The 55,846-nt window shown below is 47.6% G+C and carries 64 protein-coding genes and 1 pseudogene (2 of these 65 running past the window's edge); 29 read left to right on the forward strand and 36 right to left on the reverse strand.

Annotation, left to right across the window (positions count from 1 at the left end; translation table 11 throughout):
- From gpmI to QGP82_RS24120, 3 genes are all read right to left on the reverse strand, one after another.
- A protein-coding gene (gene gpmI, locus QGP82_RS24110) for a 2,3-bisphosphoglycerate-independent phosphoglycerate mutase (protein WP_499061283.1) crosses the window boundary here: on the reverse strand, positions 1-956 show its 5' portion. It extends 643 nt beyond the left edge of the window; 956 of the gene's 1,599 nt are visible here — the first part of the coding sequence; the start codon lies at positions 954-956; its stop codon lies off the left edge, out of view.
- Positions 957-1,533: 577 nt separating this feature from the next.
- A complete protein-coding gene (locus tag QGP82_RS24115; protein ID WP_499061284.1) occupies positions 1,534-3,255 on the reverse strand; it encodes an ABC-F family ATP-binding cassette domain-containing protein in 1,722 nt (573 codons plus the stop codon).
- A 130-nt stretch (positions 3,256-3,385) separates the two neighbouring features.
- Positions 3,386-4,111, reverse strand: coding sequence for a DUF928 domain-containing protein (locus QGP82_RS24120; RefSeq protein WP_499061285.1), 726 nt, complete (start codon positions 4,109-4,111; stop codon positions 3,386-3,388).
- 96 nt (positions 4,112-4,207) lie between these two features.
- On the opposite strand from QGP82_RS24120, the gene QGP82_RS24125 reads away from it, so the two are divergent.
- Positions 4,208-4,822, forward strand: coding sequence for a hypothetical protein (locus tag QGP82_RS24125; RefSeq protein ID WP_499061286.1), 615 nt, complete (start codon positions 4,208-4,210; stop codon positions 4,820-4,822).
- Positions 4,823-4,838: 16 nt separating this feature from the next.
- Here QGP82_RS24125 and QGP82_RS24130 read toward each other — a convergent pair whose 3' ends face one another.
- Positions 4,839-5,387, reverse strand: coding sequence for a hypothetical protein (locus QGP82_RS24130; RefSeq protein WP_250564855.1), 549 nt, complete (start codon positions 5,385-5,387; stop codon positions 4,839-4,841).
- 213 nt (positions 5,388-5,600) lie between these two features.
- Here QGP82_RS24130 and QGP82_RS24135 point away from each other — a divergent pair, with 213 nt between their 5' ends.
- A complete protein-coding gene (locus QGP82_RS24135; RefSeq protein ID WP_348918747.1) occupies positions 5,601-6,911 on the forward strand; it encodes an AAA family ATPase in 1,311 nt (436 codons plus the stop codon).
- 95 nt (positions 6,912-7,006) lie between these two features.
- On the opposite strand, the gene aroQ is transcribed toward QGP82_RS24135, so the two are convergent.
- The 3 genes from aroQ to QGP82_RS24150 form a co-directional block, all read right to left on the reverse strand.
- Positions 7,007-7,450, reverse strand: a complete 444-nt coding sequence (aroQ, locus tag QGP82_RS24140; protein WP_163661997.1) for a type II 3-dehydroquinate dehydratase — start codon at positions 7,448-7,450, stop codon at positions 7,007-7,009.
- 109 nt (positions 7,451-7,559) lie between these two features.
- Positions 7,560-7,715, reverse strand: a complete 156-nt coding sequence (locus tag QGP82_RS24145; RefSeq protein ID WP_156828345.1) for a hypothetical protein — start codon at positions 7,713-7,715, stop codon at positions 7,560-7,562.
- Positions 7,716-7,865: 150 nt separating this feature from the next.
- Positions 7,866-9,134, reverse strand: coding sequence for a competence/damage-inducible protein A (locus tag QGP82_RS24150; protein ID WP_163671564.1), 1,269 nt, complete (start codon positions 9,132-9,134; stop codon positions 7,866-7,868).
- 130 nt (positions 9,135-9,264) lie between these two features.
- Here QGP82_RS24150 and QGP82_RS24155 point away from each other — a divergent pair, with 130 nt between their 5' ends.
- Positions 9,265-10,815, forward strand: coding sequence for an ArnT family glycosyltransferase (locus QGP82_RS24155; protein WP_499061287.1), 1,551 nt, complete (start codon positions 9,265-9,267; stop codon positions 10,813-10,815).
- A 90-nt stretch (positions 10,816-10,905) separates the two neighbouring features.
- On the opposite strand, the gene QGP82_RS24160 is transcribed toward QGP82_RS24155, so the two are convergent.
- Positions 10,906-11,967 carry a glycosyltransferase family 4 protein gene (locus tag QGP82_RS24160; RefSeq protein WP_163661996.1) on the reverse strand — a complete coding sequence of 354 codons (1,062 nt, stop codon included), beginning with the start codon at positions 11,965-11,967 and terminating at the stop codon, positions 10,906-10,908.
- Between the two features lie 288 nt (positions 11,968-12,255).
- Positions 12,256-13,536, reverse strand: a complete 1,281-nt coding sequence (glyA, locus tag QGP82_RS24165; RefSeq protein ID WP_163661995.1) for a serine hydroxymethyltransferase — start codon at positions 13,534-13,536, stop codon at positions 12,256-12,258.
- Between the two features lie 385 nt (positions 13,537-13,921).
- Here glyA and crtB point away from each other — a divergent pair, with 385 nt between their 5' ends.
- On the forward strand, positions 13,922-14,851 hold the full coding sequence (crtB, locus tag QGP82_RS24170; protein WP_163661989.1) for a 15-cis-phytoene synthase CrtB: 930 nt from the start codon (positions 13,922-13,924) through the stop codon (positions 14,849-14,851).
- A gap of 102 nt (positions 14,852-14,953) precedes the next feature.
- Here the strand turns inward: crtB and QGP82_RS24175 are convergent, their stop codons facing one another.
- The 17 genes from QGP82_RS24175 to ndhN form a co-directional block, all read right to left on the reverse strand.
- Positions 14,954-15,394, reverse strand: a complete 441-nt coding sequence (locus tag QGP82_RS24175) for an RNA recognition motif domain-containing protein (RefSeq protein WP_163661986.1) — start codon at positions 15,392-15,394, stop codon at positions 14,954-14,956.
- A gap of 709 nt (positions 15,395-16,103) precedes the next feature.
- Entirely contained in the window at positions 16,104-18,647 is a 2,544-nt protein-coding gene (locus QGP82_RS24180) for a M48 family metalloprotease (RefSeq protein ID WP_499061288.1), read from the reverse strand.
- 57 nt (positions 18,648-18,704) lie between these two features.
- Complete coding sequence (locus QGP82_RS24185; protein ID WP_499061289.1) at positions 18,705-19,982, reverse strand: metallophosphoesterase family protein; 1,278 nt, start codon at positions 19,980-19,982, stop codon at positions 18,705-18,707.
- Between the two features lie 109 nt (positions 19,983-20,091).
- Complete coding sequence (gene prfA, locus QGP82_RS24190) at positions 20,092-21,195, reverse strand: peptide chain release factor 1 (RefSeq protein ID WP_163661980.1); 1,104 nt, start codon at positions 21,193-21,195, stop codon at positions 20,092-20,094.
- Between the two features lie 106 nt (positions 21,196-21,301).
- A complete protein-coding gene (gene rpmE / locus QGP82_RS24195) occupies positions 21,302-21,544 on the reverse strand; it encodes a 50S ribosomal protein L31 (RefSeq protein WP_006515928.1) in 243 nt (80 codons plus the stop codon).
- A gap of 49 nt (positions 21,545-21,593) precedes the next feature.
- Positions 21,594-22,004, reverse strand: coding sequence for a 30S ribosomal protein S9 (rpsI, locus tag QGP82_RS24200; RefSeq protein WP_006515927.1), 411 nt, complete (start codon positions 22,002-22,004; stop codon positions 21,594-21,596).
- Between the two features lie 48 nt (positions 22,005-22,052).
- On the reverse strand, positions 22,053-22,484 hold the full coding sequence (gene rplM / locus QGP82_RS24205) for a 50S ribosomal protein L13 (protein WP_163661979.1): 432 nt from the start codon (positions 22,482-22,484) through the stop codon (positions 22,053-22,055).
- A gap of 89 nt (positions 22,485-22,573) precedes the next feature.
- Positions 22,574-23,452: a tRNA pseudouridine(38-40) synthase TruA gene (gene truA, locus QGP82_RS24210; protein WP_499061290.1), complete on the reverse strand. Its 879-nt coding sequence runs from the start codon at positions 23,450-23,452 to the stop codon at positions 22,574-22,576.
- 9 nt (positions 23,453-23,461) lie between these two features.
- Complete coding sequence (gene rplQ, locus QGP82_RS24215) at positions 23,462-23,812, reverse strand: 50S ribosomal protein L17 (protein ID WP_006515924.1); 351 nt, start codon at positions 23,810-23,812, stop codon at positions 23,462-23,464.
- Between the two features lie 94 nt (positions 23,813-23,906).
- Positions 23,907-24,854: a DNA-directed RNA polymerase subunit alpha gene (locus QGP82_RS24220; protein WP_006515923.1), complete on the reverse strand. Its 948-nt coding sequence runs from the start codon at positions 24,852-24,854 to the stop codon at positions 23,907-23,909.
- 66 nt (positions 24,855-24,920) lie between these two features.
- A complete protein-coding gene (gene rpsK, locus QGP82_RS24225; protein ID WP_163661973.1) occupies positions 24,921-25,313 on the reverse strand; it encodes a 30S ribosomal protein S11 in 393 nt (130 codons plus the stop codon).
- 169 nt (positions 25,314-25,482) lie between these two features.
- The gene (rpsM, locus tag QGP82_RS24230) at positions 25,483-25,863 is read right to left on the reverse strand and encodes a 30S ribosomal protein S13 (RefSeq protein WP_163661971.1); all 381 of its coding nucleotides are present in this window, start codon (positions 25,861-25,863) and stop codon (positions 25,483-25,485) included.
- Between the two features lie 106 nt (positions 25,864-25,969).
- Complete coding sequence (gene rpmJ, locus QGP82_RS24235; protein WP_006515920.1) at positions 25,970-26,083, reverse strand: 50S ribosomal protein L36; 114 nt, start codon at positions 26,081-26,083, stop codon at positions 25,970-25,972.
- 216 nt (positions 26,084-26,299) lie between these two features.
- A complete protein-coding gene (gene psb27 / locus QGP82_RS24240; RefSeq protein ID WP_163661969.1) occupies positions 26,300-26,710 on the reverse strand; it encodes a photosystem II protein Psb27 in 411 nt (136 codons plus the stop codon).
- Positions 26,711-26,837: 127 nt separating this feature from the next.
- Positions 26,838-28,622 (reverse strand): R3H domain-containing nucleic acid-binding protein, encoded by a 1,785-nt coding sequence (locus tag QGP82_RS24245; RefSeq protein ID WP_499061292.1) that lies wholly within the window; start codon positions 28,620-28,622, stop codon positions 26,838-26,840.
- A gap of 99 nt (positions 28,623-28,721) precedes the next feature.
- A complete protein-coding gene (ldpA, locus tag QGP82_RS24250) occupies positions 28,722-29,867 on the reverse strand; it encodes a circadian clock protein LdpA (RefSeq protein WP_499061293.1) in 1,146 nt (381 codons plus the stop codon).
- 90 nt (positions 29,868-29,957) lie between these two features.
- Positions 29,958-30,431: an NAD(P)H-quinone oxidoreductase subunit N gene (gene ndhN, locus QGP82_RS24255; RefSeq protein WP_163661966.1), complete on the reverse strand. Its 474-nt coding sequence runs from the start codon at positions 30,429-30,431 to the stop codon at positions 29,958-29,960.
- Positions 30,432-30,899: 468 nt separating this feature from the next.
- Between ndhN and rplC the strand changes: the two genes are divergently transcribed.
- The 21 genes from rplC (at position 30,900) to infA (ending at position 42,052) form a co-directional block, all read left to right on the forward strand.
- A complete protein-coding gene (gene rplC, locus QGP82_RS24260; protein WP_163661964.1) occupies positions 30,900-31,538 on the forward strand; it encodes a 50S ribosomal protein L3 in 639 nt (212 codons plus the stop codon).
- A gap of 18 nt (positions 31,539-31,556) precedes the next feature.
- Positions 31,557-32,189 carry a 50S ribosomal protein L4 gene (gene rplD, locus QGP82_RS24265; RefSeq protein WP_163661962.1) on the forward strand — a complete coding sequence of 211 codons (633 nt, stop codon included), beginning with the start codon at positions 31,557-31,559 and terminating at the stop codon, positions 32,187-32,189.
- The gene (locus QGP82_RS24270) at positions 32,182-32,487 is read left to right on the forward strand and encodes a 50S ribosomal protein L23 (protein WP_163661960.1); all 306 of its coding nucleotides are present in this window, start codon (positions 32,182-32,184) and stop codon (positions 32,485-32,487) included. The genes rplD and QGP82_RS24270 overlap by 8 nt, the downstream gene beginning before the upstream one ends.
- Before the next feature lie 41 nt (positions 32,488-32,528).
- Positions 32,529-33,392, forward strand: a complete 864-nt coding sequence (gene rplB / locus QGP82_RS24275; protein WP_163661958.1) for a 50S ribosomal protein L2 — start codon at positions 32,529-32,531, stop codon at positions 33,390-33,392.
- A 78-nt stretch (positions 33,393-33,470) separates the two neighbouring features.
- Complete coding sequence (gene rpsS, locus QGP82_RS24280; RefSeq protein ID WP_163661956.1) at positions 33,471-33,749, forward strand: 30S ribosomal protein S19; 279 nt, start codon at positions 33,471-33,473, stop codon at positions 33,747-33,749.
- Between the two features lie 11 nt (positions 33,750-33,760).
- Positions 33,761-34,123 (forward strand): 50S ribosomal protein L22, encoded by a 363-nt coding sequence (gene rplV, locus QGP82_RS24285; RefSeq protein WP_006515910.1) that lies wholly within the window; start codon positions 33,761-33,763, stop codon positions 34,121-34,123.
- Positions 34,124-34,167: 44 nt separating this feature from the next.
- Positions 34,168-34,899, forward strand: a complete 732-nt coding sequence (gene rpsC, locus QGP82_RS24290) for a 30S ribosomal protein S3 (protein WP_006515909.1) — start codon at positions 34,168-34,170, stop codon at positions 34,897-34,899.
- 36 nt (positions 34,900-34,935) lie between these two features.
- The gene (gene rplP, locus QGP82_RS24295) at positions 34,936-35,355 is read left to right on the forward strand and encodes a 50S ribosomal protein L16 (protein WP_006515908.1); all 420 of its coding nucleotides are present in this window, start codon (positions 34,936-34,938) and stop codon (positions 35,353-35,355) included.
- Between the two features lie 3 nt (positions 35,356-35,358).
- On the forward strand, positions 35,359-35,607 hold the full coding sequence (gene rpmC, locus QGP82_RS24300) for a 50S ribosomal protein L29 (RefSeq protein WP_163661954.1): 249 nt from the start codon (positions 35,359-35,361) through the stop codon (positions 35,605-35,607).
- Positions 35,608-35,621: 14 nt separating this feature from the next.
- Positions 35,622-35,873, forward strand: coding sequence for a 30S ribosomal protein S17 (gene rpsQ / locus QGP82_RS24305; protein ID WP_163661952.1), 252 nt, complete (start codon positions 35,622-35,624; stop codon positions 35,871-35,873).
- Between the two features lie 12 nt (positions 35,874-35,885).
- Positions 35,886-36,251: a 50S ribosomal protein L14 gene (gene rplN, locus QGP82_RS24310; RefSeq protein ID WP_006515905.1), complete on the forward strand. Its 366-nt coding sequence runs from the start codon at positions 35,886-35,888 to the stop codon at positions 36,249-36,251.
- 29 nt (positions 36,252-36,280) lie between these two features.
- Entirely contained in the window at positions 36,281-36,592 is a 312-nt protein-coding gene (gene rplX, locus QGP82_RS24315) for a 50S ribosomal protein L24 (RefSeq protein ID WP_163671561.1), read from the forward strand.
- Positions 36,593-36,636: 44 nt separating this feature from the next.
- The gene (gene rplE, locus QGP82_RS24320) at positions 36,637-37,182 is read left to right on the forward strand and encodes a 50S ribosomal protein L5 (RefSeq protein WP_163661950.1); all 546 of its coding nucleotides are present in this window, start codon (positions 36,637-36,639) and stop codon (positions 37,180-37,182) included.
- Positions 37,183-37,202: 20 nt separating this feature from the next.
- Positions 37,203-37,604, forward strand: a complete 402-nt coding sequence (rpsH, locus tag QGP82_RS24325; RefSeq protein WP_163661948.1) for a 30S ribosomal protein S8 — start codon at positions 37,203-37,205, stop codon at positions 37,602-37,604.
- A gap of 67 nt (positions 37,605-37,671) precedes the next feature.
- The gene (gene rplF, locus QGP82_RS24330; RefSeq protein ID WP_163661946.1) at positions 37,672-38,208 is read left to right on the forward strand and encodes a 50S ribosomal protein L6; all 537 of its coding nucleotides are present in this window, start codon (positions 37,672-37,674) and stop codon (positions 38,206-38,208) included.
- Between the two features lie 7 nt (positions 38,209-38,215).
- Entirely contained in the window at positions 38,216-38,572 is a 357-nt protein-coding gene (rplR, locus tag QGP82_RS24335) for a 50S ribosomal protein L18 (protein ID WP_006515900.1), read from the forward strand.
- Between the two features lie 21 nt (positions 38,573-38,593).
- Positions 38,594-39,118, forward strand: a complete 525-nt coding sequence (rpsE, locus tag QGP82_RS24340) for a 30S ribosomal protein S5 (protein WP_163661944.1) — start codon at positions 38,594-38,596, stop codon at positions 39,116-39,118.
- A 36-nt stretch (positions 39,119-39,154) separates the two neighbouring features.
- Positions 39,155-39,601 (forward strand): 50S ribosomal protein L15, encoded by a 447-nt coding sequence (rplO, locus tag QGP82_RS24345; protein WP_163661942.1) that lies wholly within the window; start codon positions 39,155-39,157, stop codon positions 39,599-39,601.
- A gap of 98 nt (positions 39,602-39,699) precedes the next feature.
- Positions 39,700-41,022, forward strand: coding sequence for a preprotein translocase subunit SecY (gene secY, locus QGP82_RS24350; protein ID WP_163661940.1), 1,323 nt, complete (start codon positions 39,700-39,702; stop codon positions 41,020-41,022).
- Positions 41,022-41,576 carry an adenylate kinase gene (locus QGP82_RS24355; RefSeq protein WP_163661938.1) on the forward strand — a complete coding sequence of 185 codons (555 nt, stop codon included), beginning with the start codon at positions 41,022-41,024 and terminating at the stop codon, positions 41,574-41,576. Before secY ends, QGP82_RS24355 begins: the two co-directional genes overlap by 1 nt.
- Positions 41,577-41,827: 251 nt before the next feature.
- A complete protein-coding gene (infA, locus tag QGP82_RS24360) occupies positions 41,828-42,052 on the forward strand; it encodes a translation initiation factor IF-1 (RefSeq protein ID WP_006276978.1) in 225 nt (74 codons plus the stop codon).
- A gap of 56 nt (positions 42,053-42,108) precedes the next feature.
- On the opposite strand, the gene QGP82_RS24365 is transcribed toward infA, so the two are convergent.
- Together QGP82_RS24365 and chrA are read right to left on the reverse strand one after the other, a co-directional pair.
- Complete coding sequence (locus QGP82_RS24365) at positions 42,109-43,170, reverse strand: N-acetyltransferase DgcN family protein (RefSeq protein WP_163661936.1); 1,062 nt, start codon at positions 43,168-43,170, stop codon at positions 42,109-42,111.
- 128 nt (positions 43,171-43,298) lie between these two features.
- Positions 43,299-44,471 (reverse strand): chromate efflux transporter, encoded by a 1,173-nt coding sequence (gene chrA / locus QGP82_RS24370; protein WP_163661934.1) that lies wholly within the window; start codon positions 44,469-44,471, stop codon positions 43,299-43,301.
- 97 nt (positions 44,472-44,568) lie between these two features.
- Here chrA and QGP82_RS24375 point away from each other — a divergent pair, with 97 nt between their 5' ends.
- Positions 44,569-45,528, forward strand: coding sequence for a LysR substrate-binding domain-containing protein (locus QGP82_RS24375; protein WP_163661932.1), 960 nt, complete (start codon positions 44,569-44,571; stop codon positions 45,526-45,528).
- Between the two features lie 189 nt (positions 45,529-45,717).
- On the opposite strand, the gene hemJ is transcribed toward QGP82_RS24375, so the two are convergent.
- Positions 45,718-46,308 carry a protoporphyrinogen oxidase HemJ gene (hemJ, locus tag QGP82_RS24380; protein WP_163661931.1) on the reverse strand — a complete coding sequence of 197 codons (591 nt, stop codon included), beginning with the start codon at positions 46,306-46,308 and terminating at the stop codon, positions 45,718-45,720.
- 194 nt (positions 46,309-46,502) lie between these two features.
- Between hemJ and menB the strand changes: the two genes are divergently transcribed.
- The gene (gene menB, locus QGP82_RS24385) at positions 46,503-47,336 is read left to right on the forward strand and encodes a 1,4-dihydroxy-2-naphthoyl-CoA synthase (RefSeq protein ID WP_163661929.1); all 834 of its coding nucleotides are present in this window, start codon (positions 46,503-46,505) and stop codon (positions 47,334-47,336) included.
- Positions 47,337-47,395: 59 nt separating this feature from the next.
- On the opposite strand, the gene QGP82_RS24390 is transcribed toward menB, so the two are convergent.
- Both QGP82_RS24390 and QGP82_RS24395 read right to left on the reverse strand, forming a co-directional pair.
- Complete coding sequence (locus tag QGP82_RS24390; protein WP_499061294.1) at positions 47,396-48,076, reverse strand: hypothetical protein; 681 nt, start codon at positions 48,074-48,076, stop codon at positions 47,396-47,398.
- 108 nt (positions 48,077-48,184) lie between these two features.
- Positions 48,185-48,658 (reverse strand): hypothetical protein, encoded by a 474-nt coding sequence (locus QGP82_RS24395; RefSeq protein WP_163665170.1) that lies wholly within the window; start codon positions 48,656-48,658, stop codon positions 48,185-48,187.
- Between the two features lie 121 nt (positions 48,659-48,779).
- On the opposite strand from QGP82_RS24395, the gene QGP82_RS24400 reads away from it, so the two are divergent.
- Both QGP82_RS24400 and QGP82_RS24405 read left to right on the forward strand, forming a co-directional pair.
- The gene (locus QGP82_RS24400) at positions 48,780-49,562 is read left to right on the forward strand and encodes an aminoglycoside phosphotransferase family protein (protein ID WP_499061295.1); all 783 of its coding nucleotides are present in this window, start codon (positions 48,780-48,782) and stop codon (positions 49,560-49,562) included.
- Positions 49,563-49,683: 121 nt separating this feature from the next.
- Positions 49,684-50,244 carry a DUF6891 domain-containing protein gene (locus QGP82_RS24405; protein WP_163661925.1) on the forward strand — a complete coding sequence of 187 codons (561 nt, stop codon included), beginning with the start codon at positions 49,684-49,686 and terminating at the stop codon, positions 50,242-50,244.
- 36 nt (positions 50,245-50,280) lie between these two features.
- Here QGP82_RS24405 and QGP82_RS24410 read toward each other — a convergent pair.
- From QGP82_RS24410 to QGP82_RS24430, 5 genes and pseudogenes are all read right to left on the reverse strand, one after another.
- Positions 50,281-50,585, reverse strand: a pseudogene (locus QGP82_RS24410) (Uma2 family endonuclease); the annotation flags it as partial.
- 85 nt (positions 50,586-50,670) lie between these two features.
- Positions 50,671-52,032: a cytochrome c biogenesis protein gene (locus QGP82_RS24415; protein ID WP_499061296.1), complete on the reverse strand. Its 1,362-nt coding sequence runs from the start codon at positions 52,030-52,032 to the stop codon at positions 50,671-50,673.
- Positions 52,033-52,074: 42 nt separating this feature from the next.
- Positions 52,075-52,815: a cytochrome c biogenesis protein CcdA gene (locus QGP82_RS24420; protein ID WP_163661920.1), complete on the reverse strand. Its 741-nt coding sequence runs from the start codon at positions 52,813-52,815 to the stop codon at positions 52,075-52,077.
- Between the two features lie 84 nt (positions 52,816-52,899).
- Complete coding sequence (locus tag QGP82_RS24425) at positions 52,900-54,261, reverse strand: FtsW/RodA/SpoVE family cell cycle protein (RefSeq protein ID WP_499061297.1); 1,362 nt, start codon at positions 54,259-54,261, stop codon at positions 52,900-52,902.
- A gap of 150 nt (positions 54,262-54,411) precedes the next feature.
- On the reverse strand, positions 54,412-55,846 hold the 3' portion of the coding sequence (locus QGP82_RS24430; RefSeq protein ID WP_163661917.1) for an NAD(P)H-quinone oxidoreductase subunit 4. It continues 152 nt past the right edge of the window; the window shows 1,435 of its 1,587 coding nt (coding positions 153-1,587); its start codon lies beyond the right edge, outside the window; it ends in the stop codon at positions 54,412-54,414.

The raw sequence follows: 55,846 nt of genomic DNA on the forward strand, positions 1-55,846 counted from the left end.
TGGTTAGCAACCACTTCCCCCAGAATATTGCTCAGGTTTTGAGGCTCAAAAGCAATCTGCACAGGTAATGACCCATCATACTGAGTCATGGTGACAAAGTTGAGCGGGGCAATTAGCTGTCTTTCAAACCCTTCAAACTTAGGAGCGACAAACGCTTGAGTTAGCTGACGTGCCCGATCTGGACGGAAGTTAAAGAACACAACACCATCATTGGCTGCCAAAGTCCCAGATGATAAACGGACTGGTTCGATAAACTCATCAGTGATGCCTTCAGTGTAAGAAGCCTGGATTGCTTCTAGGGCTGTAAGTCCATTGCCAGCGCCTGAACTTGTCATCACTCTGTATACCTTTTCCACACGATCCCACCGATGGTCGCGATCCATCGCGTAATACCGTCCGCTTAAGGTAACAATCCGACCGATCCCGCTCTGTTCCAGATGGTCTTGCAATTTGCCAATAGCGTATTGCCCTGCAGTAGGCTGGGTATCGCGACCATCGGTAATTGCATGAATGCAGATCTCTTGGATATCTTGTGCCTTTGCCATATCCACTAGGCCTAGCAAGTGGTCCAGGTGTGAATGTACACCTCCCTCCGAACAAAGACCGATTAAATGAAGCTTGCCGCCGTTATAACGGACTTTTTGGCATACATCCAGAAGAGCCTGATTTTCTTGAATTGAGCCATCGTCGACGGCATCAGAAATGCGCACAAGCTCCTGAGGCACAATGCGACCTGCACCGATGTTTAAATGCCCCACTTCAGAGTTGCCCATTTGGCCATCAGGTAACCCCACCTGTTTACCTGATGTTTGAATTAAGGTATGTGGATAGGCGGTCCAAAGACTATCGATAACAGGGGTCCTTGCATTGCGAATTGCATTGCCATTGTCCTCATCGCGATGTCCCCATCCATCCAGGATGACGAGAACCATTGGAGAAACAGACTCCTGCGCCATACTTACAATTCCTTCTTCTGACTGTGAACGACTGTGCCTTTTGCCTAGCGAGATCATATCACTCGCCCTTTCTCAAATATTAAGGTTTTCTTAACATTTCTTTCTCGTACAAAAGTATAACTTGTTAGGCGGCTAGCAAAAACCTACTGTCAGTGCAAGACCTAACTGCTCTGGCGTATATTCTGAGACTGCTTAACTACATTTTGGTATCAACAGCTTCTTAATATTTTAGCTATTGATCAGAGTATTATCGCTTGCTAAAAATTATCCAGAATATAGAGCATCTAGCTATATTTTTTTCTCTGTTTACCCCCAGTTTGTCAATGAGTTGAATTACTCATTGGAATAACCACGTTGTCAATAGATTTTTCTATTTGAACAGCTTTACTCTGTGTTTTCTTAGCACCCCAAAATTAATGCTATTGAAAATAACTGTGGGCAAGGATGCCTATATACTTCCAAGTCTATGGTGTGCTCTTGAGTAACTGTCAGAACTATATAAAAGTTTTGGGAGCATGACAGAAGTACATCTGAAACCTTATATTAATGTCCGTAAGGAAGGATGCAGTGTCAATGGTTATCCCTTTTTCTTGGCAGCGGCCTTGGCCTTTTGCTTATCCTTTTGTTTCTGCCGTTTAGCGGCTGCTTTAGCTGATCTTTCGGCTTCTATTTTTTCTAATCTAGCCCGTTCCTTCTCCTGGGCTATTTTCTCAAGATAGTAGCTATAGTCACCGCGATACAGCCGTAATTCACCTTCTCGGATTTCTACAATCTTATTGGCTACCTGGGAAATGAAAAAGCGGTCGTGGGAAACGATGAGAACAGTTCCCTCATATTCTTTTAACGCCGACTCTAGCATTTCTTTAGCTGGGATATCCAGGTGGTTCGTGGGCTCATCCAAAACTAAAAGGTTAGCTGGGGCAAGTAGCATTTTGGCCAAGGCTAAACGAGCTTTCTCACCACCACTGAGAGCGGTTACAGGTTTGTTTACCATGTCGCCGCTAAATAGAAAGCGACCTAGGAGGGTGCGTACTTCTTCATTTTTCCAGGTGGGCACCTCATCATGAATAGTGGCCATGACCGTTTTATTAAGGTCCAAGGCCTCTGCCTGATTTTGCTCAAAGTAACTAGGAATGACATTGTGCTCCCCTAGGGTGGCATCGCCTTCTACAGGCTTTTCTAGACCCATGATTAGGCGCAGAAGCGTCGATTTGCCAGCGCCATTGGGGCCCACAAAAGCGATGCGATCGCCCCGCTCAATCAGCAACTCTGCCCCTAAAAATAAAATGTTATCACCGTAAGTATGGGTGAGGTCGCTGATTTGAACGACTTCACGACCGCTACGAGGGGCGGGGGGAAACTTAAATTGCAAAGTTCTAACGTCGGAAATGGGAGCTTCGATCAGCTCTATTTTTTCCAACTGTTTCTCACGACTCTTGGCCTGGGTGCTGCGAGTCGCACTGGCACGGAAGCGATCGACAAAGGTTTGCTGTTTAGCAATTTCTTTTTGCTGACGATCATAGGTGGCCTGTTGAGCAAGCTTACTTTCCGCTTTTTGAGCCAGATAAGCGCTGTAATTACCCAAATAGGTAGTGGAGACGCCTCGCTCAGTTTCTACAATCTGAGTACAGAGGCGGTCGAGGAATTCACGATCATGGGAAATGATCACCATCGGTGTCGTTAAGCCTTTGAGATAGCCCTCAAGCCATTCGATGGTTTCTAGATCCAGATGGTTAGTAGGTTCGTCCAGCAGTAATAAATCTGGAGCTTTGAGCATCACCTTGCCCAGACCCATGCGCATTTGCCAACCGCCACTGAAGGAGCTAACTAGTCGCTCTCCATCATCATTTTGAAATCCCATTTCGGGCAGAATCTTCTCAATTTTGGATTCCAAACCGTAGCCGTCAAGAGCTTCAAACTTCCGTTGTTCGCGGTCTAGGGCCTTAATCAACTTTTCTAGTGCATCTGGGTCGGCACTTTCCATATGTATAGGAATTTCTGCCAGCTTTTGTTGAACTGTGTTGGCTTCTTCAAAGACTGTCCAAAATTCTTCACGTACGGTGCGGCGGGGATCAACTTCAAATTCTTGATTGAGATAGCCGATGTGTAGTTCATTGGGGCGAATGACATTGCCGCTGGTGGGTTCAACTTCCCCCATGATGATTTTAAGCTGAGTGGATTTGCCAGCCCCGTTAACCCCCACTAGACCAATGCGATTACCTGGTTTGACCTCCCAGGTAACGTCTCGCAATACTTCTCCGGTAGGATAAACCTTTGTAATGTTTTCGAGACGCAGCATAGGTTAATGAGTGAGATTACCAACGTTGAACGCGTTTATAAACTTTAACAAAAATCAACGTACAGTTTGTTTACTGTAGGTTAAAGCCTTGGTTTAATTTGGCGATCAACAGTAGCTAAAACATTGCTAATTAGGGTAGGAGAGGGGCATCCGCAATATTCTCTAGCCCGATAGATTCTAGTAGGATTTGCCAGCTGGCAATGGCCTGACGGTCGTTGGGTTGCTCCTGTAGATGGTCCGTTAGAGCACGGGTGGTATCAAACCACAGGCTGTTTTCAGCTGCGATCGCAGCTCGACTAATTCCGTCACTATTTGCGAGGGCTGCCGCCAAAGTAGGATCAGGCTCCAATCGTTCTACAAACCCCTCCGCCATCATCACGGCAATTGTCTCATCGGAGCAGTAAATCTCTACGCTCCAGTAATAATAATTCTCTGCTTTGAGGGGGGCCAGACCGATATTACGAGGAAGCTCTAGAGTGGCAATGCCTGCTGTGGGGGCGGGGACAAAAGCCGTCTGGTAAATCGGCTGAAAGATGCCCTCTTCTTCACTAACAACTTCGTAGAGGTTAAATTCGACATGGCTAGCGTTGTTGCTAGGCATATACCACTGGAATGCTGGATAATTATCTGTGGTGTAGCCCAGATCATCGTCTGGAAAGATGGATGTCAGCTGAGGGGCTTGTGGATCACTAATGCAGCTAGCACCAGCGGGGGAACGGGTGCCTCCTGAAACGCGTACATTGGGAATACCACGAGGTTTGGGGATATAGCCAGGAAATACTTCGGCACTCGTGGCCATTACAGATAGCCCCAACGTCACTGGAGCTAATGCTGAGACAAGGCTAAGAATTTTCATGGAAACCTGAGATGCTTGATACTAGACTGAGGTGTTCAGGCGACTAGAGTTTTGAGGGCTATTGTTCAAAGATATAGACGTCATCGCTAAACACTTATGGACTTTGATACTAAGCAGACTGTAAGACAATTTGTATTGGGCATAGGCGCTTTAGGGATCGTCCTAGCCCCTGGCTCAACCGAGGTTGCCGCTGAGACGTTGGCTAATCACCAAGAGGTTGAGTTTGCTGCCGGTAATGCCGTTAACGTTAAGCAGGAACCGTTGGCCCCCAGTGAGTTTGCTCGTTATGAATCTGCTAAGTTCAGTGTGGATTACCCCAGGGAATGGCAAATAGCCTCCCAAGAAGATAATGGTGTGGCAATTGTCAGTATTGCCGATGGCGTCAATATGCCTATTCGCACCGATATTGTAATGCTCCGGGAAGATCCGCAGACTGCTGTGCCCCAAAAACTAGATCAAATCGTGGCTGACGCAGTAGCTGTGCAGCGCTACTCCCTGGTTGCTATCGATGGACAGTCGGGGTTTCGGATTTGGTACGAGCCAGAAGCTGGGCAACAAGCACTAATCACATTTGTGGGTTATGGTAACGAGCAAACAGTTGTCCTCTCCAGTCAGTATTCCCAGGTTGAGGATGCTGAAGTCCTGGTTACTCAAATTCATGATTCATTTGTGAATCATTCAATTGCCCGCGCGGCTAAGCCTGAGCAGTGATATAAACATCGTGGGCCTAGTGTCGTCGGGTGTAGTAAGAAACTTCTAAGTCAGCACACCAGCCAGCATTCGTGTTTTCGTATAGAAATACGGCATCTACACGGAAATAGCGGCCATCGTGAAAGATGCAGTCACCCACACGGGGAATGATGGGATACACCGCAAACCATAAATAGTCGCGGCTGGGCATATTGGTATTGGTGGGCATTGGGATTTTGGCCAATACCTGAACTTTGTAGCCATTCCCTGTGTAGCTTGCAGAAGGTGTTGGTGTAGAAGGCGGGCTAGTGTTTTTTTTGGCAGGGCTAGATCGAGTTTTTGTCGTTTTTGCTGTGGCCTTCGGTTTAGATAACGATTTTGATACTTTTTTTGCTGTTGGTTTAGCTGAGTTTTGAGGTGGGGCAACGGCTGGCGACTTGCTGAGTTTCTCTGGCGTAGCGAGGGAAAGATCCGTTGGCGATTTGTGTTGAGACTGGGGAGATACGTCAGGATCAGCGGGTGGTTTTTTTCTGCCCTTTTGCATAAAGGGATTGCCGATAAAGGGATTACCTTGCGAATCACCCATAGCTACTCCTGGACTTTGTTGTGGATAACCTAGCATAGGTTGTCGAATTCCATCGAGAAACCCAAGTTTTCCCATCGGTTATGGAAAAGCGGTGCAAAATATAGTCCAAGGGCAAAATCAGTCTTTTTAGGCATTCACATACGCTTCAGCATGCTTTATTCATCAGGTTCGCGTTCAGTCAATCTTACGTATTTAATTCTAGAAGCGTTGCGGATGTCTCCCGCCTCCATTCCTTACTACGTCAGTCAGTTTCTGGCAGAGAGCTTTCCTGAAAAGGAGATTTTAGAGGGGGATAGCTACTATTTTGATCTTCGTAAATATGCTGAAGAAGGACTGTGTACGACCCAGGTAATTAGCACGGTTGATTTGCCACCAGGCTATGCGGCAAGTGCCCGCGAAGCAGTTGTGCATAACCATGTAATGACCCTCTGGGATGCCAAGAACCAGAAACTGCGCTATGAGCAAAAGAATTTTTGTTTTGAGGTCCAGTGGCAGGAGCACATATTGATGGTTTTACAGCTGTCCTGGCCTCAGGGGTATTTTGACGATTGCCGTTATTACTGGATTTTGTCAGATACCCAGGTTGTTGCCGATAACTTTTTTGCTGATGTTTGTAAATGGAACTCCCAAGTAAGGGAAGAAGTTTTGGTGTTTGAGGGGGGCTTTTGGCAAAAAAATCGTGATTTATACGCGTCGATTAAAAGTGCCACGCTCGAAAATCTAGTCCTGGCTGGCACCCTCAAAGAAGATATTTACAAAGATGCTCAACGCTTCTTTGAATCGCAGGCTATGTATGCCGAGTACAACGTGCCTTGGAAGCGTGGCCTTTTGTTTATTGGCCCGCCAGGCAATGGGAAAACCCACATGGTCAAGGCGTTAGTCAATTCTTTGGGATATCCCTGTTTATATATCAAGAGCTTTAAGACCCGTCAGAGTAGTGATACTGATAACATGCGCTTGGCCTTTAATCGGGTTAGGGAGGCTGCCCCTTGCATTGTAGTGATTGAAGATTTGGATGCTCTAGTAGACGATGAGAATCGATCGTTTTTCCTGAATGAGTTGGATGGTTTCGCCCTCAACGATGGAGTGTTGATGATTGCCTCTACCAACCACCCAGAACGGTTAGATATCGCAATTTTGGAGCGTCCTAGTCGGTTTGATCGCAAGTATCATTTTGAAGCACCTGGAATGGACGACCGCGTGGCTTATTTGCAGCTTTGGAATCAGAAGTTGAAGTCAGAAATGCAGTTATCGCTGGATGAAATTGATGCGATCGCAACTACCTCTGAGAATTTTTCCTATGCTTATCTCAAAGAGTTGCTGCTGTCAGCCAGTATGGTTTGGGTTCAACAACGCACACCGGGCACCATGGCCAGTATCATGGTTGAGCAGCTTAAAAAACTTAAGACGCAAATGCAGAGCCAATCTTCCGAGTCTAAGGGCCAGGATGAGCACCCAACATCCGATATGAATGGGGCGGCATCGGATAAAGTAACCTCTGACTCTGCAACTGCTGAGACTTGAACCACCCCATTAAACTAGTACTCTGTGGCGTAAGTTTGCCCACTATAAATGTGGACGGGGGGATGCAATAGCTCCCAAAATTCTGCCATCGGGTACTAGGCTGAATTTTGTAAATGATTGACCAGGGCTCGTAGACCCAGGTAATAGCTATTTATGCCAAAGCCGCAGATTTGACCAATGGCAATGGGGGCAATGTAAGAATGGTGACGAAATGCCTCACGCTTATGAATATTGCTGAGGTGGACCTCAACCGTTGGAATATTTACAGCGGCAATGGCATCACGGATGGCAACACTTGTGTGAGTGTAGGCTCCAGGGTTTATCAATAATCCTTGATGCTTTTCACTAGTAGCCTGTACTGCATCCACCAAATCACCTTCGTGATTAGACTGATAGGTGCTAACCTGCACACCCAAAGACTCAGCCAGAGATACTAAGGCCTGATTGATATCATCCAGGGTATCGTGACCGTATATTTCAGGCTCACGTTTGCCCAACATGTTCAAATTAGGGCCATGAACTACGAAGATACTATCCAATGAGTCACCTAAAGCTACACATGGAATAGTATCAAAGACTAACCAGCGAAGCGACAGAGGTTAATCCTAGGACAATACTTGAAAGCCCATTTATAAATGATGCTGGGGCTTAACGACGGCGGCGATCGTTAACTGGAATAGGGATTGCTTCTGGCTCCGGTTGTGCTGAAGGGCCAAGCAAAGAGTCTAAAACCCGATTTACCCAGTTCTTCAACTTTTCCAGAATTTTGCCAATATCCATGAGCCAGGCTGCTCCTAATCTCATCTGGTGCGGTCTCATTTAACAAGACCATTATAAATTCCACAAATAGCAAATCAACTTGAAGTAAAGTTCAGTGAAGTTACTTGTGGAAGTATTCACCATAATAACGAATTAGCAGAAATGATCAAGGTGTTGTCATCCCGATGTCGGTACTTACACTGTCTGAGGATTACTGAGTAAGGTACGTCGGAGTATATCTAGCGCGGTGTTACGACTCATTAAACGAATCCACTCGCGGCTTTTACGATGGCCAAACCGGCATTCAATATGCCACGTAGTTGTCTGGTTTGCCACACCAATAAATACTAAACCAACAGGTTTCTGCGGACTGCCGCCACCAGGACCGGCAATGCCTGTAATACTGATGCCCCAATCGGTTCGCAGCCGTGCACGGACACCACCTGCCATTTGTTCAGCAACTGGAGCACTGACAGCCCCATGGGTTACTAAATCCTGAGGCGAAACTCCCAGTAGCCGCTCTTTAACGGTGTTGTCATAGGAGATAATTCCCCCCATAAAATATTGGGAACTGCCTGGAACGGCGGTAACCATGGCACCCAGCCCACCCCCGGTACAGGATTCGGCTACAGCTAGAGTGGCAGCTTGTTCTATGAGCAACCGCCCGACAGCATTGCCCAAGGTCTCATCGTCTTCTCCAAAGCAGTCGACACCACCAATGGCTTTGAGTTGTTTGGCGACAGGGTCGATGAGCTGTTCAGCAGCGTTTAAAGAGTCTGCCTTAGCTGAAATTCGCAGCTTAATCACGCCGTCGCTGGCGTAGGGGGCAACTGTTGGGTTTTCTAGCTGAAGAAAATCATTGACTTTGGCGGCCAGACCTGACTCACTGGTGCCCCAAAATTTGAGGGTGCGGCTATGAATGATACCATTGCTCCACCCTTGATCTTGTAGATAAGGAACAGCAGTGGTTTGCCACATGGAGTACAGTTCTCGCGGTACTCCTGGAAACGTCATGATGTGCAGTCCGGGGCGAGGTTGCCAGAGAATACCGGGGGCTGTGCCTTGAGTATTCGGTAGTATATCTGCACCTTCGGGAAGCCAGGCTTGCTTACGATTGTTATCAGTCATAACGCGATCGCGCTGAGCAAATTTAGCTTTAATATCAGCCAGAACCTCGACGTTTTCCACTAGCGGTACCCCAAAGAAGTCTGCAATCGTTGCAGTTGTAATGTCGTCAGGGGTGGGGCCAAGGCCACCGGTAAAAATAATCAACCGTGACCGTTCACAGGCAATGGCGATTGCTCTTGCTAAGCGCAGTGGGTTATCACCCACAACGGTTTGATAGTGATGGGAAATACCCAAATGGGCCAGCTGCTTGGCCAGGTATTGGGCATTACTGTTGAGAATATCGCCTAAAAGTAGCTCAGTTCCCACACATATGATTTCTGCACTGCCGGTGATCATGGTTGGCCAAGATAGGTCGTTAATAAAGGAAAGCGGAGAAAGTGCCCTGTGTTGGTTGATGGTAAAGCATTTCTTGCAAATTTGATCTGATACTTGGAAGGTGCGTGCGCTTTGCAATTGGGATGAAAACATGGCCACTGGAAAATTGATGCAATGGCCAAGCTGGCTGATGGGGCTGGTAATAGGCTCTTGGATTTTACGAATACTTATTGCATGGCTGTTGCCGCCAGGGTTTGATGAAGCTTACTACTTCTTGTACACCCAGCATTGGGATTGGAGTTATTTTGACCATCCGGTCATGGTGGCGTTGACGACGGCACTGGGTCCCTGGTTAACGGGGTATATTTCACCCTTGACGATCCGACTGGGGGCATTGATTCTATATGGCCTCAGTACGTGGTTGCTCTATTTAAGCGGGCGGCAGTTGTTTGGGGAGAAAGTTGGGATGGGGGCAGTTGCGATCGCCTCCCTATGCCCGTTATTTATATTCAGCTTTGGTCTGCTAGCAGCCCCAGATAACGCCTTGATCTTTTGGTGGTCAGTGACGATGTATGTGGCTGTCTTGGAATTTTTCCCAGTGAAGGGACCCTATCAACCCACTGCCAAAATTGCTTTGATTGGTCTGTTGCTAGGGCTGGTCTGTCTGAGCAAATATCACGGCTTTGTTTTAGGGCTGAGTTTGGTGGGGTTTTGTTTAACCAGCACGCGTCATCGTCAAGCACTTGTGTCCGTATGGACCTTGGCCGCCCTAGGGCTTTTTAGCCTGGCTTTACTGCCGCTGGTGTACTGGAACCTTCACCATGATTGGCTCTCCTTTGGATTTCACTTATCTACCCGGTTTGACGGTGATGCCACGGGGCCTCAGTTTAATTTGCTGAATATGGTGGGGGTGTGGCTGGTGGGTATTGCCTACCTGTTTCCTGCCTTGGGGTTTCCACTGTGGTGGGCCATTGGTCGTCACCTCTGGCATGTACCCAACGGTGATTTGCGCCATCGATTTATTCTATGGCTAGGGTTGCCCATTGCGGCTGGGTTTACCTTGCTCGGCGGTTTTACCCGGATTTATCCGGCTTGGCCTGCTCCAGGACTGTGGAGTTTGAGTTTATTGCTGGCGGTGACCATGGCCGGCTGGTCATCCCAAACAGTAAGACGATGGTTGGTCAGCAGTGCCCTGGTGATAGCCACATTGTTAGTGTTTGCCCTGGGCCATGTCGCGCTGGGGACCCTACAGCGCCCCGGTGGCGTGGTTGAGGTGGTGGCACCAGAAACCGATCCAACCACCACCATGATTGACGTGGTACAGCTACGGCGACGGTTGCAAGAGGGGCGTGTGGGAGATGCGATCGCAGCCGCGAATTTTCTAGTGACGAATGAGTTCTGGCTCAGTGGATATGTAGACATGGCCATTAGCCCTCTCACGTCATCTCCCGTAATGGCATTTACTCAAGATCCACGGGGTCATGCAGTCTGGTTTCAGCCAAAAGATTGGTTGGGATATTCAGGGCTGTTTCTGAGTATTGCCGATGATGATCAATCTGAGATCCGAGCTACCTACGCCCCCTACTTTGAGCGGTTCGATTTGTTAGCAAGCGTAGACACTCAACGGGCAAGATCGACAACGGAGACGTTCTATCTATACGACGTTGGTCAACTCATAAAGCCCTACGATTATCCATATTGACGGTCGATAGATATAAGAGAGGGCAGGTATAAGGCCTGCCCTACGAATTTATTGTTTGTTGGCAGTGGCCATTGCCGATTCGTTACCGGTTCATCTCGCATGACGTTTAGCCCGCCAACCTGTGTAGCCTAATAATGCTGTTGAACCAAGCGCATAGGCCCTGCCACTGGGCATATCAGAGAAGGCCAACGCTAGACTACCCACCCATAGGGTCAAAGAGTAAATAAATAACACTGTAAAGCGATGGGATAATCCAGCATTTAAAAGCCGATGATGGAGATGTCTTTTATCTGCAACAAACGGGGACAGCCCTCGACGCAGACGAGCCAGGATGACCGCCGACATATCCAAGATGGGTACGGCCAATATCAACAAATAGGGCAAAAATACCGCAGCTGTTGTTACACCTTTGACCAGACCAATGACCCCTACCCCTGCCAGGGTAAAGCCCATGTAATAGGCCCCGCCATCCCCCATAAAAATTTGGGCAGGATTGAAATTGTACTTGAGAAAACTCAAGGCTCCACCGGCAAGAGCGGCGGCAATAAGGGCTGCAGCAGGCTGCTCCATAAACAGAGCTACCAGCATCATGACAATCGCGGCAATTCCGGAAACCCCAGCTGCCAAGCCATCTAACCCATCAATCCAATTAATTGCATTAGCCATCCCCACCAGCCATACAACCGTTATGGGTAAACTCACCCAGCCAGCTAGTTGAACAATGCCCAACCCTGGAATAGACACAAACTCAATATCCACCCCTACATGCCAGGTAATAGCCGCGACAACAGCCTGCATTAACAAACGACTAATGGCAGAAAGCCCAAATAGATCATCCAACAACCCGATTAAGAAGAATGCCAAGCCTCCCAAGGTAACACCCCAGATTTCAGCCTCAGGTTCATTAACCAGCTGTTGACCTTGGGCATCAACAAAGCCACCAATATTCCAAACAACCAATAGAGCCACGACGGAGCCCAAAAAAATTGATACGCCCCCCAACCTAACCATGGGGACTTTATGTACTTTACGGCCACCAGGCATATCAACTCGGCCACTGTGTAACCCAATTCTTTTGACAATCGGTGTAGCGACAAGAACCACAACAGCCGACAGCGTAAAAGCTAACAGGGGATATATCTGAAAGGGCATGGGTGACAGAGTAAGGGGGAAGACAACACAAGCTCTTATATGAACTCAACGCACAGGGTTGGCAGCACACACAATAGTCACCGTCACCCTAGCAGGTTTTCTAGATCTTTCAAGCCGGTAATTATATGGTTCAAATAACGATTATGGATTTGTCAAAGGAATTGGCGAGATATAGGGATTTTTATAAATCTTTGATACGTCAGGTACTCATGACGTATCAAAGATTCTTTGTAGGAATTCCATGGAAGATAGAGCAATTGTGAAGCTATCTAGCCATGAAGAGATTACCTAGGCCAAAATAGCCTCTGTTGGGTGGAGATGAGGATAAAGAGGAAATCGATTACAGAGAGCTGCAACACGATTTCGACAGTCAGTTTCAACATCACTATCCTCAGGGGAGAGTAGCCGATCAGCAATAATGTTGGCAATCTCCTTGAACTCTTCACTGCCTAGCCCGCGAGTGGTCATAGCTGGTGACCCTAAACGCAGACCACTGGTCACAAAGGGAGACTCTGGATCAAAGGGAACCGTATTTTTATTGGCTGTAATGTTGACCATGCTGACTAGAGCGTCAGCCTGTTTTCCAGTCATACCAATGGAACGCAAATCAACCAATACCAGGTGATTATCGGTGCCATCTGAAACCACCTTAAACCCTCGTGTCTGTAGCTGCGCTGCAAGGGCTTTGGCATTGGTAATTACCTGGGCGCAATAGGTCTTAAATTCGGGTTTAAGCGCCTCTCCAAAAGCGACTGCCTTAGCGGCTACGACATGCTCTAAGGGCCCCCCTTGGCTACCAGGAAACACGGCTTTATCAAACTTTTTACCCAAATCAGGGTCATTGGTCATGATCAGACCACCACGGGGACCTCGCAATGTTTTATGTGTGGTGGTGGTCACTACATGACAGTGGGGAATGGGATTGGGATGATGACCTGTCGCAACTAGCCCTGCAATATGAGCGATATCGGCCATGAAGTAAGCACCTACCTCATCAGCAATGGTTCGGAACTTATCAAAATGAATAGTTCGGGAATAAGCAGAATAGCCACAAATAATTATTTTAGGTCGATGCTCAAGGGCTAGCTTCCGAATTTCATCGTAGTCAAGTTGCTCAGTTTCCTTGTTAACGCCGTACTGGACAACATTGAACCATTTGCCCGATACATTCACCGGAGAGCCGTGAGTTAAGTGACCACCATGGGAAAGATCCATACCCAGGATGGTATCGCCGGGTTGTAGTAAGGCTAGAAAAACTGCAAAGTTAGCCTGAGCACCCGAATGGGGTTGAACGTTAGCGTGGGCCGCTCCAAACAGCTGTTTGACTCGATCAATTGCCAGAGCCTCAGCCTGATCGACAAATTCACACCCGCCGTAATATCGCTTATTAGGTAACCCCTCTGCGTATTTATTTGTCAGAACAGAACCTTGGGCAGCCATGACAGCAGGGGATGTAAAGTTCTCGCTGGCAATTAGCTCTAAGTGTTCCTGTTGACGCTGACGTTCGTTCTCGATGATGGCGGCAATATCTGGGTCAGTTTGTCTCAAAAATTCAAAATTAGTGGTCATGGGGATGGATACTTTAAGTTGGATAAGTCTGGTTGGCTGAAGAGTTAGGACAGGAATTTAATTCTTCGTGGTTTTACCAGCAAACTATAGTACCGTGCTGCAAAGGGTGGTTACCAGCTAGAGCCATCGCCTCTAGCTGTTTCAATTTCTGGTTAATTGAAACCTCACTAAGGTTAATGTTACGTTTTTGTATCAGAATGTAACGCTTGAAAATCTATAATGGATAAAATCCACGAAAACTTGTGATTAATCCTGTGCTTGGGCATTTACAAATGTTCAAGGATAGTAAGGTGAATTTGCATTTGTCATTAGCTGGCAAACATTCATCTCTTGTTTTTTGACTCCCTACTAGCTCTTGACGCTTTTTTGCTTAAGAAGGACACCCATGCTGCTGCAACCCACTACTAATGTCTCGCCTGCGTCCAAGTTGGCTTCTGTAGATGAGTCCTACGAACGCTGTCGGCAAATTACAGCTAAGTACTCAAAGACATTTTATATGGGTACGATGCTGATGTCGGAAGTCAAACGCCGTGCCATTTGGGCGATTTATGTATGGTGTAGGCGTACAGATGAGTTGGTTGATGGCCCTTCTGCTCAGTTCACGACTGAAGACACCCTTAATGATTGGGAGAAGCAACTAGAGTCTGTCTTTTCAGGTCATCCTCAGGATGACTACGATGTCGCTATGGTGGACGCTCTAGAGCATTTCTCCTTAGATATCCAGCCTTTCCGTGACATGATTTCGGGGCAACGGATGGATTTAGAATGCTCTCGATACGAGACCTTTGAAGATCTAAAGCTATATTGCTATCGGGTTGCAGGTACGGTGGGTTTAATGTCCACCGTAGTGATGGGTGTGGACCCTGAATACAACACAGCACCCTGGGCTAAGGCATTACCTTGTCCTACGGAAGAAGCTATTGCCTTGGGCATTGCTAATCAGCTCACTAATATCTTGCGTGATGTGGGAGAAGATGCCCGTCGTGGTCGCATTTACTTACCCCTCGAAGACCTTGAGCTATTCAAATATAGTGAAGACGATTTAATGAATGGGGTAATTGATGAGCGTTGGTGCGCACTGATGCGCTTTCAGATTCAACGGGCATTAAAGTTTTATCGTCAGGCAGAAAGCGGTATCAGTGTTCTAAGCCCTGATGCTCGCTGGCCTGTATGGTCTGCTCTGATGCTTTATCGCAAGATTCTGGATGTAATTGCTGAGAATCAATACGATGTCTTTAACAGACGTGCATTTGTCCCCACAGTACGTAAGCTGCTCTGCTTGCCACCTGCATTGCTTCGTGCTCGGGTGCTTTAAGCTAGCGTTGAATCCTCTAAAGGTTATAAACTTTCAGCATTAAAAAAAGCCAGGGGATGCATCCCCTGGCTTTTTCCTAAAGTCAAGTAGTGGAGGGCGCTTCTATGAAGCAGTTGTTTGGGCAGCTAGCATTTCCTTGAGCTTTTCCAAATCGGAAGCCCATCGAGGATCGGGCTGTGTGCTTTCAGGAGCTGGGGAAGAATAAGTAGCAGGCTTACGTCCACCGCCGTTACGCTTACCGCCCTTACGGTTATTGTTTCCGCCACTAGCATTAGTGCCCTCATTTTCTTTAGTACGGGGCATTGCTTTCTCAACCTTTAGAGTGATGTCTTGCAAAGCCTGACCATTGTACTTGGTAACAAGGGTGTCTGCAATCTCATCAGTTTTAACAGTTACGAACCCAAAGCCGCGGCACTTGCCAGTCTTTCGGTCAGCAATCAATTTTACTGAAACGATATTATCCACGTCTTCTGAGAAGACAGCTTCAAATTCCTCGCGTTCTAGATCGCGGGGTAGGTTGCCAATATATAAGCGCACTGACATGGGATACCTCTTAAAAAAATCTAAAAAACAACTGCGGCGGATAGGCAAACAAAAAATTAGCCAACTAGCCCTACCAGAGCTTGGAAATCTCTAGAAAATAGCTTGTAACTGTGGCTTGAAATGATTAACAAGTGACGAACCGCAGCAAAAAAACTGGCCATTTTAAGCGAGCAACTACGTTGATGAGCTAACAACCCTACTTAGGGGTCTGCAAAAATCACTTTAAAACTCTGGTAACAGTCAACTAAAACGACTACTCATCACTATCGTTACCAGAGAATTCTCATTATATTCAATGAGAACTATGACGTATCTCTACACCTTCAAGGTATCACGCTGTCCGATGCCTAGCCAAGCTATTCAGTGGTTTTTTTGGTGAAGCTCCCTAAAGATAGCGTAGAGTATGCCATCAAGTGTATTGGTCTGTTTTGTCCCTTCCGTGGGTAAAACCATTGAGGGCATTTACTCGAAGGGAAAGACAATTGATATAAGTAAATGATTTATCGTTAAACCATTTTTTCAAAACAACAGCATCTGTGTAATAAAAAAACCAGCCACTTTAGTAGGGCTGGTTTGCTGTGTTGAGAGTAGGAGAACCCGATGCCCAACGACAAATTGCTAAATAAACAATCTGAAACGAAATTAGGCAATCAGTACTCATTTACAATATTTAACATTTTCTGGTAATGGGTGCAACGTGTCGGTATGGTCAGCCGCCTTTGAAGATGAGCCAAAGGCCGTACGCCAAAGGGCAGAGGCTGCTAATGGTAGCCCATATGGGATGTTGAGCAATCTTGATTTGGTTTTGATCGTTTTGGAGGCGGTCAATATCAATCCAGAGGTGATGTCCTCGGCGAAACCATCCGGTTACCTGTAATGACTGTTGGAGCCAAGGGGTGAGGCTTTTGATATTGCCCAAGGGGCCAAAGTGGTTGGTGTAATGCAGTTTAATGCAGTTTTGGGGTGTGCGTAGTCGCCATTCTTGACCTAGCCAGTTTGCTAAGGCTGGGCGGCCTGTCAGAGTACCTTTGATAGTTACAGGTCGATGACTGAGGGGAATCAGCGTAGGATCTTTTTGCCAGCTTGTTAGGTGTGCTTCACTTTTTGGCTGAGTGTTGCTGATTTCTGGAAAAAAGGGATTGATCCTTAGTAACTGGCCAGTTGCGGCACAGATCAGAGGGATACCAATGAGAATGCTGCGATCTTTATAAAGCCAATCCAGTAGAGGGAAATCGAGGCTTGTCGCGATCGCACCAATGAGCCACATTACACCTGCTACACCCAACCCCACGATTAATCCAGACCATCCGCCCCCCTGGGACAGGAGTTCTTGCCAATCATGGGCAGAGAGAATGCGCGCTCTATTTTTGAGGGTCAGATGGGCAAAGTTGAGACTCGGTTTTAGTCGCCAATGCCGTCCATAAGCTCCTAGGGTATAGAGTCTATCTCCTAGGGGGGGGTGAGCTTGATTGATGGATAGCCAGTGCCGCAATGGATTAAACGCCCCCCAAGCATACTGTTGCACCGATGTCCCCGTTTCTTCCAATCCAACTGGCAGCATTAAGTCCAAACTTTCCAATAAAGGAGGCGTGTAGCCTTGCTGGGCGATAGCCTCTGCGTTGGCTTGTGACAATTTGGCCAGTGCCCGTACAAGGCCATTGGGATTGCCCGTAAGTTCGGTGGCGATGCGATCGCGATAGGGTGTGCGAATACGCGCTAAGCTACACCCGATCTTAGCCAGTAGCCAAAACATACAATAACTAAGAGTGGCGAGTGTACCAGCAGTCCACTGGATGAGGATTGGGCGATGCTCGCCGTGCCGTGCCAAGAACCAATAGACACTATGGCATCCTTGTAATAACAGCCCTAGTCCGGAAAACAAGATCCAGTCAAGTTTGGGCCAGTGGCTGATTTCATACATGATGATTGCGGCCAACTCATCGGGCTGTAGGCGATCGAGTAGCCCCTGGCTGACCACCAGTTGACCAACGCGAGGCTGCCAGCCATAGGAAAAAATAACGGCTAGTTCACTGTCTATTAGCTGAATTGTGGGAAATTTCCAGCGTCGATTTGTGCAGAGACGTCGTAATAACTGAGCAGCTTCCGGGCTGTAGTTTTGTAATTGTTGATGGGTGATTTGTTCAGAAGGGCGTAAAAGCAATGCCCATAACCAGGGCGCTGCCAACGTCAATAGTCCCAATCCAATCAGGACTGTCCAGGTCTGGTTACCCCAAAAAAATGGGGCTGGTCTAATATTGATCGGTAAGATCCGATCGAGAAACTGTAAGTAGCCGCGAATAAAGATCAGGCTAGTTTTTAGCGACCAACGAATTACCAAAAAAAGAATTGGGATTGTTGTTATTTGAGCAAACCAAAGTTTCCCTTTACTGACTTTACCTAGAGATTTCAGGGCTCTGAGGCGAGTGCCTTTGGGCCAAGTGTCAGGGCCATGTGGTGGAGGTGCAGAAGCTAGAGGGTGGGGGGGAGAGTCTTGTTGTTTTTGGTGAGGGGATTGTTGCTGTTTAGGGGGCTGTGGCTTTGGCCTTTGTGTGGACGTTCTAGTTTGCTGTGGTGTGGATGCAGCAGTTGGTGTACTTTTCGGCACTTGATTGACGCCTGTGTCAATGGTGCTCAAATCTTGTTTAGTGTTGAGCGTTTCATAATGGAACAAAGACGATCTGCCTACAGTTTGGTGAGTGAGGTCGTTGGTGGACTGAGGCTGTACGTTTAATGTCTGGTTAGAAAGTCCACGACTGTCAGCAATGGTTTGCTCACTGTGCGTTAGCGATTGGCTAGGGACGTCTTCAGCCAATGTTGGTTGGATGTCTGGTGAGGAAATACTGTCTTTTGAGGGGGGTGTTTGATTGACGGTCGGTGTCTGGTCGTTAAAAGGGATAAAGCCGCTGCTCTCAGGGACAAACCCGCTACTCTGGGGTGCTTCAGGTGTGCTATTGGGTCTCTTTAGTGATGGTTGGTCAGTCTCTAAATGTTTTAATTTATCGTGGGCCCATTGACGAATAGCCTGACTATGGCTGTTTAGTAGAGATTTGCATAGGGTTTGGGCCTGGATATTCGCTCCTTGGGCTTCATAGGTACGAATAAGACCCATTTGAGCTTTGAGTCGATGGTTTGTGCTGACCCCATCCGCTTGACTGAGCTGTGTAAACGTTGCGATCGCACGCTCATAATCTTTTTGCTTGAGTGCAGCTAGCCCGGTTTTAATCAAATAGTCCGGTGATCGATCTAAACCCATGCAGATATCCTCTGATGTTATTGACGGCAGTGCAGGGGACACAAGTTTGACGCAATCTTAACCCGAATGGCCAGGAGATGCTTTCGTCGGTGGGTTTAATATCTGTTCAACCAGTGTGTAGAGAGTCTCTTCATTTACACCAGTAAGCTGTTGTTCTTTGAGATCGATCAAACCTGCGGCAAGGGGCTGTGCTCGTTTTTTATAGACATTGTGAGCTGTTAGCAGATCGGTGAAAATCTCTCGTTCAATTTGATGACGGTCAGCATCGTCCGGCAATGGCGTGCCGTACTCAACGTTTTCAACTTCATACCTAAGTAGAAAAATTAATGCGCTACAGTGTTCTTGCAATAAGCTTTGCAATTTTCTGGTATCAAGTTCTAAGCGCTCAAAACCGATCTGCCCTTCAATCCGCAGTTCCACAATGGGCTGGTCCGCAGGGATGAGGCGTTTTTGCTCCATGGCCCGGTCAATGACCTTAAAGGCTAGCCCTTCAATATCCTCTAGCGCTTCTTGCCCCCGTAATTTTAAGGACAGACGAATAATCGGACGCTGTCGATATTCAGTTTGTAGCTGAGCATCCACTTGGCCATTATTGATTTCCACTAGAAGAGCGCCGCGCTCCAGACCCCCCTCCTCAATATTGTTGGCTTCAAGGGAGCCAGGATTAAAAACCCAGTTATCGACGGTGTAGTGCTTATGGATATGCCCTAGACCGACGTAGTGCACACCAGCTTTTTTAAGAGGCAATAAATCGCCATAGCGTAACGCTCCAGAGTAACGAGCAATTTGCCCTTCTAAACCGTGATGAAAGAGTAAAACAGTTGAGCCGGGGCCTACAGGCAATGTTTCTATAGCCTGTGCAATTTGTTCGATGGCCTTAGGGGCAGCAGCACCATACCAGTTAGAGCCGAGTACTCGCACACCACAGTCAAGATCAATATAGCCACCCCGTTTTGTTGCCTCATTCCAAGGGGTGTACATCGCTTCATCTTGACTGGGCTCTAGCAGTGTGAGTAATCCCCAGTCTGATAAATAGCGTAGCCAACTGGTCTTAGTGCCATAGGGACAGTTGTCATGATTGCCTTCAATGGCAATTGCTGGAATACCCGCACTCTGCAACTGCTGGAGACAGAGCTGAGCCTGATTCAAAATAGCCGGTTGAATCATTCGATGTTCAAACAGATCACCGGCAATGACTACAAAGTCTACACGTGTCTGGATAGCATAACGCTCCAACACATCCCACAGCGTATGGAAAAAATCGGTGGTGCGTACCTTGCTGTTGTAACGATCAAATCCCAGATGTACATCGGCAATGTGCAGAAATTTCGCCATGGTAAAGGGAATGAATGTGAGTGATTAATTTTAGTTTTGAGCTGGAGGTTGTCAAATAAAACTAATGACTACTTACCCAGAGCATGGGGGCATCATCCCGGAGGCTATCTTAAACAGGCGTATCAGTTTCAGCCGCCAGCTGTTCTAATTTAGCCTGTTGGTCTTGGGTGATGCAGGATTGCACCATGATTTCAATGTCTCCTTCTAACGCGGGGGATAGGCTAAAGTTTTGTCCCAGACGGTGGTCCGTGACTCGGTTATCCTTATAGTTATAGGTGCGAATTTTCTCTGAGCGTGAGCCGGTCCCTACCTGAGAGCGTCGCATATCAGTGACTTCTGCTTGTTGCTCTTGGAGCATCATTTCGTAAAGCTTAGCCCGCAAAATTTGCATAGCGCGCTCTCGGTTTTGTAGCTGCGATCGCTCTTCCGTACAGAAAATTCGAATACCTGTAGGTTTATGGAATAAGTCTACGGCTGTTTCTACCTTGTTGACATTCTGACCACCTGCACCACCAGAACGTGCTGTGGTCAGTTCAATATCTTTGGAATCAATTTTAACTTCCACATCGTCCACTTCTGGCATCACTGCCACGGTTGCTGTCGATGTGTGCACTCGACCGCTAGTTTCTGTGGCAGGCACCCGTTGCACGCGATGGACGCCTGCTTCAAACTTGAGTTTGCTGTAGACTTGGTCGCCTGTAATTTCTAGAATGGCTTCTTTGCAGCCACCCATATCAGCGACCGACTGACTAACTGTCTGTACCTTCCAACCCTGCCCCTCAGAATAGCGGGAGTACATCCGCAACAAATCCCCTGCCCAAATGCCAGCCTCATCGCCACCAGCACCTGCTCGGATCTCCAACATAATATTTTTATCGTCATTGGGATCGCGTGGTAACAGAAGAATTTTGAGGCGGTTTTCTAGGTCACCAATGGTTGCCTGAAGTTCCTTGACTTCCATGGCTGCCATTTCTCGAAGTTCCTCGTCCCCTGCGGACTCTTTCAGAACTTCTTGAGCGCCCTCGCAGTCTGACTGAGCTTTTTTCCAGTCGTTATAGGTGGTGATAGTTTCCTCTAATGACGCCCGCGCCTTGGCAATTTTTTGGAACTCAGTCGGATCTTTTGCCACATCCGGGTCGGCAAGGCGGCGGGTGAGTTCTTCAAAAGTTTGGTCAACCGACTTTAATTTGTCGAGTAGATATTGCTCAGCCATGGGATTTGCTCAATGATTTCAGCGGATTCGGGCTAGAAGAAATGTCAAATAAAAAATATCCGAAGGATACAATAATCCTTCGGATTCAAGATGACGTTATGAGCAGCTAGCCTTCTGAGCTATCAGCTGTTTTGGCCTTATCGTCGGCCATGCCGTACTTACGTAAGAAGCGCTCTACACGACCCTCAGTGTCAATGATTTTCTGCGTTCCTGTGTAAAAGGGATGGTTGCCAGACCATACATCAACGTGAAGCTCGGGCTTAGTAGAGCCCACAGTCATAATTAACTTGCCGTCGCAGTAAACCTTAGCGTCAGGATACCACTCGGGATGAATATCAGCTTTTGGCATTGTTCTAATCCGGTAGTGAGATGATCTAAAAAATAGATAGAATCCAAACTTAACGCTTGGAGAACTGGGAGGCTTTACGGGCTTTCTTCAAACCGTACTTCTTACGCTCCTTACAACGGGGATCACGGGTTAGATAACCTTCAATCTTTAAAGGACCACGGTTTGCAGGGTCTAGTTCACACAGAGCTCGAGCTACACCAAGCTTGATGGCATCAGCTTGACCAGTCAATCCACCACCACGAACATTAACTAAAATATCGTAGTCACCTTCCAGGCCTAGAGTCTCTAGCGGAGCTTTGGTTGCTGACAAGTAGGCAGAGTTGTTCTGAAGATGATCTTCACCGGGTTTACCGTTGACAAAAAGCTTGCCTTCTCCTGGAACTAAGCGTACGCGGGCGACAGATGCCTTGCGACGGCCAGTACCCCAATAAACAACGCGATCGGACTGTCCTTCTGACATGGAATTATGCTCTCCTGTAAATACTGCTAAATACTATGAGGTCGACTCCTAAAGGCTGATTGTTTCAGGCTGTTGAGCAGCGTGGGGATGCTCAGGACCTGCATAGACTTTCAGATTGGTAAACAGCTTACGTCCGAGAGCATTCTTAGGCAGCATTCCTTTAACAGCCTTTTCAATAATGCGCTCAGGAATCCGGTTCTGTAGTTGGTCAAATGTTTCAACCTTCATTCCACCAGGACGACCAGAGTGACGGCGGTAGAGTTTTTGCTGACGCTTGTTACCGGTAACGTTAACCTTCTCAGCATTAATTACGATAACAAAGTCACCCGTATCCATATTGGGGGTGAAGGTGGGTTTATTTTTACCACGCAAGATATTGGCAATTTCTGTTGCTAGACGACCAAGGCGCTTGTCAGCCGCATCGACAACGTACCACTTCTTGTCAATTTCTTGGACAGGGGGAATGTAGGTCTTAAACATGCTTAGGCTCTGATATCAACGAACTGGATGAAAGGCTGCTTCTTTTTCTAAGAGTGTTGAGTAACATCTCAACGATTGCCCACAGCAATCTAAACAGCCAAATTCTTGGTGGTGGAATGCAGCGTTAGCTGTGGTTGAGTATCAAACCAAGCATCCGGTGCAAAGGGGAAATGTTGGTAACCGACTCGCAACAGACAAAGTCCTCGAGCCGGTGCGGCATGCTTAACCAAGTCACGACGCCCTGACTGCCATAGTTCAGTAAAAGCAGCAGGGGTTAAGCGGCGGCGTCCCACACTCACTAGCAAGCCCATCACCAGGCGCACCATGCCGTACAGAAAACCGGCAGCTTGCAGCTCAACCTGAACAAACGGTCCACAGCGGGAACATTCAGCCGCCTGCAACTCAACCCACGAATGGGCACGACTAGATCCCGCGCGATGAAACGCAGTTAGCTCATGATAACCCACCATGGGGGTTAATGCCGACTGCATTAGCTGATCGTCCAGCGGCTCATGGTAAAAATGCCATGCGTAGGGACGAACAAAGAGATTGGGATAGGCATCGGTGTAGATGGTGTATCGATACCGTCGCCATTTGGCCGAATATTGGGCATGCCAATCATCGGGAACCTGAGCCGCAGCGCGAATCACGATGTCTTCACTTAATCGATGATTAAGTATAGATGCCCAACGGTAGGCTGGGATGATTTTAGGAGCATCAAAGTGGGCTACTTGGGCTGCCGCATGTACCCCCGTATCAGTACGCCCTGCGCCATGAATGGTGACGTGATAACCCAGTAATGACGCGATCGCTGCCTCAATCTCCGCTTGTACCGTACGTTTTTCCGGCTGACGTTGCCATCCATAAAAATGGGTGCCCTGATATTGAATAACAATGGCTACCCGTTGGTTACCTTGGTTGGCTTTAGGGACAGCTTCGAGCTGCTTAGCGGGCGTACGATTAGCCATCAATGGGAACTAGGTGAGCTCAATAATGGCCATCACTGAATTGTCACCTCGGCGGCTAATTGTGCGCACGATGCGAGTATAGCCACCCTGACGCTCAGCATATCGAGAGGGGGCTTGTTCAAACAAAGAATGAACAAGGTCTTTGTCGTACATGTACCCCATGGCTCGACGGCGAGCCGCCAGGGAACCTTCCTTGGCTAGGGTGATCATACGCTCGGCTTCGGAACGGACGGCTTTGGCTCGAGTGAGTGTGGTTTTGATCCGACCGTGACGAATGAGTTCAGTAGTTAGCGATCGCAACAAAGCACGACGCTGATCTGCAGGTTTGCCCAGATGGGGCGTACGACAACGATGGCGCATAGGGTCTCCTCTGTTAGCAAATAGACAAGAAAAAACCGAAGCCTTGGGCTTCGGAGAGATTGGCCTGAAAACACTCAAGGCCAAGGCGTTAGGCCTAAGATTGTTTAGCCGGTTTTTCGATAGGTAGGGTAATTCCCAATCGATGTTGTAGTGAATCAATCACCTCTTCCGCTGACTTCTGACCAAAGTTCTTAATCTCAAGGAGATCTTCTTGGCTGTAGTCCAGCAAATCAGACACAGAATTAATCTGCGCTCGCTTCAAACAGTTATAGGCACGTACAGACAGCTGTAATTCTTCAATTGGAATCTGATAAGTGGTGTCTTCCTCTTTGACGTCTTCATCCCGCTTGGGCTCAAGGGTAACATCCTTGAGTGGGTTAAACAGGTCTATCAGAATATCCGCTGCCTGGCTCATTGCCTGCTGAGGCGTCAGACTACCATTCGTACTAACTTCCATCAGTAAGCGATCTTTAGGCTGATCGGCACCAACGATTGTCTCTTCAACTGAATAATTGACCTTTCTTACTGGCATAAAGACAGCGTCAATTTGCATGAAGTCTAGGGCTGTTGCTTCATCGCGATTGTTGCTGACAGCACGGTAACCATGACCATTTTCTACCCGAAACTCCATTTCAAGTGTGTGACCCTGCGCAACTGAGGCCACGTAATGATCTGGGTTAATAAGCTCAACTTCAGCAGGCAACTCAAAATGCGCTGCCGTTACAGTTGCAGGACCTTGTACAGCTAGGCGGCCAATCTGAGGTTGGTTTGTGTAGGTCTTAACAACAACTTCCTTGAGGTTCAGAATGATATCAAGCACATCCTCACGTACCCCTGGAATTGTTGCAAACTCATGATTTGCCCCTGCCATGCGCACCGCTGTGATAGCAGCACCCTCAATATTTGAGAGTAAAACCCGTCTGAGTGCGTTACCAACTGTGATCCCTTGACTACGCTCAAGAGGTTCGAGTACAAAACGACTAAATTGGCTCTGATCGTCTTCGACGATTGATTCTACACATTCAATTTTAAACTGTCCCACTACAGTGACCTCCCTTAGATAGCTATTGCCTGGTGGCTAACTTTTTAGCTGATAGGTTAAAAAAAATTAGACGCGGCGGCGCTTGGGTGGGCGGCAGCCGTTGTGGGGAATAGGCGTCACATCACGAATTAAAGTGATTTCTAACCCAGCCCCTTGAAGAGCACGAATGGCCGTTTCACGACCAGCACCAGGGCCACTAACCATGACTTCAACCTGACGCATTCCTTGGTCCATAGCTCGACGGGCAGCACTGTCGGCTGCTGTTTGAGCTGCAAAGGGAGTTCCTTTCTTGGCACCTTTAAAGCCGCTGGAACCAGCTGATGCCCATGAAACTGCATCACCTTTGGTATCTGTAATAGTCACAATGGTGTTGTTAAATGTTGATTGAATGTGGACAACACCGTTGGGGACATTCTTCCGGGGTTTGCGTCCACCCGCGCGCTTGACGCCTTTAGCCATAGTTCCTGTATTCCGAAAACGTTAACTCTTTAAAAACCTGTGTAGTCGCCGACTAGTGACCCACCTGATTGCCAATTCCTTGCCAAAATGCCTTTCCTGTTGTAGCACGCATGTCTAAATCGGCAACCCTTGGAATGTAAAGATCACCTACAGATTGCGTCGTCAGGTTTTATTTCTTACCAGGCTTCTTCTTGCCAGCAATAGCCAAGCGCTTACCACGACGTGTGCGCGCATTAGTGCGAGTCCGCTGACCACGCACGGGCAGTCCTGACCGATGGCGACGTCCTCTGTAGCAGCCAATATCCATTAGCCGCTTGATGTTCATACTTTCCCAACGTCTCAAATCACCTTCGATTTGATAGTCGTTTTCAACCACTTCCCGTAGTTTTGCTACATCGCTATCGGCCAAATCCTTAACGCGAATATCGGCGTTGACCCCAGTTTTTTCCAGGATCTCTTTGGACCGACTCAGGCCGATACCGTAGATGTAAGTTAAACCAATCTCAATGCGCTTATCCCTTGGTAGGTCAACGCCTGCAATACGTGCCACCGTGCTTTCTCCCTAGTTTGCTGCCGTGCGGTTACGTTGGCACTGACATGTCAGTTGGCAACCGCTCAGTTGAATGTGAAATAAATCGTTAAACTCGTTACAGTGGCTAACCCTGGCGTTGCTTATGCTTGGGGTTAGAACAAATAACCATCACTCGACCGCGCCGACGGATCACCCGGCACTTGTCGCACATCTTCTTGACGGATGCCCGTACTTTCATGCTGAAAATGTAAAAAACTTGCCTACAGAAGTGTGATTCTAGCAAATAGCTTAACAAGCGGTCAATTAATTTTTGTTATGGACAGTTGATGTGTCTTGAGCTCGCTTGCTACTCGATATAGCCATTAGTAGATGTAAATTGCCATGGGAATACCCAAAAAAGCCTCGCCGGATTCCGGCGAGGCTTTTTTGGGTATTTGTGACTGTTAATTATTAGCTAAGCCGATTCTCGACGCAGTGCAGCTTCGACTTGCTTAAACTCTTGTTCTAACCGAGCCTTCAGCTTTGCGGGAATAGGGCGATTGGGATAGGAACTATAGTGGCCTGCCAGCGCATTCACTGCTGTTTGCATGGTGGCAAAGGAACTTAGACTAGCTGCATTTGCAGATCGACGATAGCGAGCTGAGAATGCATTGATCTGTTGTCTGGCTTGGGAGCGAACCTCAGGGAGGTTTGGAGCATCTGCGGGTAGCTCAATGGCGGTTCTGAGGGTTTCTACAACTGCCATGGTGTCTTGGCGATAGTTACCGCTGAGTCCGTCAGCTCCCATGCCGTCACCACCGCAGCCAGTGAGACCTAGGATGGCCACTAGGGTAAATGCAAACAAACGAGACAAAATACGTTTCATAAACTTATTCCCAATTACAGATGGCTCCAATTGTGTGCCTGGCCATTGGGCCTGTGGTGATTATCTTATCTGAATGGGGTACTCAGGAGAACGTTTAGGTGTATGGCACCCATAGGTATGGCGATATTTAGGCGGGAAAAATACGTAGCCGACGGTTGGGTTCATCCCCAAAACTCAAGGACTTAAGTCGATAGTGCTCGGCTAATTCGTGTTGCATTTTTCGGATTTTTGCGGAGCGGGGTAATAATTCGACGGGTTGTCCTTTAGGAATCACAATTTGCTCAACTGCTAGCCTTGCTTCTTCAAGGGCTTCGAGTTCATCATCTTCGCCTTGGCGAGTAAAGAGAGAAAGATCAATAGCTGCTGATTGATCTCTAGGGTCAATATCTAGAAGACGTTGCAGGGCCCGTGTGATCTGTGGAATGGTATTGGATTTGACGGTGTAAATAGGAAGTTGACGCGATTTTGCAATGGTTTTGAGTTTAGAGTGGTTTCGCACATGAGATCGCAATGCCAACACTGCTTGAGCCACCCCAAGCTCCTTGGTAATTGATACCGGAAGTTTCAGCGTATCAATGACATGATGTAGCTGTTCACGGCTAATGCCATAGGGATAAATCGGCACCAAATCTTCCCCATTAGGCCCCACTGGTGTGGACAGCTCCAAACTACTTGTATCCAGTTGCCGATCCAACAAGGCTTGAAACTCATCAGTAGCAGTGGGTACGGGCAGTGGTGTCGGTGCCTTGGTGCCATGCTGGCGAGCTCGTTGTGCAACGGGTTCCATTTGGCCAGCCTCGCGCCAACCTCGCTGAGTCCGTCGAGTGGTGCGCCTTTGACTAACAATATCCGGCAGTTCATGGGTAATGGAGACTTTGCCGTTTTCTCCCACCGTCCGAACCTGGGTTTCCGACATGCGCCCGCGCAATAGATGATCAACCGTAGCTGCTACATCCTCATGGACAACCCACCGTTGTCGCTCCAGCATTTCAATGGCCATGTCAAATGTGGGTGGAGCTTTGCGTTCCAAAACACTTTTTTGACTACCCCGACGACGAGCTTCATCATCTCCTAGGGTGACCGTTTGAATACCGCCAATGAGGTCAGCCAGAGTTGGATTTTTGATCAGGTTTTCTAGTTGGTTACCATGGGCGGTACCCACTAGCTGTACCCCTCTTTCTGCAATAGTTCGGGCTGCTAGTGCTTCGAGCTCAGTACCGATTTCATCAATGATAATGACTTCGGGGGTATGGTTTTCAACGGCCTCGATCATGACTTGGTGCTGTTGTTCCGGTCGAGCTACTTGCATACGGCGGGCTCGACCGATGGCAGGGTGAGGTATGTCTCCATCACCAGCAATTTCGTTGGACGTGTCTATAATGACGACGCGTTTATCAAGGTCATCTGCTAAGACGCGAGCAATTTCGCGTAGAGCAGTAGTTTTGCCCACACCTGGTCTGCCCAGCAGTAAAATTGACTGGCCTGCTTCAACCAGGTCACGAATCATTTCGACCGTACCAAAAACAGCTCGACCCACTCGACAGGTCAGGCCAATAATGGTTCCAGCTCGGTTCCGCATAGCACTAATGCGGTGTAGCGTTTTCTCAATTCCAGCGCGATTATCACCCCCAAACGTCCCAACCCGTTCAATACAGTGCTGTAAATCTTCCTTGGAAATAACCTGCTCTGAAAGATAGTCTGCCTTGCCTGGAAATCTAGCTTCGGGTCGTCTACCTAAATCTAGGATGACCTCAATTAGCTGAGAACGCTGAGGGTGATTACTCAGGGGAGCCCGCAGGCCTTCAGGCAGGATACTTAAAAGCTGATCCAGGTCGTCATGAATTGGAGCACTGCTTTTAGAAAGTGCAGCAGTCGATTCAGGCGTAGATTGATATTCGTCTGAACGAGCCATAGATTCGGGAAACTAAAAAGGAATATTTAAAAATAGGTAGAATCGAGCCAGGTTTTCAGCCATAGGAGTCAAACTGGCTTGCCTGACTACAGCTACCTCCTATGGGGGAACCGTCGCAGCTGAGCTTGGTTTTGGATAGTTCTCTTGTTTTAAGAAGTGTGAAATACTGGTGGCGTTCCGGATATCAGGCTTAATCTGACTTACCAAGCCCAGCGCTAAGTTAACCTGCTGCCATAGCTGCTCTGGCTCATCTTCGAGATGGCCATCTCCCAGGTTCAATAATCGACGGGCGTAGCTACCATAGGCAATCCCGTGAATCCCTATGGTGTTGGAGTTAGTCTCTCCAAGAGACTGTAGGCGAGGCTTGAGCAAATTTAGCGATCGCAACTTAGCCACCGTATAGTCGTTGGTTCCGCCTGCTAGTTGAACATAGCCAGGTAAACGAGCGTTTAAGACCTTTTCAGCTAGCCGAACCGTCGCAAGGGTTGTTCCCCTACCAATATCGCCGCTCATGGGTCGTCCGTCCGTCTGCCACAGCAATTGATTGGGCTTAGGATCCATTAACTGATAGAGCTCAGTTAGATAGTCAACAATGGTGATGCCGTAAGCCTCGCTGTCGGGGCAACTGACGGCCACCAACTTCAGCTGCGGAATATAAGAAGCAATTTGCTGCCATAGGCGCTGAAATTCAATCTGTCGACCAATTTGAGTGTGGATTTCAATTGCATCGATGAAGGGAATCAGTGTGGGTACGAGCTCACCTGCGGCTACAGTAAATGCGTTCTCTTTCAGCAAACCATAGGGACAGACCGGCAAACAACGGCCACAGCCATAACAGCGTTCAGCAATTACCCCCAACCCTGACAGCCCAGATTTGTCTGAAAGTAACGAGATCGCATCAGCTGGGCATACTCGCTCGCAAGGACGGGGGCAATTGCCAGGGCATTTTCGGCCATCAAACCACGCTTTGCGGAAGTGAGGATCTTGACCATCATTAAAACTCACCATCAACCACGGACGTCTGCCAGAGCCAGTTGGTGTCACAAACTGTGATGCAGTTATTCCATCAGTGGCAGCCTGTACCACTGCCAGATCAGCTGCTACATCAACGCAATCTGCCCCTGCAAGGCTATAAACCAGGGACAAATTACGGACTTTTGAGACATCTTGATAACTAGCGCCACAAATAAGCTTGAACCATTGTCCAAGTCTCAGGGAATCTAGCGGATTTAGGGGAATAGTCACCCACCTATACTATCGCTTAGCAAAATACTCTGCAGTCAAATTAGAACAAATGTTCTTTTTGGGCCAGTTTCTGGTTGGCCAATGGTCGACCTATGCAGATTTAACAGCGTCCTTAAGCGGAAACCACTTAAATGAGCGGTCACCACCTAGTTCAACAACCACTTTGATGCGGGAGTCGGATTCACATAGGGTTGTTAAGAATGCCAATTCTTGGCTAGATAAAATATGTCCCTCAATTAACCAGAGCAAAATACCCTTCATGCCTTTAGCCATACGCTCTAGGCGATAATCCAACACGGCTGGCACAAAATAGCGATCTCCGACAGCGGCTTGCCCCATACTTTTCTTACCTAAATGGGGAGGGCGGACACCGTGTACATCACCTAAGTAAGCTGATAAATCCCCCAGCCCACGGGCCGTCATGTGTAAACTTTCATAACCTGATGCCCGCATGCGTCGCTGATAGCGGCCTTCGAAGCCACCCTCCAACGGTACCTGCACTGCCAGTGCACCGTTGCTCTCTAAATCCCGAACAAATCGATTGCCGAATACAAGTAATCCCATAACTTATGCAAACAGTGCCTAAATGGTGGTTGCTCTACTACATATATTAAGCCGGTTAAACGTCACCTTTGATAAAAACACGGCAGGTTCTTTGCATTCAAAGCTTTATCAAATTAGGATTTCAAATTTAATTTGATAAAATAATGGACAAGTATCTCAAATGTCTGTATTATTATAAACCGCTGCCAAGCTAGATACTAAGTGGTGCTGCTGCTTAAGTCTAAGGCGCAACTTTAACGGCTCAAAGGGTTGTGTCTCAATACATCAAAGGTATTGAGGTTGTTTGTATACCCTGGCTAATGTTCAAAATATTCAATCAAATACGGTTGAATTTCTGGAGAGCGGGTAAGTGCTCTTTGCATTTGTCTGTCTTTCCGGGTAATTGCCCCCGCTGTGAAAAAAACAAGGGGCTCAAAGTGCTGGCTGTGAATCACCACAGTTTAGCTGAAATGTTTAGGGAGATTGATTGTGTCTGTCGGTATTCTCGGGACAAAACTGGGAATGACTCAGGTGTTTGATGACGCTGGTAACGCAGTACCGGTAACTGTCATTCAAGCAGGCCCCTGTGTCGTTACTCAGGTTAAAACGCAGCAAACCGATGGCTACTGCGCCGTGCAGATTGGCTATCAGGAAGTAGCGGAGAAGGCATTGACTAAGCCTGAATTAGGTCATCTCAAAAAGGCAGGAGCTCCTAGTCTGCGTCATCTGCGTGAGTATCGTGTTGATGACAGCTCGTCATTTGAGTTGGGTCAAACTGTTGCAGCGGATATTTTTGAAGCTGGTCAACTAGTAGATATCTCTGGTAAGAGCATTGGTAAAGGGTTTGCAGGTAACCAAAAGCGTCACAACTTTAGTCGTGGTCCAATGAGTCACGGCTCCAAGAATCATCGCCTACCTGGTTCTATCGGACCTGGTACAACACCTGGCCGAGTCTACCCTGGTAAGAAAATGGCCGGTCAATTAGGTAATGTGCAAGTTACTGTGCGCAAGCTTGCGGTCGTAAGGGTAGATAGTGAGCGTAGTGTTCTGCTGGTTAAAGGTGCTGTTCCTGGTAAGCCAGGCGCACTATTGAACATCGCCCCTGCAAATATTGTCGGCAAGAAATAAGGGGGCTAAGAACTTATCATGGTTGATTGCGTAATAAAAGACTGGCAAGGGGCTGATGCAGGTACTGCCACCCTTGATCTAAGCGTTGCCAAGGAAGATAACGCTGCTCATATAGTGCATCGCGCCATTGTGCGTCAGATGCATAATTCTCGCCAAGGCACGTTGTCTTCAAAGACGCGTTCCGAGGTGCGTGGAGGTGGCCGTAAGCCGTGGCGTCAAAAAGGTACCGGTCGAGCTCGTGCTGGTTCTAACCGTTCTCCATTGTGGCGTGGAGGTGGGGTTATCTTTGGTCCCAAACCTCGTGACTTCGATGTCAAGATGAATCGCAAGGAGCGTCGTTTAGCCCTGCGTACAGCATTCCAAAGTCGAGTGGATGACATGGTCGTTGTTGAAAACTTTGCTGATCAACTCTCAGCTCCTAAGACGAAAGAAGTGCTTTCAGCTCTGGAACGTTGGGGAGTTGATGTTGAGCAGAAAGTTTTGATGATCACAGCTGAGAAAAATGAAGTAGTCTATCGCTCTGTGCGTAATGTGGCCAACATCAAATTGATTTTGGCTACTAATCTCAATGCTTACGACATCGTTCTAGCTGACAAGCTAGTGGTGACAGCAACAGCTCTCGAGAAAATTCAGGAGGTGTACAGTGCCTAAGGCAATTGACCCCCGAGATCTGCCCGACATTGTTCGGAAGCCAATTATTAGTGAAAAAGCGACCCTCAATCTGGAAAATAATCAATACACCTTTGAGGTTGCTCCAAAAGCTACAAAAACTGAAATTAAGGCAGCGATTGAAGCATTGTTTGATGTCAAAGTGACTGGCATTAGTACTATGAATCCGCCTCGTAAGAAGAAGCGCCTTGGCCGTTTTATAGGCTATAAGCCTACCTATAAGCGAGCAGTTGTGACTCTCGCTGAGGGTGATAGCATTCCTCTTTTCCCAGATGTCTAGTACCGGCTTTAGCACTACTCAATTAGTTTGTAGATAAAAACATGGGAATTCGTACTTATCGGCCTCTGACTCCAGGTACTCGTGAGCGCAGTGTTTCTGACTTTTCAGAAATCACTCGGAGTAAGCCGGAAAAGAAATTAACGCGCTCTATTCATCGTGCCAAGGGAAGAAACAACCGTGGTGTGATTACTTGCCGTCATCGTGGTGGTGGTCACAAGCGTCTCTATCGCGTGATTGATTTTAAGCGCGATAAGCGAGAGGTAACGGCTGAGGTTCTTTCGGTTGAATATGATCCCAACAGAAATGCGCGCATCTCTCTGGTTCAGTATGAAGATGGCGAGAAGCGCTACATTTTGCATCCCGTGGGATTAAAAGTGGGGGCTACTATTGTCGCTGGGACTGATGCTCCCCTTGAGGTGGGTAATGCTTTGCCACTATATAAGATGCCTCTTGGCACGTCGGTTCATAATGTTGAACTGTATCCAGGACGTGGTGGTCAAATTGTTCGTGCAGCTGGTGCTTCTGCTCAAGTAATGGCTAAGGAAGGGGGATATGTCACCCTCAAGTTGCCTTCGAGTGAAGTCCGTATGGTTCGTCGTGAATGTTACGCCACAATCGGTCAAGTAGGTAACGTAGAGTCTCGTAACGTAACTTTAGGTAAGGCTGGTCGTAAGCGTTGGTTGGGGCGTCGACCAGAGGTTCGAGGCAGTGTTATGAACCCTGTGGATCACCCCCATGGTGGTGGTGAAGGTCGTGCTCCCATTGGGCGTAGCGGTCCTGTGACTCCCTGGGGTAAACCAGCACTTGGCTATAAGACCCGCGATAAGAAGAAGGCTAGTACCTCGCTAATTGTTCGTCGTCGTCGTCGTTCCTCTAAGCGTGGCCGCGGTGGTCGAGACGCATAAATGTTTATCCATTCGTTTGGATTCTATTGCTCATCCAAATTTTGTTGTTCAACCGATTGTTGTTAGGCTGGCGAAACTATGGCTCGCTCTCTCAAGAAAGGTCCTTTTGTGGCGGATCACCTGCTCAAAAAGATTGAAAAGCTCAATGCTAAAGGGGACAAGCAGGTGATTAAAACCTGGTCTCGTGCCTCTACTATTATCCCTCAAATGATTGGGCATACCATTGCTGTTCATAATGGTCGTCAGCATGTCCCGGTGTATGTCAGCGAACAAATGGTCGGGCATAAGTTGGGTGAATTTGCCCCCACGCGTACATTTCGTGGGCATGTCAAGAGTGATAAGAAAGCGAGACGATAGGGAGGTTAGCCATGGTTGATATTGACAGTAGTAATCAAGTTAAATCTGTTGCTCGCTATATTCGAATGTCGCCTCATAAGGTGCGTCGGGTACTTGATCAGATTCGCGGCCTCTCCTACCGAGAAGCTCTAATCATTCTTGAATTTATGCCCTACAGGGCTTGTGAACCAATTCTTAAAGTTCTCCGCTCTGCTGTAGCCAATGCTGAGCATAACAATGGCATGGACCCCGTTGATCTTTACATTAGCGAAGCGTTTGCTGATCAGGGGCCTGTCCTTAAGCGTTATCGACCTCGGGCCCAGGGGCGTGCTTATCAAATTCGTAAGCCAACCTGTCACATAACAATTGCAGTGGCCCCTGGCTCTGCTAGTTAAGGTCTAGTATTTTTTCGCTGTTAGCTCTGTATAAGGAAGGATTTGTGGGACAAAAAATTCACCCAATTGGCTTTCGTCTTGGCATTACTAAAGAGCACGCTTCTTGTTGGTATGCCGACTCAAAGCAGTACCCTAGTCAATTGCAAGAGGATCATGTAATTCGTCAGTTTATTGAGAAAACCCTCAATAACGCTGGTATCTCTGATATCAAGATTGCTCGTAAAGCCGATCAAATTGATTTAGAGGTGCACACAGCTCGACCTGGTGTTGTTGTTGGTCGTGGTGGCACAGGTATTGAGTCTCTGCGGGCTGGTTTACAAAAACAACTCAAAGATAATACCCGTCAAATTCGTATCAATGTAATCGAGGTTGCTCGAGTTGATGCTGAAGCTGCTCTGATTGCTGAATACATTACTCAGCAGCTTGAACGACGTGTATCGTTTCGCCGAGTGGTAAGACAGACAATTCAACGTGCTCAACGTGCTGGTGTTGAAGGGATCAAAATTCAGGTTAGTGGTCGTTTGAATGGGGCTGAAATCGCTCGTACTGAATGGACACGTGAAGGGCGTGTGCCCCTGCATACGTTGCGCGCGAACATTGACTACGCCTACAAAACTGCTCAGACTACTTACGGAATTCTAGGCATTAAGGTCTGGGTTTTCAAAGGTGAAATTATTCCAGGTCAGGAAGATGTTCCTCAACCTGCTAATAATCAGCCACGTCGTCGTCAGCCACGTCGTCGTCAACAGTTCGAGGACCGTTCTAACGAGTCCTAATTATTTCTCTTTAACTGTTTAGCCTGTTTAAGCATCATGCTGAGTCCTAGAAGAACAAAATTTCGTAAACAGCATCGCGGTCGTATGCGCGGTATGGCCCATCGTGGCAGCACAATTAACTTTGGTGAATATGCTCTCCAAGCCACTGAGTGCTCTTGGATGACTTCTCGCCAAATTGAGGCTGCTCGTCGTGCGATGACTCGTTATGTGAAGCGTGGCGGGAAAATTTGGATTCGTGTTTTCCCAGATAAGCCTGTGACGATGCGTCCGGCTGAGACCCGTATGGGATCTGGTAAGGGTAACCCTGAATTTTGGGTTGCTGTGATCAAGCCCGGTCGAATTGTTTTTGAAATTACTGGTGTGCCTGAGGAAATTGCCCGTGAGGCGATGCGTTTAGCATCCTTTAAGCTGCCATTCAAAACAAAATTCATCGCTCGTGAAGGATTGGAGGGATAATTTATGGCGCTTTCTAAGGCTAAAGAGTTGAGGAAACTCAGTGAAGATGAGCTGTCTACTGAAATTGCTAATGTTAAGCGTGAACTGTTTGATTTGCGCTTCCAGCTAGCCACCCGTCAGATGGAGACAGGATTTCATCAGTTTAAGCATGCTCGTCGTAAATTGGCTCAGCTAATGACTATCGAGCGTGAACGGCAACTGAGTGTTGGTGCGACGACTAGCGAAAATGCGGCAGTGAGTAGCGAGCAGTAGGAGTTGAAAAAGCTATGGCAGCTAGAGAACTAACGGGGCGAGTGGTGAGCGACAAAATGGATAAGACAGTTGTTGTGGCTGTTGAAAATCGTGTCCCCCACCCCAAATATCAGAAAATCGTCGTCCGTACTAAAAAGTACAAGGCCCATGACGATGCTAATGAGTGTAAGGATGGCGATATTGTTCGTATTCGCGAAAGTCGCCCTCTTAGCCGAACCAAGTGCTGGGTCGTTGCCGATATTGTAGGCCGTTCTGAAAAAGTGTAGGGGAGCCAACTAATGATTCAGCAGGAAACATATCTGAATGTGGCAGACAACAGCGGCGCACGAAAGCTAATGTGCATTCGTGTTCTCGGCGGTAATCGTCGCTATGCGAGCGTGGGTGATGTCATTATCGCCGTTGTTAAGGACGCGCTACCAAACATGGGTGTAAAGAAATCTGACGTTGTCCGTGCTGTTGTTGTACGTACCAAGAAAAATCTTCGTCGCAACAGTGGTATGAGCATTCGTTTTGATGATAATGCCGCTGTTCTCATTAATAATGACAACAATCCAAAAGGTACTCGAGTTTTTGGGCCTGTTGCTCGTGAGTTGCGTGACAGAAACTTTACCAAAATTGTTTCACTAGCACCGGAGGTACTGTAGTGGCTAGCAAACAAGCTGTGCGTCACAAGATGCACGTTAAGAAAGGCGACACTGTGCAGGTTATCACCGGTAAGGATAAAGGCAAAGTAGGCGAAATTACTGCTGTTTTGCCTAAGAAGAGCCTGATAATTGTTGAAGGTGTCAACATTCGTACTAAGCATGTTAAGCCTCGTCAAGAGGGGGAGTCGGGACAGATTGTTACATCTGAGTTTCCGATTCATAGTTCAAACGTGATGCTTTATTCCAAAAAGGAAAAAGTTGTTAGTCGTGTTGGCTATACGTTTACCGATGATGGTCGTAAAGTCCGCATCTTGAAAAAGACAGGCGAGATCATTGATTAGCTCACTATTTGTCCCTGACCAAGCCCAGGGAAAGGAACGAGAGAATGGCTGAACAGCTGAAAAATTTTTACAATACAAAGGTTGTTCCTAAGTTAATGGAGCAATTTGAGTACAAAAATGTACACCAGGTACCCAAGGTACTCAAAGTAACTGTCAACCGTGGTTTAGGAGAAGCCTCACAGAATGCTAAAGCATTGGAAGCATCTGTGAGCGAGGTGGGTGTAATTACTGGTCAACGGCCTGTGATCACTCGTGCTAAGAAGGCGATTGCTGGATTTAAAATTCGTCAAGGTATGCCAGTCGGGGTTATGGTTACCCTTCGTTCTGAGCGTATGTATGCGTTTCTAAATCGCTTAATCAATTTGGTTCTACCCCGTATTCGCGATTTTCGAGGGGTTAGTCCTAAGAGTTTTGATGGTCGGGGAAACTACACCTTGGGTCTGCGTGAGCAGTTGATTTTTCCTGAGGTCGATTACGACAGTGTTGATCAGGTTCGCGGCATGGATATTACGATTGTTACCACTGCCAAGACTGACGAGGAAGGGCGTGCTCTTCTCAAAGAGCTGGGAATGCCGTTCCGGGATAACTAAGGTTTATACGAGAGAGAAATATGGCGTCTAACGATACGATTTCAGACATGCTGACGCGCATTCGAAATGCAAATCTCGCGCGGCATAGGACTGTCCAAATCCCATCTACCAAAGTTACCCGTAATATTGCCAAAGTGCTTCAGGAAGAGGGCTTTATTGGTGATACCTCGGACGCAACTGAAGGTGTGGCACGCATGATGACGGTGAGTCTAAAGTACAAGGGTAAGATGCAGCAACCTATTATTCGTAATCTGACTCGTGTCAGTAAGCCGGGTTTGCGAGTTTATTCAAGCTGCAAAGATTTACCGCGAGTGTTGGGGGGTATCGGCATTGCCATCGTTTCTACCTCAAGTGGCATCATGACTGACAGAGATGCTCGTCATAAGGGTATCGGTGGAGAAGTGCTCTGTTACGTCTGGTAATGTTTTGCCTTGCTTGTATTAATTAGTTGTTTTCGCGGCTATTGCTGGCGGTTAGGGAAAAATTAAAATGTCTCGGATTGGTAAAAAACCGGTACCTGTACCTTCAGGTGTTACCGTGTCTATCAATGCTCAATCAGTAGTTGTCAAAGGTCCAAAGGGAGAGCTGTCTCGCATTTTACCTGGGGAAGTCAATATTACCCAGGAAGGTGAGCAAGTAATTGTGACCCGTCAAGATGAGTCGCGTGCTGCGCGAGCATGTCATGGGCTGTCACGTACTTTGATTGCCAATATGGTAGAGGGTGTTTCTAAGGGCTTTGAGAAGCGTCTTGAGATTAAAGGCGTTGGTTATCGTGCTGCTGTCAAGGGTAAGACCTTGAATATGAACTTGGGCTATAGCCATCCGGTCGAATTCGAACCACCAAAAGGCATTGAGTTCAAGGTAGAAAACAACACGAATATAATTGTGTCTGGTATTGATAAGGAACTAGTAGGAACCGTCGCTGCTAAGATTCGTGATGCCCGACCGCCTGAGCCCTATAAGGGTAAAGGTGTACGCTATCTCGGTGAGATGGTGAGACGTAAAGCTGGTAAAGCAGGGAAGTAATTGAGTTATGAAAGCTACGCGTAAACAATCTACCCGTCGTCGTCACGCGCGCATTCGTCGCCGAGTCAAGGGTACTGCTGAGCGCCCTCGGTTAGCGGTTTACCGCTCTAATAATCACATCTATGCCCAGGTAATTGATGATTATAAGCATCACACCCTGGCTGCAGCATCTACATTAGAGGCTGACCTTAAAGGAGATACTGGCGCTACTAAGGATGCCTCAGCTAAGGTCGGTAAGTTGATTGCTGAACGTTCCTTAGCTAAGGGAGTTAAGCACGTTGTTTTTGACCGTGGTGGTAAGCTTTATCACGGTCGTGTGGCAGCTCTGGCAGATGCTGCTCGTGAGGCTGGTCTGGATTTCTAGGACTTCTTAAAGGGTTAAATCATGGCAAAGGAACGTCGCAAGAGCAATAAAGGTAAAGAAAAAGAGTCAGAGTGGCAGGAGCGAGTTGTTCAAATCCGCCGTGTCACTAAGGTGGTTAAGGGCGGTAAAAAGCTAAGTTTTCGCGCCATCGTAGTAATTGGCAATGAGAAAGGCCAAGTTGGTGTTGGTGTTGGTAAAGCCAGCGACGTAATCGGTGCTGTTAAGAAGGGTGTAGCTGATGGGAAGAAAAACTTAGTGGATGTGCCTTTGAATAAGGCCTATTCGCTGCCTCATCCTGCTACTGGTGAAGCGGGTGGTGCTCGTGTCTTCATGCGCCCAGCTGCTCCTGGTACTGGTGTAATTGCTGGTGGTGCCGTTCGTACTGTGCTTGAGCTTGCAGGTGTGCGGAACGTTTTAGCTAAACAGTTAGGCTCTGGTAATCAATTAAATAATGCTCGAGCTGCTGCTGATGCGTTGGCCTCATTGAGAACTTTCTCTGAGGTTGCTAAGGAGCGGGATATCCCCCTTGAGAAGCTCTACGCTTAGATCTGAGATAATTAAAAATTGTTGAGATTTAGAACAATGAGATTAGAGGATATTCAGCCAAAAGCTGGTTCAAGACGCCGTCGTCGTCGCGTAGGGCGTGGCATTTCAGCCGGACAGGGGGCTACTTGTGGTTTTGGAATGCGAGGGCAAAAATCTCGTTCGGGTCGCCCTACGCGCCCTGGTTTTGAGGGTGGGCAGCTACCGCTATATCGCCGAATTCCAAAGCTTAAGCATTTTCCCATTGTGAATCAAAAGGTATTCACAGTGCTAAATGTTTCGCGCTTGGCTGAGCTTTCTGCAGGTTCAGAGGTGACTATAGAATCTCTGATGGAAGCTGGAATCATTACATCTAACGATGGACCACTGAAAATTTTGGGCAATGGTCAGCTTGATGTTGCCTTAACGGTTAAAGCTGCAGCATTTACCCAAAGTGCGAAAGCTAAGATTGAGGCAGCTGGTGGTACCTGTGAAATCGTGGCGTAAGCCTCTAGAATAAGCATATAACTCAGTTAGCTGTGTCTTGGTTTCCGTCCTGGGCGCAGCTTATGTTTAATTAGAATCTAAAACAGAATCTAAAGATTATGGTTGTCAGTCGAGGGAAGACACCAAGCGCTCAGGAAACGTTTTTGCAAATGGCTCAAGCAGCCGGTTTGCGTGGGCGTTTGCTGGTGACTTTGGGATTGTTGGTGTTGGTACGCTTGGGAATGTATATCCCTGTGCCAGGGATTGATCGTGTCGCTTTCTCACAGCAGGTTGATGCTGGAGGCCTGCTTGGTTTCCTTGATATTTTTGTGGGTGGTGGTTTATCCCTGTTGGGTATTTTTGCCTTAGGCATTTTGCCCTACATTAACGCCTCTATCATTATGCAGTTGCTGACAGCCGCTATTCCTCAATTGGAGGATTTACAGAAAAATGAAGGTGAGGCTGGACGACGCAAGATTTCCCAAATCACTCGCTATGTTGCGATGGGGTGGGCGGTACTGCAGAGTACATTGCTGGCTAGCTTTTTGCTAAGTCCTTTTGCGAATGAGCCTGGCATCCTATTCATTGTTGAAACGGCAGTTGCTTTAACTGCTGGCTCAATGTTTGTGATGTGGGTAGGGGAGTTAATTACCGAGCGTGGTGTTGGTAATGGGGCTTCTTTACTGATTTTTCTGAACATTGTTTCATCACTACCTCGCTTACTTGATAGTGCCGTCACCGTAGCTCAGTCGCCAACATCCTCTCGTCAGGAAGTAGCAGGTATCATAGTTGTCAGCCTTGTATATTTGGCTATGGTTGTGGGGATTGTGTTTGTCCAAGAGGGCATGCGTCGAATTCCCATTGTTTCCGCACGACGACAGGTAGGTCGAAAACTCTATCTGGAAAAGAGCAACTACCTGCCTCTGCGTCTAAACCAAGGTGGAGTGATGCCTATCATTTTTGCGTCGGCTATTTTGGTTCTACCTTTACAGGCGGCTCCTTATATTGCCAGCACGCTATCTAATCCTGGGATCTCAGACTTTGTAAATCGATTTTTGAGCCCGGGTTCTCCACCTTACAACCTGATGTATCTGGTTATGATTCTGTTCTTCAGCTACTTCTATGCATCACTGGTTGTGGATCCTGAAGATATGTCGCGGAATTTGAAGAAAATGGGGGCAAGCATCCCAGGTATTCGGCCCGGTAAGGCTACTAGTGATTTTATTGGGAAAGTCTTAAATCGTCTAACTTTCCTTGGTGCCTTGTTCTTAGGGGTCGTTGCGGTGGTTCCCAGTATGGTAGAAAGTGGTTTGCGCGTAACCGTATTTCAAGGCTTAGGTGCTACTTCTCTGCTGATCTTGGTAGGTGTGGCTATTGATACAGCCAAGCAGATTCAGACCTATGTGATTTCTCAACGTTACGAGGGTATGGTGAAAAAATAGTGATCAGAGTAATTTTTTTAGGTCCTCCTGGTGCTGGTAAGGGGACTCAGGCCGCCGTTTTATCTAAGGATTTTGATGTGCCTCACATCTCGACTGGAGATATTCTTCGAGCAGCGGTGGCTGCCAAGAGTGAGCTTGGTCAAAAAGCGGAATCCTATATGAATGCTGGGGAGTTGGTACCTGATGAGCTGATTTTGGATCTTATTCGTGAGCGTTTAGGTCAGAAAGATGCCAGTAAGGGTTGGATTTTGGATGGCTTTCCCCGTAATGTTAGCCAGGCTAACTTTCTAGACAAGCTGCTTGCAGAGATTCAGCAGCCTTGTGAATGTGTGCTGAATCTGGAGGTACCGGATAATGTGCTGATATCTCGCTTATTGTCGCGCGGTCGTAAGGACGATAACGAAGATGTTATTCGTAACCGATTAGAGGTTTATCGTAAGCAAACGGAACCCCTGATTGAATTCTTTAGAAGTCGCCAGCAACTAGTGTCGGTCAATGGGCATCAGGCAATGGGGTCTGTAGAAGCTGATTTGAAACAGGTTTTACAAGCATAGGTTAACTGTCTATGTATATGTTATTAGTAGACATCTATTGGCGGACCATTTCATAGCAATTTGGGTATCGTTTGTTAATCTTATAACGGTGGTTCCATTGTCTAGAACAAGGGACAATCGTGAGAGATTTAAATTGCACTAGCGATGTCAGCAGTTATTCTAACGTGTTCAAGTAGCTGCTATTGGAGCGGGTGGACGGTGAAGTCTGTCCGCTTCGTGTTTGATTATTGATTGAATTGAGGATTAGCTAATTGTCTAAGCAAGATTTAATTGAAATGGAAGGGACTGTTACCGAATCTCTTCCCAACGCTATGTTTCGAGTGGATTTAGATAATGGGTTTAATGTATTAGCTCATATTTCTGGCAAAATTCGTCGTAATTACATCAAGATTTTGCCAGGAGATCGGGTTAAGGTTGAACTAACTCCCTATGATTTGACTAAGGGCCGCATTACCTATCGTTTGAGGAAAAAGTAGGTTGTTCTAAATGCTTAGTTTTGAGTTTTGGGTTATTGTATCTAAGCTCAATAGAGTTAGGTATTTAGAATAACGTCGAGGATTGGAGATGGGCTAAAACGGACAACATCTGTACAAGGTAGTCCGGTCGTTTCTGATAAGTTTGAAATTGCATTTCTAGCCTCATCTTCACTGACTCCAAATGTATTCAAAGCAATGCCTACCATTCGAGGTGCTCTGTAGGTTCCACCTGCATGAGCTACAGTTTCATAGAGATTAATCACCTCTTGCATAGGGGGGATAGTAAAGTCTGGAAAGTGTTGAATGCGCTCTAGATTAATTTTGTGTACCAAGACAAGATGGGTTGGCTGAGTGCCCCGTAGTAAGGGTAATGTGGCAGTCGAGGCTGGATTGAGCAAAGAGCCTTGACCTTCTACATAGAGCACATCATTTTGGGCGCTATGGTCGAGGACAGCTTGTTCTACTGCCCCGGCTGCAAAGTCTACGCGCACAGCATCGAGGGCTATGCCTGGAGCCCCAAGCATTAGAGCTGTTTGACCAGTAGCAATGAGCTGTGATCGAAGGCCTTTTGCCTGCGTGGCGCGGTCCAGTTCAATACATGTAGACATTTTGCCAACTGCCATGTCAGTTCCAACTGCTAATACGCGACGGCAATGGTTTAAGTCGCGTGCTTTGCCTGACCCAACGGAAAGCCCAGGTATTTCCTGGCGCATGTCCCAAATCCACTGGTCGGGGTAGCGGGTTCGGTCAAGATACTTAGTCAACGTCGGATCATCGTTGAAGTAGGTGTGGAGACCGTTCATCACATTCAGGCCTGCTGCGATCGCAACCCTCACATCTTCCAGCCATGGTTCTGGTAAACGACCTCCAGATGGAGCAAGTCCAATAGCCAGTACATCGGGCTGATAGTGCAAAGCGGCTGCCATCGTGGCCACGATGGGTACATCTCGATTGATGCCGGTAAGTTCTTGAATCGATTGATCCGCACAGGTTTCATCCACAACAACGGCAATGGGATTCTGGCTATAGCGCAGCAGGGCAAGCCCGGTTTTACCCTTGGCTCCAGTAATGCCGTTGTGAAGCAGGATCGCAATGCGATGGTGAGGTTGGAGATGCATAGTAGGGAGACACGTGGGTAAGAAAAGATTTGAGTTCTAAATTATGAGGTTTATTACTCACGGATTTTCGTGCCGTGTAAAACGTTTTAACCGGAATCACTTAAAACTCAGCACTTAACACTCAAAACTTAAGCTCCTCCTAAGAGGGGATAGCCGATGAGACCCACCGCAGCACCGCCTAGAATGAGTTTCCATGCGGTAACTTTGAAACGGATAATGGCGATTAGTGATGCGATCGCAACCACCCCAGCCAAGATCGATAGCGCCCAAGTTTCTCGCCCAAATGCCGTTTGCCCTAAGGGGATGGCCGCTGCCATAATCGCGCCGACTACAGCTGGTTTAATACCCTTTAGAAATGCCTGGACCCAAGTATTTTGTCGTAAACGAACCAAAACAGGAGCTGCCAGCATAATAAATAGAAACGATGGCGTAAAAATGCCTATGGCAGAAATAAGTGCTCCAAAAAAACCAGCCATTTTATACCCCACAAATGCCGCTGTGAGGACGACAGGGCCAGGACTAAGCTGTCCGATAGCAACGCCATTGATAAAGTCAGCAGTAGATAGCCAACCTAAACGTTCCACCACCTCGAACTCCAACAGCGGGATAATGACTAATCCACCGCCAAAAATAAGTGTTCCTACCTGTAGGAAAAACGTAAATAAAGGCCAGCCATATTCTGGTAAGCGTTCAGTTCCCCAAAAACTAGGCTGCAATGTTGCCAATAATCCTAAGGGGGCGACGCTATTGAACCGGAGACTTTTAGAGCCATATAATCCAATCCCTAATAGTCCTGCCAGCAAGAATAAAACCAGGGTGCTGAGATTGCTGAATGTGCTTGCCAAAAAAGCCATAGCAGCAATTGTTATCCCTATCCAGTTCTGAATAGATTTGCGGCCTAACTTATAACAAAAGCCCAGAATGATGGCGATCATGACAGGCGATAGCCCAAAAAATAGAGCGATTAGCTGGGGTAGCTGTTGAAACTGAAAGTAAACCCAGCTTAGAGTTACCACAATCAAGAAGGCTGGTGTAATAAATGCCAGACCTGCTACCAAAGCCCCCAACCAACCAGCATAAACATAGCCGGTGTAAATACCCATCTGAGTCGAGGCTGGGCCTGGAAGCATTTCACATAACGCCAGACCATCGCTAAACTCATCAGCATCAAGCCAGCCGCGTTGCTCAACTGCCTCATCGTTAATCATGGCAATGTGAGCCTGGGGACCTCCAAAGCCAATAGCACCTAACTTTAGAAACAATTCAGACAATTCTTTAAGTCGATTTATCTGACTATTCATAGAAAAAGTCCACTCTAATAGGTTTCTTTGATAGAATAGACTCTATCGAAGGATACGTGACGATTGATTACCGCTAGCTGCAACGAGGACTCAGACCGTGATTCATGCGACGCTCCATCAGCTCAAGGTATTTGAAGCAACTGCGCGCCACGGTAGTTTTACCCGTGCAGCCGAAGAACTTTATTTAACCCAGCCAACAGTATCAATACAAGTCAAGCAGCTTACAAAAGCTGTAGGATTGCCATTATTTGAACAAATTGGTAAGCGGTTATACCTGACCCAGGCTGGTAAAAAGCTACTAGAAACCTGTCAAGAAATTTTTCAAGGGCTATCTCAGTTTGAAATGTCCATTGCCGATCTTAAAGGCATGAAACAGGGGCGCTTGAGTATAGCTGTCATTACAACTGCCAAATATTTCGTTCCACGCCTGTTAGGACCATTTTGCAAGCGCTATCCTGGCATTGACATTTCGCTCAAGGTGACAAATCACCAAAATATTCAGGAGCGTATGATCAATAATCGGGATGATTTGTTTATTTTCAGCCAACTGCCCAGCCAGCCTGATCTCAAAACTTATCCCTTTTTGGATAACCCGCTGGTGGTAATTGCGCCTACAGATCATCCACTGGCTGGCAAAGCAAATATACCGATTGAGGCCTTAAATAACGAGCCCTTCATTATGCGTGAGCCAGGTTCAGGTACTCGCGAAGCGGTACAAAAGCTATTTGCCGCTAATAATGTGGATGTAAAAGTCCGTCTTGAACTGGGTAGTAATGAAGCCATTAAGCAAGGGATTGCTGGTGGTCTAGGTGTTTCGGTCCTATCCCAACACACCATTATTTCTGAAGGCACGAGTGGTGAATTTGCCATTCTTGATGTTGAAGGTTTTCCCATTCCTCGCCAGTGGTATGTTGGTCATTTAGCCGGTAAGCAGCTTTCTGTAGTAGCTGAAAGCTTCTTGACATACTTGCTAGAGGAAAGTCCTGCTATGGCTAAAAAGTTTTTACCAGGTCTGGGGCAACCAATGCCAAACCAGGAAGCCGTAGTGGTTGGCTGAGACTTTATCAAGCCAATATAAAGTTCACATTTGACAACTGGTTCAAAGTCGAAACCTGATAGTTTATGACATCTCTTGGGATGCCAAATACTGCTACTCAGGCAGCTATCGTACAAGGCATTTCCCCTAGAGCTGTAACCTGCAAAAGTTTATTGTTTTTTGCAGGTTAGTCAATACCATATCCCATGGCTAAGATGACAAGGCCTGTTTCGTCTTGTCAGTAGCCTCTGCCACTTCTCGTTCTTTATCTAAGCGACGCTTTCGGGCATAGAGCTGAATAGTTGCCAAAAACGAAATAGTTAAAGCCACAATCAACCATGTGGTGGCGCTAGTGGGAAACTGGTTCTTAAAGATGACCAGCATGACAATGATCACCAGTAATAAAGTGGGTCCCTCATTAAAGAGCCGCAACGTTTTACTGTTCCACATACATTCGCCATTTTCTAACTGCTTAATTAAGCGACCACAGTAAAAGTGATAGATCAATAGCAATCCTACAAAGCCAAGTTTGGCGTGCATCCACCCCTGATGAAGATATTCAGGCATAACTGTGAGTAAGCCTATGGCCATGGCCACAGTTAACACCATGGCTGGTGTAGTGATGATGTTATACAGCCGCTTTTCCATAATGCTGTATTGCTTTTTCAAAATACTTTGAGCGGGTTCAATCTCCATGTCAGCCTCGACATGATAGATGAATAAACGTGCCAGATAGAAAAGACCTGCAAACCAGGCCACGACACCAAAAATATGAAATGCTTTGAACCAGTAGTAAGCCATGAATTTGCACAGTGGGGCTAAAACTTGAAGCCACTATTTTTCTCTAGCGACTATTCTCCCGTAAATGTCATGGTTTTGACTGCTGCGATCTGGCTTTGTAACGGCCTTGTAATGATTAGAGAATGGTGAGTGGTGAGTAGTGAATGGTAGGGTGGGCATTGCCCATCGGGCGATCATTCACCAGCAGACACACCATGCAAGTTGATTGGCAATCTGTCAAAACCTATGAGGATATTTTTTATCACAAGGCCAATGGCATTGCGAAGATCACCATTAATCGTCCCCACAAACGCAATGCCTTTCGCCCCAAAACAGTATTTGAACTCTACGAAGCTTTTTGTGATGCGCGAGAAGACACCTCCATCGGTGTTGTTCTGTTGACCGGAGCGGGTCCCCACACCGATGGCAAGTATGCCTTTTGTGCAGGTGGTGACCAGAGCGTGCGTGGTAAAGCAGGCTATGTAGGGGCTGATGGCATTCCTCGATTGAATGTGCTAGATCTGCAGCGGCTGATTCGATCCATGCCCAAGGTAGTCATTGCCCTGGTGGCAGGCTATGCCATTGGCGGTGGCCATGTATTGCATTTGATTTGTGACCTGACCATTGCTGCGGATAATGCCATATTCGGTCAGACTGGCCCTAAGGTGGGGAGTTTTGATGGGGGCTTTGGGGCTAGCTATCTGGCCCGCATTGTCGGTCAGAAAAAAGCGCGCGAGATCTGGTTTCTCTGTCGTCAGTACGATGCCCAACAGGCACTGAATATGGGACTGGTAAACCATGTTGTCCCCGTGGAACAGCTAGAAGCAGAAGGCATTCAGTGGGCACAGGAAGTTCTTCAAAAAAGCCCTACTGCCATTCGCTGTCTTAAGTCCGCATTTAATGCCGACTGCGATGGTCAAGCTGGTCTGCAAGAATTAGCGGGTAATGCTACGTTGCTGTATTACTTGACAGAAGAAGGTGCTGAAGGAAAACAGGCTTTTCTGGAAAAACGTCCGCCTGATTTTAGCCAATATCCCTGGCTGCCTTAGTTATAGGCTATTGGGCAATAACTATTGAGCAATAACTATTGAGCAATCCTGATTCCACCTCAGTTTGTGTGAGGGGATGTAATCAACGGTCTCCGTCCATTGAGAGAAGAGGCAATTAACAAATTACGCATCCAGTCGTCATGATATCGGAAGCCATTGAGTTTCTCAAAGGGACACAAACAGCCTCCATTTTGCTGCTGAGTTTTACGACAGAATGGATGAAAGTTCCACAGCATCGCCATGGAGCGAACGGATAACTCAGCAGCCTCCCAAGCCCCATGAAAATCTTGCATGGCATAGAGTGCCCGGTCGAGATAGTTCATGGGGCGATCCACCTGATTACTGGTGCGATAGGCATTAGGAAAGTCGAAGGCTCTCTGGAAAAATAGAGATTTTTCTCTGAGTCGTTGTAACCGGTCATGGATGGCGTCGGGAAGCTCCACCGATTGTGTCCATTCGAGAAAACGACGCAATCGCTGAGCAAATTGACGTTTGCTGGTGGCGTGATAGATATGCCAAAGCTTGTCGGTTAAGCAGGTGCGTAACTCAGGCTTAGAGCGACACCAATCACGCACTTTAATCACCTCATGTAGAAAGCATAGAATCCAGGTGATGCCAGGAAATAGGGTTTCCCAGGCTCGACGAGTCGCGTCCCATCCATCGGTGGTGACTGTCTCAGGTCGATAGTCAGGGGCATGGTCGCTCATCTCTCGCTCAAAGTCCCCATACGCCGCTTGCAAGTCCTCGTATCCAGCCGTTGGGCTCAGATGCCCACAATACACCCCTTAGCCGCTGTCACCACCCAATAGATACGCTCTCCTTGATGGCTACCATGTTTTCATCGGCCACTAGATGGGGGGGAGCGACTCTTCTGTTTTCAACGTTGTTCCGACAATGGATGCTCGGCCAAGAGATTGACACAACCGATACCAATGCATCTCCGAGCGGCCCAATACGTAAGCAATCCCATCATAAGAGAGGCCATGCTTTCTCAAATACATTGCTTTGCCTGCTAGCTCAGACGTTTCACTCATATAAGGCGTGACGAAATCGGGACGCAGTTGATAGGCTGTTTTTTGTTTGGGAAGATATATACGACGTGTTTTCAGGTGCTGACGAGCTGAGGTCACCCACCCATGAAACCGATATCCCTCCTCAATTCCCTCGGGGAACAGCTCCGGATAGCTGGCTATTTGCTCGTTCAGGTACTCTCGGTAGGCCTCACGGTCCTCAACCAACTGGTCATAATCAATGCTATCGGCGATGGGCAGGCAGATCGTTTTATCCCCTGCTGTCCCTCGTTGCTTGCGTTTGGCCATCATACTTGGCCTCCAAACTCGATGACCTTATGATATCCAAACAAACTTAGTTGGAACTAGGAGCAATCGAACAACCTACTATGGATTTTGAGCAGAAACCTTTAGTGTTGATTGAAACTCTTTTATGGAACTGTTCGACAGCCAAAACAGTGATGTTGCTGTCTTAGGTAATGTTGTAATTCGTCGTCCTCGAAATATTGAAGCGGTCGCAGGAGTTCGTCAAGAAGTGTCTGTTTTACCACGACTTCGTAACCTGCTTGTTCTGCCAGTTCCCGTTATGCAAATCGTAGAGGTTGGAGATGAAATTGTGACCCTTCATTCCCGACTTCCAGGTGAACCGCTATGGTCAGTGCAAAATCTTAGCAACTTAACCCAAGAGCATCTAGCAACTCAGCTTGGTAGTTTCTTGAAGTCTCTACATGAGATCGAGTCAGTTGTCTTGGGTGATATTGATTTACCCTGCATCGATCAAAGATGGTGGACGAATTTTCTCGATAAAGCAGAGCGATTTGTTTTTCCTAAGGTAACTTCTACGACTGCCAAAGTTTTGCGTTCTCAAATTCAATCCCATATCGAGCAACTGCCGAACCTGCCTTGTGTGCTGCGACACGGTGACTTTGGTTCGAGTAATATTCTGTGGGACGGTGAAAAGAATATCACGGGTGTTATTGACTTCGGTTCATTAGGGTGGGGTGATCCTGGTTGGGACATAGCAGGGCTGTTTGCCAGTTATGGCAGTCTGTTTGTTGAGCAGCTTGACTTAACTTATCCGGTAGTTGGATCATTACTGGAGCGATCGCCTTTTTATCATCAGATGTTTGCTTTGATGGATGCAGTTTTCGGTGTTGAACACGCAGATGACGAAACTCTGAACGATGGATTGGATACACTGAAGCGAATCGCTTAACCTAGCGATATAACCGCAGTCGAAGGCGATTAAAGATGCTCGGTCGAATAACAAGGCTATTAATCGCCGCTGGACTCAATCGGTATGTTGCTGATTCCACTCGCGTATCTGAATCATCACGATGCTCAGTTCAGAAACCGTTCAAGAAATTGCCGCTTTGGTTCGCTCAGGGTTCTACCGCAAGAACCGCCTGATGGATATCTTCTGCGAGGAGATGTACGCGCCTGGAGACCTTGAGCCAGACGAAGTGTCGGCGGCAATTGACGTTGAATTCGAAACATGGGAAGCGGAAAAACAAACATGGCCCGAGGTGACTGATTGTGATCGCCTCGATTCAGCTTTTGCCGCAATCAACGAACGCGGGATTATCGCATTACAAAATGCGGGCTACACGCAAAGCGATGGCTATGAAGACTTTCTTGATGCTTATGAGAATCACCCGAACAAGTCGTCAGTTCTGGGTTATTGCTTCTATCACGGACAGGACCTTGAACGTGCTGTGTATGGTGGTGGCCTGTACTTCGCGTTTGGCCCAGTCGATCCAACTGAGGAAGAAACCAAGGGGCCGGAAATCGGAAACGTTATTCGTGAAGAACTTGAACGTGTTGGCCTGAAAGTCGATTGGGATGGAACGTTTGCCAAGAGGCTAGGCGTGCCCAAATTGGAATGGCAACGGCGTTAATTCATAAAAAGTCGCATAACAAATCGATGCACCTGAAATGTCTTGAGGATAAGGATGACGATTGTCGTAGGTAGACTCTGGTAACCGAACAATAGCTATATCTGGCTCCGGTTCGGAAGCTGCCAAAGTGATGGGACTATTGAAGCGAACATCAGCCTTACCCTGGAGCAAAGTTTCTAGATAGCGAGAATCCCGTTTGGCAACATTGTAAGGGAGTGGGGTTTCCGGTGCCGTTTCGATGATGTCTCCCCCGCTAGCAGCTCCACCTGGCGATTATCTAAAATACCCGCTGCTACCATCTGGTGATAGTCGTTGATAGACCATTTTGCAAGGGTTTTCATTCTAGAACTGCTCCTGACTGGATAGGGTTCTCGATTATCTTGTTTTTAATATGGTTGGTGGCAATTGCCCCATAGAAAATGTTCTCTAGAAAACGACTAATTCCTCCGTTGGTTCGGCATCTGCCTGAGTGCTTAGTTCATCCAACACTGCGACTAATTCTCGCTCAAACACCACCTGAGCCCGGTTAGTCCGGCCTCCCACATAAAGCTGATTCCCTTCTTGTAATGCCCAAACTTGAGAGTGGGAGATATAGCTCATAACCACCCCCAACATCAGTAACGCAAAGCCTAAGTAAACAAAGGGTACACCTGGATCTGCTTTGATCTGGAGGCCAGTACTGCCAATAATCTCAGCCACTGATAGAGTCACCCCATTAACGTCCACCGACATGCCTTCTCGCACCGTGGAAATTAGCTCACCTTGCTCGTTGTAAACCAACAAAGTTCCCTGTAAATCTTGGGTAATCAGCGATACGCCAGCACTCATGTCGGGTTTGGTGGGTACCCAAGTTCCCCAAAGCTTGCCACCATCTTCAGTGGCTATGGGGGCCATGGGCAATTGCAAAATGGGACTATTATTGACTTTCACCCGCACTCCTGCAATGGACCAATCCGCTTGGTACATGGTGACATTGCGATAACGTAGGGGCTCATTCACCCATACGGTTTTACGTTTAACTTCGTCACCTTGGTCGTTCAGAACCGATAGGTCTGAGTAAAACTGATCAACACGTCCTTCAGGGCTGTAGTCAATCCAAAAGCGATTCACTTTTACCGACCAATCTTTGGGAATTTGAGGACCTGCCCAAGGTCCGGCATCAAAAATGTTTTGCACTGTAAATGTATTGCCGCTGGGTACCATCTCCTGGGCAAAGAACCCGGTCATGGCTCCATACATGGCTCCCAGCAAAATGATCAGCATGCTGGCATGAACCAAGATGGGACCGATGCGCCCTGCTAAACCTTTATGGGCGTAGAGCATGGTGCCGTCTTTATGGAAGGTTTTGTAGCGTTTTTCTTCCAATAGTGCGGTGAGCTGGTCAAGAGAGCCCTGATTAATCTCGGTGCTGAGGGCCATTTTTTCAAACTGGCGCGGCTTGCTGTAGAAGTTCCAGGTGCGTGAAAACCACCTTAGGGCCGTAATTTGCCGCGTGAAAGTGCAGGCGGTGAGACTGCCGCCAAAGAGAATTAGCAGGGAGAGGTACCACCAAGTGCGATATACGTGGTCCAGGCCTGCTATGAGTAGTACTTTCCAGCTAAGAAAACCGAATAGAGCTGGGTCTTCTGGATAGTTCTGTTGATAAAAGGCTAGGCTTTGCCCTTGTTCGATGACGGTACCCAGGATGCTGAATACGGCAATCACCAGCAGCAAAACGATGGCAAGACGCAAATCTGCAAGCAGAGGAATCAGTTCTTTTTTAAAATAACGTTTGAGGGCAGCAGGCATAGGAAATGTTGATGGAGAGACGTTGTATGTAACGTCTGTATATTAGGCAACTGGCATAAACCGTGATACCAGTGAAAAGACGCCAAAGCCAATGAGCAGAATACCGCTAGTAGGAGTGATCCAACCAGACCATTGGCGAATGGTCAGAATTTTTTTGATCGAAGCTGTGAAAATACCGGCAATGACCAGCGGGGTAACATACCCGATCGTATAAGCCAGTAACAGAGAGCTACCCAGAATCGGATCGCCTTTTTGACCAACCCAGGCCAATAATGTGGCAAGCACTGGGGTACTACAGGGTGAGGCCACTAAGCCGAAGGTGAGACCGAGCAAGTAGGACTTTAGCGATCGCGGAATATTGTTTTGCATAAAGTCCATGCCGCTGTAGGACGGCAAAGGCGGTAGCGGTAAAGCTTCGAGGAGATTGAGGCCCATGATGATTGCGATCGCACTCACCACAATGGGCAAGCCCACACCTACCTGACCATAGACCCAGCCCAGACTGCTGGCCACCACACCTAGCCCAGCCAGGGTAGTGGCTAAACCCAAAGCAAACCAGCTAGATTGGCCAACGGCCTGCCAGCGATTCTCAAGCTCATAACTGCCCATGTAGCCCACTGTGATCGGCAGCATGGACAACATGCATGGTGTCAGGCTGGTGAGTAAACCAGCCGCCATAATAATGGCAACACTGGCCAACGAAAGATGGTTTAGCTGAGCGCCTACCCACTGATTAGCCAGCTGACTAAGGTTATAAAGACTGAGCTGAAGCGTTTCCCACATAAAAAATCGGGCTGCAAATCAACGTTACCTACGGACCCCTGTCCATAGCTTCTTAACTTTCCTAATTGTAGTTGTATCGAAACATTAAATGCTTCGTATTCGCTTACGTTTGCGGATGGGCTTGCTACTGAGCTTTGGTTTTGCATTCACTTCAGGGTGAATCCGTGTGGGAGGACGAGGGCGAAAAATTCGTTTGTCAGGTATCTGCTTAGCTTTAGTAGGCGCTGTTTGAGGCTGTTGCCCATGGCGACGACGACGACTGCCAGGTCGATAACGCCTGGGACGAATGGGTTGCTCAGTCATCGCCACAATATCTGCTTCATGTGCCTCACGGGCAACGCGAATCAAGAGCCCAGCAATCACTAAGCTAGACATCATCGAGCTACCGCCGTAACTCATCATGGGGAATGGTAGGCCAGTGGTGGGTAAAGAGCCCGTTGCTACTCCAATATTGATCAGAGACTGGCCCACTAGTAATACCATGCAACCAATGGCAATTAGGCGATTAACTGATGATTTTGCTTTCAGCGCTACTAGCAGGGCAACGGTGCTAAAAACCGCTAAAAACAGCAGCAGCATGACTGCCCCGATAAAGCCAAATTCCTCGGCGTAGACCGAAAAAATAAAATCAGTATATTGAATCGGTAGATACCCCAGCTTCTGCTGACCCATGCCAAAACCGGTACCCCATAGACCACCAGAACCAATGGCGTAAAGACTCTGCACCAGCTGATAGCCATTATCACTTGCCTGGGCCCAGGGATCTAAGAATGAGATAATCCGCTCCCGTTGGTAGGCCTTAATGCTAATACTCAGTAAAGCAGCGACTACCCCAGTTCCAGCTGTCATCATCAGTTGCCCATAGGGACGGCCCGACGCCCAAGCAATCAGCCACAGCGTAATGCCACAAACAGCAGTGGTGCTGAGATTAGGCTGCACCAAGATTGCTAACAAGCAAAGGGCAAATATTCCTAGCCATAGCCACCGCATCGTATTACGGAACCGGTGCCAGCGACCAAATAGTCTGGCACTCTGCAAAATCAAAAAGGGTTTTAGAAGTTCCGAAGGTTGAATCAGGAATGGTCCCAGTGGAAGCCAGCGGGTCGCCCCGTTAACAGTAACGCCCAAACCTGGAATATGTGTTGCCACGATTAATCCCAAACACACAAACAATCCCAGCCCAGAAAACTGCATGACTAGTCTGAGGGGATTGCGTGTAATCCACCGAGACATGAGGAGACCCACAAGAATCCATAAAATCTGGGCCTTGAAATAGCGGGCACCATCACCAACTTCTGCATCAGCCACTGGAAAGGATGCTGAAAATAGAACTACCAAGCCGATGAATAACCAAAGCATGGTCAACCATCGCAGTAGTCTTGCTTCCAGTGCCCAATCTCGCACCGAAAAGAAGTTAATGACACCTGCAAAGCGATTCAGATTCAATGTGATGATCTTGGTGTAGGAGTGCTTAAGAAATAAAGAAAACCATCGACCTTGTCAAGGGGTAACCTCGTAAAGATCGATAGTTTAGTAGAGGATAAGAATTTTTTCCATGTGTAGAGGCGTTCCATGGAACACCTCTACACACGGGACCTATTGGCCGATGGCTGGTGCCTTGGTGGTTGGGATATTGCCAATGGGTAGCGGCGGTTGCCGATCGGCAATGGCAAACAGCTCTGTACGCAAACTCTCGCTCACTTGCATCGTTTTAGCGTCATACACCTGAGTGAGTAGCTTTGGATAGAGGCCAAAGCCAACGATGGGAATCAGTAAACAAGCGATGATAAATACTTCGCGAGGTTCTGCATCAATCAGTGCCTGATGTTCGGTTAACTCCTTGTTCTCAGGACCAAAGAAGATTTCCCGTAACATGGACAGCAGATAGATCGGGGTCAAAATTACACCCACCGCCATCAGCAGAATCATCACCAGCTTGAAGTTAAAACTGTAGGCATCGCTGTTGGCAAAGCCTACAAAGACCATCAGCTCAGCTACAAAACCGCTCATGCCAGGTAAAGCCAGGGATGCCATGGAACAGGCTGTAAACATGGCAAAGATTTTCGGCATCTTGGTACCAACACCGCCCATTTCCGGCAGAATCAGTGTGTGGGTACGATCATAGGTCGCGCCCACTAAGAAGAACAGGCTCGCCCCAATCAATCCATGGGACACCATTTGCAGTACCGCACCGCTCATTCCAAGATTGGTAAAGGATGCAATACCAATGATCACAAAGCCCATATGGGAAATGGATGAGTAGGCGATCTTACGCTTGAGGTTACGCTGAGCAAAGGATGTCAGCGCCGCGTAAATAATATTGATGACGCCAAATAGGATCAGTCCGGGGGCCACGATGGCATGGGCATCGGGCAGCATTTCCACATTCATGCGAATTAGGGCATAGCCCCCCATCTTCAGTAGAATGCCTGCCAGTAGCATGTGCACTGGAGCTGTGGCTTCACCATGGGCGTCAGGCAGCCAGGTATGCAGTGGGAAGATGGGTAGCTTCACTGCATAGGCTACTAAGAATGCGGTATATAGCCAGAGCTGTAGGCGAATGGGAAATTCCTTAGCCATCAGTGCCTGCATGTCAAAGGTGACAGTGTCACCGTAGAAGGCCATGGCTAGGGCTGCTACCAAAATAAAGAGTGAACCGCCAGCGGTGTAGAGGATAAACTTTGTGGCTGCGTACAGACGTCGCTTACCTCCCCAAATTGACAGCAGCAAGTACACAGGAATCAGCTCCAGCTCCCATACCAGGAAGAAGAGCAGCATATCCTGCACTGCAAATACTGCAATCTGAGCGCCGTACATTGACAGCAGCAAGAAGTAGAAAAGCTTGGGTTTCAGGGTGACTGGCCATGATGCCAAGACAGCCAGGGTGGTAATAAAGCCGGTCAATAATACCAGCGGCATCGAGAGGCCATCTACGCCGACTGACCACTTGAGATCTAGGGCTGGCACCCAGCTGTAGCTTTCCACCAGTTGCATCCCGGAGCTAGTGGGATCATAAACAGTCACAAAGGCA

This window comes from Leptothoe sp. LEGE 181152, from assembly GCF_032906605.1.
Taxonomy (GTDB): Bacteria; Cyanobacteriota; Cyanobacteriia; order Phormidesmidales; family Phormidesmidaceae; genus Leptothoe; species Leptothoe turfae.

What these genes read in the sequence shown, in the direction of transcription:
- rplQ (WP_006515924.1), bottom strand. Translation starts at nt 23,812, where the DNA reads ATGCGCCATCGTTGTCGTACGCCCCATCTGGGCAAACCTGCAGATCAG.
- rplD (WP_163661962.1), top strand. Translation starts at nt 31,557, where the DNA reads ATGGTTGATTGCGTAATAAAAGACTGGCAAGGGGCTGATGCAGGTACT.
- prfA (WP_163661980.1), bottom strand. Translation starts at nt 21,195, where the DNA reads ATGGCTGAGCAATATCTACTCGACAAATTAAAGTCGGTTGACCAAACT.
- QGP82_RS24155 (WP_499061287.1), top strand. Translation starts at nt 9,265, where the DNA reads ATGGCCACTGGAAAATTGATGCAATGGCCAAGCTGGCTGATGGGGCTG.
- rplP (WP_006515908.1), top strand. Translation starts at nt 34,936, where the DNA reads ATGCTGAGTCCTAGAAGAACAAAATTTCGTAAACAGCATCGCGGTCGT.
- rplM (WP_163661979.1), bottom strand. Translation starts at nt 22,484, where the DNA reads ATGTTTAAGACCTACATTCCCCCTGTCCAAGAAATTGACAAGAAGTGG.
- rplE (WP_163661950.1), top strand. Translation starts at nt 36,637, where the DNA reads ATGGCTGAACAGCTGAAAAATTTTTACAATACAAAGGTTGTTCCTAAG.
- QGP82_RS24180 (WP_499061288.1), bottom strand. Translation starts at nt 18,647, where the DNA reads ATGGGTTTAGATCGATCACCGGACTATTTGATTAAAACCGGGCTAGCT.
- QGP82_RS24125 (WP_499061286.1), top strand. Translation starts at nt 4,208, where the DNA reads ATGGACTTTGATACTAAGCAGACTGTAAGACAATTTGTATTGGGCATA.
- QGP82_RS24365 (WP_163661936.1), bottom strand. Translation starts at nt 43,170, where the DNA reads ATGCATCTCCAACCTCACCATCGCATTGCGATCCTGCTTCACAACGGC.
- rplV (WP_006515910.1), top strand. Translation starts at nt 33,761, where the DNA reads ATGGTTGATATTGACAGTAGTAATCAAGTTAAATCTGTTGCTCGCTAT.
- QGP82_RS24405 (WP_163661925.1), top strand. Translation starts at nt 49,684, where the DNA reads ATGCTCAGTTCAGAAACCGTTCAAGAAATTGCCGCTTTGGTTCGCTCA.
- rpmC (WP_163661954.1), top strand. Translation starts at nt 35,359, where the DNA reads ATGGCGCTTTCTAAGGCTAAAGAGTTGAGGAAACTCAGTGAAGATGAG.
- ndhN (WP_163661966.1), bottom strand. Translation starts at nt 30,431, where the DNA reads ATGGGATTACTTGTATTCGGCAATCGATTTGTTCGGGATTTAGAGAGC.
- QGP82_RS24185 (WP_499061289.1), bottom strand. Translation starts at nt 19,982, where the DNA reads ATGGCGAAATTTCTGCACATTGCCGATGTACATCTGGGATTTGATCGT.
- rplX (WP_163671561.1), top strand. Translation starts at nt 36,281, where the DNA reads ATGCACGTTAAGAAAGGCGACACTGTGCAGGTTATCACCGGTAAGGAT.
- rplO (WP_163661942.1), top strand. Translation starts at nt 39,155, where the DNA reads ATGAGATTAGAGGATATTCAGCCAAAAGCTGGTTCAAGACGCCGTCGT.
- chrA (WP_163661934.1), bottom strand. Translation starts at nt 44,471, where the DNA reads ATGAATAGTCAGATAAATCGACTTAAAGAATTGTCTGAATTGTTTCTA.
- rpsS (WP_163661956.1), top strand. Translation starts at nt 33,471, where the DNA reads ATGGCTCGCTCTCTCAAGAAAGGTCCTTTTGTGGCGGATCACCTGCTC.
- rpmE (WP_006515928.1), bottom strand. Translation starts at nt 21,544, where the DNA reads ATGCCAAAAGCTGATATTCATCCCGAGTGGTATCCTGACGCTAAGGTT.
- rplR (WP_006515900.1), top strand. Translation starts at nt 38,216, where the DNA reads ATGAAAGCTACGCGTAAACAATCTACCCGTCGTCGTCACGCGCGCATT.
- rpsK (WP_163661973.1), bottom strand. Translation starts at nt 25,313, where the DNA reads ATGGCTAAAGGCGTCAAGCGCGCGGGTGGACGCAAACCCCGGAAGAAT.
- rpsI (WP_006515927.1), bottom strand. Translation starts at nt 22,004, where the DNA reads ATGTCAGAAGGACAGTCCGATCGCGTTGTTTATTGGGGTACTGGCCGT.
- crtB (WP_163661989.1), top strand. Translation starts at nt 13,922, where the DNA reads ATGCTGCTGCAACCCACTACTAATGTCTCGCCTGCGTCCAAGTTGGCT.
- QGP82_RS24175 (WP_163661986.1), bottom strand. Translation starts at nt 15,394, where the DNA reads ATGTCAGTGCGCTTATATATTGGCAACCTACCCCGCGATCTAGAACGC.
- secY (WP_163661940.1), top strand. Translation starts at nt 39,700, where the DNA reads ATGGTTGTCAGTCGAGGGAAGACACCAAGCGCTCAGGAAACGTTTTTG.
- QGP82_RS24420 (WP_163661920.1), bottom strand. Translation starts at nt 52,815, where the DNA reads ATGTGGGAAACGCTTCAGCTCAGTCTTTATAACCTTAGTCAGCTGGCT.
- rplN (WP_006515905.1), top strand. Translation starts at nt 35,886, where the DNA reads ATGATTCAGCAGGAAACATATCTGAATGTGGCAGACAACAGCGGCGCA.
- rpmJ (WP_006515920.1), bottom strand. Translation starts at nt 26,083, where the DNA reads ATGAAAGTACGGGCATCCGTCAAGAAGATGTGCGACAAGTGCCGGGTG.
- rpsQ (WP_163661952.1), top strand. Translation starts at nt 35,622, where the DNA reads ATGGCAGCTAGAGAACTAACGGGGCGAGTGGTGAGCGACAAAATGGAT.
- rplB (WP_163661958.1), top strand. Translation starts at nt 32,529, where the DNA reads ATGGGAATTCGTACTTATCGGCCTCTGACTCCAGGTACTCGTGAGCGC.
- QGP82_RS24415 (WP_499061296.1), bottom strand. Translation starts at nt 52,032, where the DNA reads ATGCCTGCTGCCCTCAAACGTTATTTTAAAAAAGAACTGATTCCTCTG.
- QGP82_RS24150 (WP_163671564.1), bottom strand. Translation starts at nt 9,134, where the DNA reads ATGATCACCGGCAGTGCAGAAATCATATGTGTGGGAACTGAGCTACTT.
- psb27 (WP_163661969.1), bottom strand. Translation starts at nt 26,710, where the DNA reads ATGAAACGTATTTTGTCTCGTTTGTTTGCATTTACCCTAGTGGCCATC.
- QGP82_RS24135 (WP_348918747.1), top strand. Translation starts at nt 5,601, where the DNA reads ATGTCTCCCGCCTCCATTCCTTACTACGTCAGTCAGTTTCTGGCAGAG.
- hemJ (WP_163661931.1), bottom strand. Translation starts at nt 46,308, where the DNA reads ATGGCTTACTACTGGTTCAAAGCATTTCATATTTTTGGTGTCGTGGCC.
- QGP82_RS24130 (WP_250564855.1), bottom strand. Translation starts at nt 5,387, where the DNA reads ATGGGTGATTCGCAAGGTAATCCCTTTATCGGCAATCCCTTTATGCAA.
- QGP82_RS24400 (WP_499061295.1), top strand. Translation starts at nt 48,780, where the DNA reads ATGGAACTGTTCGACAGCCAAAACAGTGATGTTGCTGTCTTAGGTAAT.
- QGP82_RS24245 (WP_499061292.1), bottom strand. Translation starts at nt 28,622, where the DNA reads ATGGCTCGTTCAGACGAATATCAATCTACGCCTGAATCGACTGCTGCA.
- rpsE (WP_163661944.1), top strand. Translation starts at nt 38,594, where the DNA reads ATGGCAAAGGAACGTCGCAAGAGCAATAAAGGTAAAGAAAAAGAGTCA.
- truA (WP_499061290.1), bottom strand. Translation starts at nt 23,452, where the DNA reads ATGGCTAATCGTACGCCCGCTAAGCAGCTCGAAGCTGTCCCTAAAGCC.
- rpsH (WP_163661948.1), top strand. Translation starts at nt 37,203, where the DNA reads ATGGCGTCTAACGATACGATTTCAGACATGCTGACGCGCATTCGAAAT.
- rplF (WP_163661946.1), top strand. Translation starts at nt 37,672, where the DNA reads ATGTCTCGGATTGGTAAAAAACCGGTACCTGTACCTTCAGGTGTTACC.
- QGP82_RS24120 (WP_499061285.1), bottom strand. Translation starts at nt 4,111, where the DNA reads ATGAAAATTCTTAGCCTTGTCTCAGCATTAGCTCCAGTGACGTTGGGG.
- menB (WP_163661929.1), top strand. Translation starts at nt 46,503, where the DNA reads ATGCAAGTTGATTGGCAATCTGTCAAAACCTATGAGGATATTTTTTAT.
- glyA (WP_163661995.1), bottom strand. Translation starts at nt 13,536, where the DNA reads ATGACCACTAATTTTGAATTTTTGAGACAAACTGACCCAGATATTGCC.
- QGP82_RS24395 (WP_163665170.1), bottom strand. Translation starts at nt 48,658, where the DNA reads ATGATGGCCAAACGCAAGCAACGAGGGACAGCAGGGGATAAAACGATC.
- QGP82_RS24145 (WP_156828345.1), bottom strand. Translation starts at nt 7,715, where the DNA reads ATGAGATTAGGAGCAGCCTGGCTCATGGATATTGGCAAAATTCTGGAA.
- QGP82_RS24115 (WP_499061284.1), bottom strand. Translation starts at nt 3,255, where the DNA reads ATGCTGCGTCTCGAAAACATTACAAAGGTTTATCCTACCGGAGAAGTA.
- QGP82_RS24160 (WP_163661996.1), bottom strand. Translation starts at nt 11,967, where the DNA reads ATGCCCTTTCAGATATATCCCCTGTTAGCTTTTACGCTGTCGGCTGTT.